Origin of the sequence: Nocardioides deserti, assembly GCF_014266025.1 — a bacterium.
Taxonomy (GTDB): Bacteria; Actinomycetota; Actinomycetes; order Propionibacteriales; family Nocardioidaceae; genus Nocardioides; species Nocardioides deserti.
Genome location: NZ_JACMYC010000001.1, coordinates 226,011 through 282,717, shown reverse-complemented (window position 1 = coordinate 282,717; position 56,707 = coordinate 226,011). Strand labels below are relative to the sequence as shown.

56 protein-coding genes (2 of these 56 only partly in view) are annotated in these 56,707 nt (G+C 73.7%); 23 read left to right on the top strand and 33 right to left on the bottom strand.

Annotated elements, in window-relative coordinates; all coding sequences use genetic code 11:
• The 12 genes from dxs to H7344_RS01310 all read right to left on the bottom strand — a co-directional run.
• Positions 1-593: the 5' portion of a 1-deoxy-D-xylulose-5-phosphate synthase gene (dxs, locus tag H7344_RS01360; protein ID WP_186344217.1), read on the bottom strand. 1,321 nt of this gene lie to the left of the window's left edge; 593 of the gene's 1,914 nt are visible here — the first part of the coding sequence; its start codon is at positions 591-593; its stop codon lies beyond the left edge, outside the window.
• A gap of 18 nt (positions 594-611) precedes the next feature.
• Complete coding sequence (locus tag H7344_RS01355; protein WP_186344216.1) at positions 612-1,553, bottom strand: SMP-30/gluconolactonase/LRE family protein; 942 nt, start codon at positions 1,551-1,553, stop codon at positions 612-614.
• Entirely contained in the window at positions 1,550-1,984 is a 435-nt protein-coding gene (locus H7344_RS01350; protein ID WP_186344215.1) for an NUDIX domain-containing protein, read from the bottom strand. Before H7344_RS01350 ends, H7344_RS01355 begins: the two co-directional genes overlap by 4 nt.
• A 43-nt stretch (positions 1,985-2,027) precedes the next feature.
• Positions 2,028-2,432: a YjbQ family protein gene (locus tag H7344_RS01345; protein ID WP_186344214.1), complete on the bottom strand. Its 405-nt coding sequence runs from the start codon at positions 2,430-2,432 to the stop codon at positions 2,028-2,030.
• A gap of 29 nt (positions 2,433-2,461) precedes the next feature.
• Entirely contained in the window at positions 2,462-3,040 is a 579-nt protein-coding gene (locus tag H7344_RS01340) for a DUF3105 domain-containing protein (RefSeq protein ID WP_222130075.1), read from the bottom strand.
• A 104-nt stretch (positions 3,041-3,144) separates the two neighbouring features.
• Positions 3,145-3,447 carry a thiamine-binding protein gene (locus tag H7344_RS01335; protein WP_186344212.1) on the bottom strand — a complete coding sequence of 101 codons (303 nt, stop codon included), beginning with the start codon at positions 3,445-3,447 and terminating at the stop codon, positions 3,145-3,147.
• 3 nt (positions 3,448-3,450) lie between these two features.
• On the bottom strand, positions 3,451-3,963 hold the full coding sequence (locus tag H7344_RS20360) for a SigE family RNA polymerase sigma factor (RefSeq protein WP_229706811.1): 513 nt from the start codon (positions 3,961-3,963) through the stop codon (positions 3,451-3,453).
• Positions 3,950-5,269 (bottom strand): TolB-like translocation protein, encoded by a 1,320-nt coding sequence (locus tag H7344_RS20355; protein WP_229706812.1) that lies wholly within the window; start codon positions 5,267-5,269, stop codon positions 3,950-3,952. Before H7344_RS20355 ends, H7344_RS20360 begins: the two co-directional genes overlap by 14 nt.
• Before the next feature lie 138 nt (positions 5,270-5,407).
• On the bottom strand, positions 5,408-8,269 hold the full coding sequence (locus tag H7344_RS01325; RefSeq protein WP_308423304.1) for an aconitate hydratase: 2,862 nt from the start codon (positions 8,267-8,269) through the stop codon (positions 5,408-5,410).
• Positions 8,270-8,471: 202 nt separating this feature from the next.
• Entirely contained in the window at positions 8,472-9,359 is an 888-nt protein-coding gene (locus H7344_RS01320) for a hypothetical protein (protein WP_186344209.1), read from the bottom strand.
• A gap of 190 nt (positions 9,360-9,549) precedes the next feature.
• The gene (locus tag H7344_RS01315; RefSeq protein WP_186344208.1) at positions 9,550-10,758 is read right to left on the bottom strand and encodes a class I SAM-dependent RNA methyltransferase; all 1,209 of its coding nucleotides are present in this window, start codon (positions 10,756-10,758) and stop codon (positions 9,550-9,552) included.
• On the bottom strand, positions 10,755-12,800 hold the full coding sequence (locus tag H7344_RS01310; RefSeq protein WP_229706813.1) for an APC family permease: 2,046 nt from the start codon (positions 12,798-12,800) through the stop codon (positions 10,755-10,757). The genes H7344_RS01315 and H7344_RS01310 overlap by 4 nt, the downstream gene beginning before the upstream one ends.
• Before the next feature lie 94 nt (positions 12,801-12,894).
• On the opposite strand from H7344_RS01310, the gene H7344_RS01305 reads away from it, so the two are divergent.
• The 3 genes from H7344_RS01305 to H7344_RS01295 all read left to right on the top strand — a co-directional run bounded on the left by H7344_RS01305 (position 12,895) and on the right by H7344_RS01295 (position 16,284).
• Positions 12,895-13,542 carry a potassium channel family protein gene (locus H7344_RS01305; RefSeq protein ID WP_207620053.1) on the top strand — a complete coding sequence of 216 codons (648 nt, stop codon included), beginning with the start codon at positions 12,895-12,897 and terminating at the stop codon, positions 13,540-13,542.
• Between the two features lies 1 nt (position 13,543).
• Positions 13,544-14,215 (top strand): potassium channel family protein, encoded by a 672-nt coding sequence (locus tag H7344_RS01300; protein WP_186344206.1) that lies wholly within the window; start codon positions 13,544-13,546, stop codon positions 14,213-14,215.
• A gap of 140 nt (positions 14,216-14,355) precedes the next feature.
• The gene (locus tag H7344_RS01295) at positions 14,356-16,284 is read left to right on the top strand and encodes a hypothetical protein (protein WP_186344205.1); all 1,929 of its coding nucleotides are present in this window, start codon (positions 14,356-14,358) and stop codon (positions 16,282-16,284) included.
• 223 nt (positions 16,285-16,507) lie between these two features.
• On the opposite strand, the gene H7344_RS01290 is transcribed toward H7344_RS01295, so the two are convergent.
• The 4 genes from H7344_RS01290 to dut are packed head-to-tail and all read right to left on the bottom strand — an operon-like array spanning position 16,508 to position 18,696.
• Positions 16,508-17,212, bottom strand: coding sequence for a DUF3159 domain-containing protein (locus H7344_RS01290; RefSeq protein WP_229706814.1), 705 nt, complete (start codon positions 17,210-17,212; stop codon positions 16,508-16,510).
• Positions 17,209-17,562, bottom strand: a complete 354-nt coding sequence (locus H7344_RS01285; RefSeq protein ID WP_186344204.1) for an OB-fold nucleic acid binding domain-containing protein — start codon at positions 17,560-17,562, stop codon at positions 17,209-17,211. The genes H7344_RS01290 and H7344_RS01285 overlap by 4 nt, the downstream gene beginning before the upstream one ends.
• Positions 17,559-18,191 (bottom strand): DUF3710 domain-containing protein, encoded by a 633-nt coding sequence (locus tag H7344_RS01280; protein WP_186344203.1) that lies wholly within the window; start codon positions 18,189-18,191, stop codon positions 17,559-17,561. The genes H7344_RS01285 and H7344_RS01280 overlap by 4 nt, the downstream gene beginning before the upstream one ends.
• Before the next feature lie 28 nt (positions 18,192-18,219).
• Positions 18,220-18,696 carry a dUTP diphosphatase gene (gene dut / locus H7344_RS01275; RefSeq protein ID WP_229706815.1) on the bottom strand — a complete coding sequence of 159 codons (477 nt, stop codon included), beginning with the start codon at positions 18,694-18,696 and terminating at the stop codon, positions 18,220-18,222.
• Positions 18,697-18,747: 51 nt separating this feature from the next.
• Between dut and H7344_RS01270 the strand changes: the two genes are divergently transcribed.
• Both H7344_RS01270 and H7344_RS01265 read left to right on the top strand, forming a co-directional pair.
• Positions 18,748-19,263: a DUF3093 domain-containing protein gene (locus H7344_RS01270; protein WP_229706816.1), complete on the top strand. Its 516-nt coding sequence runs from the start codon at positions 18,748-18,750 to the stop codon at positions 19,261-19,263.
• A 20-nt stretch (positions 19,264-19,283) separates the two neighbouring features.
• A complete protein-coding gene (locus tag H7344_RS01265) occupies positions 19,284-19,580 on the top strand; it encodes a DUF4235 domain-containing protein (RefSeq protein ID WP_186344202.1) in 297 nt (98 codons plus the stop codon).
• 88 nt (positions 19,581-19,668) lie between these two features.
• Here the strand turns inward: H7344_RS01265 and H7344_RS01260 are convergent, their stop codons facing one another.
• The 3 genes from H7344_RS01260 to H7344_RS01250 all read right to left on the bottom strand — a co-directional run bounded on the left by H7344_RS01260 (position 19,669) and on the right by H7344_RS01250 (position 22,088).
• Positions 19,669-19,959 (bottom strand): DUF4193 domain-containing protein, encoded by a 291-nt coding sequence (locus H7344_RS01260; protein WP_154611873.1) that lies wholly within the window; start codon positions 19,957-19,959, stop codon positions 19,669-19,671.
• Between the two features lie 135 nt (positions 19,960-20,094).
• Positions 20,095-20,943: an inositol monophosphatase family protein gene (locus H7344_RS01255; RefSeq protein ID WP_186344201.1), complete on the bottom strand. Its 849-nt coding sequence runs from the start codon at positions 20,941-20,943 to the stop codon at positions 20,095-20,097.
• Complete coding sequence (locus tag H7344_RS01250; protein ID WP_186344200.1) at positions 20,940-22,088, bottom strand: ferrochelatase; 1,149 nt, start codon at positions 22,086-22,088, stop codon at positions 20,940-20,942. Before H7344_RS01250 ends, H7344_RS01255 begins: the two co-directional genes overlap by 4 nt.
• A 78-nt stretch (positions 22,089-22,166) precedes the next feature.
• On the opposite strand from H7344_RS01250, the gene H7344_RS01245 reads away from it, so the two are divergent.
• The 4 genes from H7344_RS01245 (at position 22,167) to H7344_RS01230 (ending at position 27,139) form a co-directional block, all read left to right on the top strand.
• Positions 22,167-23,348 carry an MFS transporter gene (locus H7344_RS01245; protein WP_186344199.1) on the top strand — a complete coding sequence of 394 codons (1,182 nt, stop codon included), beginning with the start codon at positions 22,167-22,169 and terminating at the stop codon, positions 23,346-23,348.
• 21 nt (positions 23,349-23,369) lie between these two features.
• Complete coding sequence (locus H7344_RS01240; RefSeq protein ID WP_229706817.1) at positions 23,370-24,671, top strand: D-arabinono-1,4-lactone oxidase; 1,302 nt, start codon at positions 23,370-23,372, stop codon at positions 24,669-24,671.
• Between the two features lie 73 nt (positions 24,672-24,744).
• Positions 24,745-26,397, top strand: coding sequence for a matrixin family metalloprotease (locus H7344_RS01235; RefSeq protein ID WP_186344197.1), 1,653 nt, complete (start codon positions 24,745-24,747; stop codon positions 26,395-26,397).
• Positions 26,398-26,461: 64 nt separating this feature from the next.
• Complete coding sequence (locus H7344_RS01230; protein ID WP_186344196.1) at positions 26,462-27,139, top strand: DUF998 domain-containing protein; 678 nt, start codon at positions 26,462-26,464, stop codon at positions 27,137-27,139.
• On the opposite strand, the gene H7344_RS01225 is transcribed toward H7344_RS01230, so the two are convergent.
• From H7344_RS01225 to H7344_RS01205, 5 genes are all read right to left on the bottom strand, one after another.
• Entirely contained in the window at positions 27,093-27,485 is a 393-nt protein-coding gene (locus tag H7344_RS01225; RefSeq protein WP_222130074.1) for an ASCH domain-containing protein, read from the bottom strand. The two genes, H7344_RS01230 and H7344_RS01225, sit on opposite strands and share 47 nt — an antisense overlap.
• Positions 27,482-28,183 carry a VOC family protein gene (locus H7344_RS01220; RefSeq protein ID WP_186344600.1) on the bottom strand — a complete coding sequence of 234 codons (702 nt, stop codon included), beginning with the start codon at positions 28,181-28,183 and terminating at the stop codon, positions 27,482-27,484. Before H7344_RS01220 ends, H7344_RS01225 begins: the two co-directional genes overlap by 4 nt.
• Before the next feature lie 16 nt (positions 28,184-28,199).
• A complete protein-coding gene (locus H7344_RS01215) occupies positions 28,200-29,054 on the bottom strand; it encodes an ABC transporter permease (protein ID WP_186344195.1) in 855 nt (284 codons plus the stop codon).
• Positions 29,051-30,064: an ATP-binding cassette domain-containing protein gene (locus tag H7344_RS01210; RefSeq protein ID WP_186344194.1), complete on the bottom strand. Its 1,014-nt coding sequence runs from the start codon at positions 30,062-30,064 to the stop codon at positions 29,051-29,053. Before H7344_RS01210 ends, H7344_RS01215 begins: the two co-directional genes overlap by 4 nt.
• A 102-nt stretch (positions 30,065-30,166) precedes the next feature.
• Positions 30,167-30,784: a trimeric intracellular cation channel family protein gene (locus H7344_RS01205; RefSeq protein WP_186344193.1), complete on the bottom strand. Its 618-nt coding sequence runs from the start codon at positions 30,782-30,784 to the stop codon at positions 30,167-30,169.
• 88 nt (positions 30,785-30,872) lie between these two features.
• On the opposite strand from H7344_RS01205, the gene sepH reads away from it, so the two are divergent.
• Positions 30,873-31,868 carry a septation protein SepH gene (gene sepH / locus H7344_RS01200; protein ID WP_186344192.1) on the top strand — a complete coding sequence of 332 codons (996 nt, stop codon included), beginning with the start codon at positions 30,873-30,875 and terminating at the stop codon, positions 31,866-31,868.
• 23 nt (positions 31,869-31,891) lie between these two features.
• Here the strand turns inward: sepH and H7344_RS01195 are convergent, their stop codons facing one another.
• The gene (locus H7344_RS01195; RefSeq protein WP_229706818.1) at positions 31,892-32,716 is read right to left on the bottom strand and encodes a sulfurtransferase; all 825 of its coding nucleotides are present in this window, start codon (positions 32,714-32,716) and stop codon (positions 31,892-31,894) included.
• A 79-nt stretch (positions 32,717-32,795) separates the two neighbouring features.
• Here H7344_RS01195 and H7344_RS01190 point away from each other — a divergent pair, with 79 nt between their 5' ends.
• The 5 genes from H7344_RS01190 to H7344_RS01170 all read left to right on the top strand — a co-directional run bounded on the left by H7344_RS01190 (position 32,796) and on the right by H7344_RS01170 (position 38,242).
• Positions 32,796-34,148 (top strand): TolB family protein, encoded by a 1,353-nt coding sequence (locus tag H7344_RS01190; RefSeq protein WP_186344190.1) that lies wholly within the window; start codon positions 32,796-32,798, stop codon positions 34,146-34,148.
• 23 nt (positions 34,149-34,171) lie between these two features.
• Complete coding sequence (locus tag H7344_RS01185; RefSeq protein WP_186344189.1) at positions 34,172-34,825, top strand: thymidine kinase; 654 nt, start codon at positions 34,172-34,174, stop codon at positions 34,823-34,825.
• Positions 34,826-34,883: 58 nt separating this feature from the next.
• On the top strand, positions 34,884-36,551 hold the full coding sequence (locus H7344_RS01180; protein ID WP_222130073.1) for an AMP-binding protein: 1,668 nt from the start codon (positions 34,884-34,886) through the stop codon (positions 36,549-36,551).
• Positions 36,552-36,579: 28 nt separating this feature from the next.
• The gene (locus H7344_RS01175; RefSeq protein WP_186344188.1) at positions 36,580-37,089 is read left to right on the top strand and encodes a hypothetical protein; all 510 of its coding nucleotides are present in this window, start codon (positions 36,580-36,582) and stop codon (positions 37,087-37,089) included.
• 514 nt (positions 37,090-37,603) lie between these two features.
• Complete coding sequence (locus H7344_RS01170) at positions 37,604-38,242, top strand: dihydrofolate reductase family protein (RefSeq protein WP_186344187.1); 639 nt, start codon at positions 37,604-37,606, stop codon at positions 38,240-38,242.
• Positions 38,243-38,252: 10 nt separating this feature from the next.
• On the opposite strand, the gene H7344_RS01165 is transcribed toward H7344_RS01170, so the two are convergent.
• The gene (locus H7344_RS01165) at positions 38,253-39,203 is read right to left on the bottom strand and encodes a hypothetical protein (RefSeq protein WP_186344186.1); all 951 of its coding nucleotides are present in this window, start codon (positions 39,201-39,203) and stop codon (positions 38,253-38,255) included.
• Between the two features lie 51 nt (positions 39,204-39,254).
• Entirely contained in the window at positions 39,255-39,581 is a 327-nt protein-coding gene (locus H7344_RS01160; protein ID WP_186344185.1) for a hypothetical protein, read from the bottom strand.
• Between the two features lie 304 nt (positions 39,582-39,885).
• On the opposite strand from H7344_RS01160, the gene H7344_RS01155 reads away from it, so the two are divergent.
• Positions 39,886-40,203, top strand: coding sequence for a DNA gyrase subunit A (locus H7344_RS01155; RefSeq protein ID WP_186344184.1), 318 nt, complete (start codon positions 39,886-39,888; stop codon positions 40,201-40,203).
• 774 nt (positions 40,204-40,977) lie between these two features.
• On the opposite strand, the gene H7344_RS01150 is transcribed toward H7344_RS01155, so the two are convergent.
• On the bottom strand, positions 40,978-41,298 hold the full coding sequence (locus tag H7344_RS01150; protein ID WP_186344183.1) for a hypothetical protein: 321 nt from the start codon (positions 41,296-41,298) through the stop codon (positions 40,978-40,980).
• A gap of 111 nt (positions 41,299-41,409) precedes the next feature.
• Here H7344_RS01150 and H7344_RS01145 point away from each other — a divergent pair, with 111 nt between their 5' ends.
• On the top strand, positions 41,410-41,829 hold the full coding sequence (locus H7344_RS01145) for a PPOX class F420-dependent oxidoreductase (RefSeq protein WP_186344182.1): 420 nt from the start codon (positions 41,410-41,412) through the stop codon (positions 41,827-41,829).
• Positions 41,830-42,151: 322 nt separating this feature from the next.
• Here the strand turns inward: H7344_RS01145 and H7344_RS20175 are convergent, their stop codons facing one another.
• The 4 genes from H7344_RS20175 to H7344_RS01125 form a co-directional block, all read right to left on the bottom strand.
• The gene (locus tag H7344_RS20175) at positions 42,152-42,334 is read right to left on the bottom strand and encodes a hypothetical protein (protein WP_222130072.1); all 183 of its coding nucleotides are present in this window, start codon (positions 42,332-42,334) and stop codon (positions 42,152-42,154) included.
• Positions 42,335-42,413: 79 nt separating this feature from the next.
• Positions 42,414-43,592, bottom strand: a complete 1,179-nt coding sequence (locus H7344_RS01135; protein WP_186344181.1) for an alkaline phosphatase family protein — start codon at positions 43,590-43,592, stop codon at positions 42,414-42,416.
• A gap of 10 nt (positions 43,593-43,602) precedes the next feature.
• A complete protein-coding gene (locus tag H7344_RS01130) occupies positions 43,603-44,187 on the bottom strand; it encodes a DUF5998 family protein (RefSeq protein ID WP_186344180.1) in 585 nt (194 codons plus the stop codon).
• Positions 44,188-44,242: 55 nt separating this feature from the next.
• Entirely contained in the window at positions 44,243-46,939 is a 2,697-nt protein-coding gene (locus H7344_RS01125) for a bifunctional acetate--CoA ligase family protein/GNAT family N-acetyltransferase (RefSeq protein ID WP_186344179.1), read from the bottom strand.
• Between the two features lie 72 nt (positions 46,940-47,011).
• On the opposite strand from H7344_RS01125, the gene H7344_RS01120 reads away from it, so the two are divergent.
• The 6 genes from H7344_RS01120 (at position 47,012) to H7344_RS01095 (ending at position 55,580) form a co-directional block, all read left to right on the top strand.
• A complete protein-coding gene (locus tag H7344_RS01120) occupies positions 47,012-49,516 on the top strand; it encodes a DNA gyrase/topoisomerase IV subunit A (protein ID WP_186344178.1) in 2,505 nt (834 codons plus the stop codon).
• A 4-nt stretch (positions 49,517-49,520) separates the two neighbouring features.
• Positions 49,521-50,252 carry an LppX_LprAFG lipoprotein gene (locus tag H7344_RS01115; protein WP_186344177.1) on the top strand — a complete coding sequence of 244 codons (732 nt, stop codon included), beginning with the start codon at positions 49,521-49,523 and terminating at the stop codon, positions 50,250-50,252.
• A complete protein-coding gene (locus H7344_RS01110; protein ID WP_186344176.1) occupies positions 50,249-52,048 on the top strand; it encodes an MFS transporter in 1,800 nt (599 codons plus the stop codon). Before H7344_RS01115 ends, H7344_RS01110 begins: the two co-directional genes overlap by 4 nt.
• Before the next feature lie 21 nt (positions 52,049-52,069).
• Complete coding sequence (locus tag H7344_RS01105) at positions 52,070-52,570, top strand: beta-class carbonic anhydrase (protein ID WP_186344175.1); 501 nt, start codon at positions 52,070-52,072, stop codon at positions 52,568-52,570.
• Between the two features lie 69 nt (positions 52,571-52,639).
• A complete protein-coding gene (locus tag H7344_RS21005) occupies positions 52,640-55,225 on the top strand; it encodes an ATP-binding protein (protein WP_186344174.1) in 2,586 nt (861 codons plus the stop codon).
• A 103-nt stretch (positions 55,226-55,328) separates the two neighbouring features.
• On the top strand, positions 55,329-55,580 hold the full coding sequence (locus H7344_RS01095; protein WP_186344173.1) for a DUF4242 domain-containing protein: 252 nt from the start codon (positions 55,329-55,331) through the stop codon (positions 55,578-55,580).
• A 30-nt stretch (positions 55,581-55,610) separates the two neighbouring features.
• Here H7344_RS01095 and H7344_RS01090 read toward each other — a convergent pair whose 3' ends face one another.
• Positions 55,611-56,707, bottom strand: partial view of a glycoside hydrolase family 3 protein gene (locus H7344_RS01090; RefSeq protein WP_222130071.1) — the 3' portion only. Its footprint extends 598 nt past the window's final position; only the last 1,097 of its 1,695 coding nucleotides appear in the window; its start codon lies beyond the right edge, outside the window; the stop codon is at positions 55,611-55,613.

Sequence of the window (56,707 nt, the reverse complement as noted above, 5' to 3'; positions counted from 1 at the left end):
CGCGGGTTGGTGCGCAGCGTGGTGAGCGCGTTCGCCAGGCCGCCGATGGTCGGCGTGTAGGAGCGGCCGTTGTCGTTGACGACGATGACCAGCCGGCTGTCCTTGGCGATCGCGATGTTGTTGAGCGCCTCCCAGGCCATGCCGCCGGTGAGAGCGCCGTCGCCGATGACCGCGACGGTGTGGCGGTCCTCGCCGCGGATCGCGTAGGCCTTGGCCAGCCCGTCGGCGTACGACAGCGCGGTCGAGGCGTGGGAGTTCTCGACGATGTCGTGCGGGGACTCGTCCTGGCTCGGGTAGCCCGACAGGCCGCCCTCCTTGCGCAGGCCGTCGAACTGGCCGCCGCGCCCGGTGAGGATCTTGTGGACGTAGGACTGGTGGCCGGTGTCGAGGACGATCCGGTCGCGCGGGCTGTCGAAGACGCGGTGCAGGGCGATGGTCAGCTCGACGACGCCGAGGTTGGGGCCGAGGTGCCCGCCGATGCGCGAGCAGGTCTGCACGAGGAGGTCGCGGATCTCGGCGGCCAGGCCCTCGAGCTGGTCGGGCGCCAGGGCCTGGACGTCCCGTGGACCGGCGATCGAGTCGAGGAGCGACATGCCCCCGAGTCTAGGAGGTCACAGGTCGTGGGCCGCGATCGCCGGCTCGTGGAGGCTGCCCATCCAGACGCGACCGTCGTGCTCCCGGACGCCGGTCACCATGTGGTACCGCTCGCCCGGCAGGTCGAGGTCGTGGACGAGCCGGCCCTCGTCGTCGTACGCCTGGACGCGGACGGTGCGCGCGGGCTGCGGCTGCAGCTTCTGCGGGATCCGCGTGACCAGCTTGCGCACCTTCAACGGCGCGCCCTGGAGCCGCTCGACCACCGGGTCGCGCGGGCTGGCGATCGTCACCCAGATCAGGCCGTCGCTGCCGCGGGCGATGTTGTCGGGGTAGCCCGGGAGGTTCGAGCAGAGCAGGTCGCGCATGCCGGCGCGGTCGCCGGTCAGCCAGCGACGGACGACGGTGCGGCCGCCGGTCTCGGCGACGCAGACGAAGTCCTCGTCCTTGCTCAGCGCGACGCCGTTGGCGAAGGCGAGCCCGTCGAGGACGACGGTCACCGTGCCGTCGGGGTCCATCCGCATCAGCCGGCCCGAACGGGTGACCTGGATGAAGTCGTCCTTCCACCGCTCGATCCCGTAGCGCTGGGAGGAGTCGGAGAACCACACGGTGCCGTCGCTCGCGATCGCCGCGTTGTTGCAGAAGACCATCGGCTGCCCGCCCACCCGGTCGGTGACGGTCTCGATGCCGCCGGTCGCCGTGTCGATCCGGAGCACGCCGCGCTTGGCGTCGCACACCAGCAGCCGGCCGTCGGCGTCGATCTCGATGCCGAGGGGGCGGCCGCCGGTGTGGGCGACCCGGTCCACCTTCGCGCCGTCGTGCGAGACCCGGAAGACGCTGCCGTCCTCGGTGCCGGTGAACACACAGCCCTCGTCGGGGCCGGAGGTGGCGACGACGACGTCCTCGGCGCCGTGGGCCGGGACGGGGACGACGGTCAGGTCCGTGGTGCGCGCGGTGGTCATGGGGCCATGGTGCTGTACATCTCGCTGTCGAGGAACGCCGGGAGGGCGTCGGCCGCCGAGCCGGTCAGCTCGAGGGTCGGCACCCGCGCCGGGTCGACGAAGACCATCTGCCGGCCCTCGCCGCAGGTGATGTCGGCGTCGGTGAGGTCGACGGCGCCGACGTACACGTGCATCGAGCCCACGCCGTACGACGCGTGCTCGGTCGGGACCTCCCGCCAGAACTGCAGGTCACCCCGCTCGAGCCGGACGCCGGTCTCCTCGGCCAGCTCGCGGTACGCCGCCTCCTCGAACCCCTCGCCGTCCTCCACGTGACCGCCCGGCATCCCCCACGTCTCCGGGTCGATCACCGCGTGCTCGTCCCGCTCCTGCAGCAGCACCCATCCCCGGCGGTCGACGAGCAGCGCGCAGGCGAATCTGGTCGGCTCATGCATGTGGCGAACCTAGCCCGGCCACCGCTGGTCGAGCAGCCGGGAGTCAGCCCGCGAGGAAGGAGAACCGCACGGTGCGGTCGTGGTTGTCGACGTTGAGGTCGACGAGGCAGATGCTCTGCCAAGTACCGAGAGCGAGCGAGCCGTCGAGGACGGGGACGGTGGCGTACGGCGGCACGAGGGCCGGCATGACGTGGGAGCGGCCGTGGCCGGGGGTGCCGTGGCGGTGGCGCCAGCGGTCGTCGGCGGGCAGCAGGTCGCCGAGGGCGGCGAGCAGGTCGTCGTCGCTGCCGGAGCCGGTCTCGAGGATCGCCAGTCCGGCGGTCGCGTGCGGCACGAAGAGGTGGAGCAGGCCGTCGCCGCGACCGCTGACGTAGTCGGCGCAGTCGCGGGTGAGGTCCAGGACGGTGTCCTCGCCGCCGGTGCGGTAGTCCCTGGTCTCGGAGTCCATGGTCCTCCCGTGCCCGGCCCCCGCGGGGGTTACACCGTCGTGCCGGGGCCCCGCTCGGGCTCGACGCCGCCCTGCGGGTCGGGCACGCCGCCGGCGCAGGAGGCGAACGGCTCGGGCGCGGAGCGGCCGCCGCCGAGCTGCTCGACGAACAGCCCGAGCCGGGGGTCGTCCGCGCCGACGAGCCGCAGCTGGTGGCCCCAGACGGTGACGACGACGGGGGCGGGCAGGCCGGGGTACGGCGACAGGATGCCGTTGGCGGGCAGCTGCTCGGCCAGGGACGCGACGTCCTCGGCGGGCAGGTCCGGGTCGTAGGTGATCCACACCGTGCCGTGCTCGAGGTCGTGCACGGCGTTCTCCTCGCGCACCGGCTCCTCGTAGACCCCGCACTCGAGCCACCGCGGGTGGTGCGGCCCGCCGGCCGGCGGCACCTGCGGGTAGTCCACGTCGCCGTCGGTGTGGTCGGTGCTCAGGTCGGCGAAGACCTGCACCTCGTCGAGGTTCCGCTCGACCCGGGCGGCGTCGTCCGCCCGCACCTGGCTGACCGCCACGGGCACACCGATCGCCACCAGCAGCACCGCGCACGCGGCCAGCCCGGCGAGGACCAGCACGCTGAACCGGTCACGCTGCGGAGCCGGGGGCGCCGGCGGGCCCGGGGGCGGGGGCGGGGGTGCCGGCGGCGGAGGGACCGAGGGCGGAGGCGGCGGTACGTCGCTCACGACTGCTCGAGCGCGCGCTCGACCCGCTCGACCTTGGCGGTCAGCTGGCCGTCGTACCCGGGCCGGATGTCGGCCTTGAGCACCAGGCCGACCCGCGGGGACACCTCGGCGACGACGTCGACGGCCTTCTTCACGACCGCCATGACCTCGTCCCATTCGCCCTCGATGTTGGTGAACATCGCGTTGGTCTCGTTCGGCAGCCCGGACTCGCGGACCACCCGCACCGCGGCCGCGACCGCCTCGGAGACACCGCCGGTCTCGTCACCGGTGGTCGGGCTGATGCTGAACGCCACGATCATGCGTCACACGGTAGTGGCCACCACCTCGGCCTCCGGCACGAGCGTCCGCAACCGGGCGAGTCCCTCCCGGGCCTGCGACTTGACCGTGCCGACCGCGATCCCGAGCACGTCCGCGGTCTGCCGCTCGGTGAGGTCCTCGTAGTAGCGCAGCACGATCACCGCCCGCTGCCGCGGCGGGAGCGCCGCCAGCGCGGCCCGCAGCAGGTCGCGGTCGGAGGCCTCCCCCGTCCCGTCCCCGGCGGCGCGGGTCTCGGGCGGTTCGGCCGTGCTGACCTCCCGCCACCGCCGACGGCGCCACCGCGAGACGCTCTCGCGGGCGAGCACGCGGCGCACGTAGGGCTCGGGCCGGTCGGCGATCCGGTCCCAGTGCGGGACCACCTTGACCAGCGCGACCTGGACGAGGTCCTCGGCGTCGTCGTGGTCGCCGGTGAGGAGGTACGCCGTGCGCAGCAGCGCCGCGCGCCGCGCGCCGACGAACTGCTCGAACCCCTCGCGGTCACGCTCAGCCCTGGACACGTCGCCGCCTCCTCGTCCAGAGGAGACCCACCACCGCGACGGCACCCACGGCTGCGCCGCCCACCAGGTACGGCCGCCGCGGGTCGCTGCCGCCCGGTTGGTCCACCGCAGGGACGAGCGGGTTCTGCCAGAGGTCGCCGGCGAGCAACGGCGCGTTGTACTTCGCCGCCCCGCCGTCGAGGTCGACGGTCTCGGTCTCGCCCGTGACGACGTCGACAACCCGCACCGTGGTGCGCCAGTGGCCGACGACCACGTGCCGAGCGTCGCGCCAGCCGAGGATCTGCCCCGGTTGGGTGCCGAGCGGCAGCGCCCGGTCGCGCGCCTCGGCGACCGAGCGGCCGGCGTAGAGCCGCCAGCGTCCGGGCTCGTCGGGACCCGCTCGCCGCCCGACATAAGCGAACGCGCGGTCGTCCGGCCCCCACGAGGCGACGACGACCGACTGCGGGAACGCGGAGGTGCGCCGTTCCCCGGTGAGCGGGTCGAGCCGGTGGACTTTCCGGCCGCGGGACCAGACGACGTCCGACGGTGCCGTGCCGAACGAGGGCACCCACTTCTCCCCCGGCCCCTCGACGACCGTCCGCTCACCGGTGCGGACGTCGACGGCCACGAACCTGTGGCGCCGGTCCCCGCCGCCGCTGCGCGTCTCGTAGCTCGTGAGCAGGTACCGGGAGTCCCCGGAGAACGCGAGGTCGGTCGCGTCGACCACCCGGCGGGCGCGCGGGTCGGCCAGCTCGCGGACCTCGCCGGTTGTCGTGTCCAGGACCGACCACCCGGCCTGTGGGGCCTGCGCCCCGGGGCGCCGCGGCTCATCGTGCCGGGTCCAGCCGATCCAGCGTCCGTTGGGCGACAGCGCGAACCACCCGACCAGCCCCTGCGACTCCACGGTCACGCCCGGCAGGTCGATCCACCCGGCTCGGCCGTCGACGGCCGAGACCCCGAAGACCTCCAGCGGCGTCCGTTCGCCGAACAGGCCCTCCGGCTCGGTGCGCAGGAAGAGTCCGACGGCGGCCAGTGGCCCGGCCGGGTTCTCCGCGTCGGACCACGTCCCCGGCGGCCGGACCTGCTCGGGGAGGTGCAACCGCTCGAAGGGCACGTCGGCCGGGAGCGGCGCTGGCGGGTCGGTGCGCAAGGCAAGCCCGGCCGTCACGAGCACGACGGCGGCCGCCACGGCAGCCCCCGATGCCGCGCGACGCAGCCGTGCACGACGTACGCCGCGCTCCCACAGCGTCGCCGGGGGTACCCCGGGACCGTCGCCCGGTCCGGCGTCGGCGGCCAGGTCGGCCAGGCGGTCGCGCAAGGTGCTCATCGGGTTCCTCTCCTGCCTCGTCATCCCCTTCCACGCACCGAGCAACCCCGAGCGAGGGGTCGAGGACGAAGAAGGGAACAGACGGACGGCCCGCCACCCCCGAGGGGTGACGGGCCGTCCGGACGGTGCGGGAGCGGATCAGGCCTTGCGCAGGTTGCGCAGGACGTACTGCATGATGCCGCCGTTGCGGTAGTAGTTCGCCTCGCCGGGGGTGTCGATGCGGACGACCGCGTCGAACTCGACGTCGCCCGCCTTGACCTTGACGGTCTTGGGCGTGCGGCCCTCGTTGAGCTCGGTGATGCCGGTGATGGAGAACTCCTCCTCGCCGGTCAGGCCGAGGCTCTCGGCGGTCTCGCCCTCGGGGAACTGGAGCGGGATGACGCCCATGCCGATGAGGTTCGAGCGGTGGATGCGCTCGTAGGACTCGGCGATGACGGCCTTGACGCCCAGCAGCGAGGTGCCCTTGGCGGCCCAGTCGCGCGAGGAGCCGGAGCCGTACTCCTTGCCGGCCAGGACGACCAGCGGGGTGCCCGCGGCGATGTAGTTCTCCGAGGCCTCGAAGACCGAGGTCACCTCGCCACCGTTGGTGAAGTCGCGGGTGACGCCACCCTCGGTTCCCGGCGCGAGCTGGTTGCGCAGGCGGATGTTGGCGAACGTGCCGCGGATCATGACCTCGTGGTTGCCGCGGCGCGAGCCGTAGGAGTTGAAGTCCCGCTGCTCGACGCCGTGCTCGGCGAGGTACTTGCCGGCCGGCGAGTCCTTCTTGATCGCGCCGGCCGGGCTGATGTGGTCGGTGGTGACCGAGTCGCCGAGCTTGAGGAGCACGCGGGCGCCCTTGATGTCGGTGACCGCCTCCGGCTCGTCGGGCATGCCGTCGAAGTACGGGGGCTTGCGGACGTAGGTCGACTCGGCGTCCCACTCGAAGGTGTCGCCCTCGGGGGTCGGCAGCGACTGCCAGCGCTCGTCGCCGGCAAAGACGTCGGCGTAGGAGCTGTCGAACATGTCGGAGGTGATCGACTCGCCGATGACCCGCTCGACCTCCTGCGGGGACGGCCAGATGTCCTTCATGTAGACGTCGTTGCCGTCGGTGTCCTGGCCCAGCGGGTCGTTGAACAGGTCGACGTCCATGGAGCCGGCCAGCGCGTAGGCGACGACCAGCGGCGGGGACGCGAGGTAGTTCATCTTCACGTCGGGGTTGATCCGGCCCTCGAAGTTCCGGTTGCCCGAGAGCACCGAGACGACCGCGAGGTCCTTCTCGTTGACCGCGGCGGAGACCTCGGGGATGAGCGGGCCGGAGTTGCCGATGCAGGTGGTGCAGCCGTAGCCGACGAGGTTGAAGCCGAGCTTGTCGAGGTACGGCGTGAGGCCGGCGCGCTCGTAGTAGTCGGAGACGACCTGGGAGCCGGGCGCGAGCGTGGTCTTGACCCACGGCTTGGTGGTCAGGCCCTTCTCGACCGCGTTCTTGGCCAGCAGGGCAGCGCCGATCATCACCGACGGGTTCGAGGTGTTCGTGCACGAGGTGATCGCGGCGATCGCGACCGCACCGTGGTCGAGCTCGAACTCGCGGCCGTCCTCGAGGGTGACGGTGATCGGGTCGCTCAGGCGGCCGTCGGCGTTGGCCGCGGCGCTGTGCCAGTCGGCGGGCTTGGCGGCGTCGTCGTGACCGTCGCCGTTGCCGTTGCTCGCCGGCGGGTCGGAGGACGGGAAGGACTCCGCGGAGGCCTCGTCGGCGCCGGTGGTGACGCCGAACGGCTTCTCGTTGCCCGGGACGCCCGGCTTGCGGTCCTCACCGCCGGTCTCGTCGGCGGCAACGTAGTCGGCCAGCGCGATCCGGAACGCCTCGCGGGCGTCGGAGAGCGCGACGCGGTCCTGCGGGCGCTTCGGGCCGGCGAGCGACGGGACGACCGTCGAGAGGTCCAGCTCGAGCTTCTCGGAGTAGCGCGGCTCGGCGTCCGGGTCGTGCCACAGGCCCTGCGCCTTGGCGTACTCCTCGACGAGGCGGAGCTGCTCCTCGGAGCGCCCGGTGAGCTTGAGGTACTCGACGGTCTGCTCGTCGATGGGGAAGACCGCGATGGTCGAGCCGAACTCCGGGCTCATGTTGCCGATCGTGGCGCGGTTGGCCAGCGGGAGCGCGGAGACGCCGGGGCCGTAGAACTCCACGAACTTGCCGACGACGCCGTGCTTGCGCAGCATCTCGGTGATCGTGAGCACCAGGTCGGTCGCGGTCGAGCCCTCGGGCAGGTCGCCGTTCAGCTTGAAGCCGACGACGCGCGGGATGAGCATCGAGACCGGCTGGCCGAGCATCGCGGCCTCGGCCTCGATGCCGCCGACGCCCCACCCGACGACGCCGATGCCGTTGACCATCGTGGTGTGGGAGTCGGTGCCGACGCAGGTGTCGGGGTACGCCACGCCGTCGCGCACCATGACGGTGCGGGCGAGGTGCTCGATGTTGACCTGGTGCACGATGCCGGTGCCCGGCGGGACGACCTTGAAGTCGTCGAAGGCGCCCTGGCCCCAGCGCAGGAACTGGTAGCGCTCGCGGTTGCGCTCGTACTCGATCTCCACGTTGCGCTCGAACGCCTCGGGCGAGCCGAAGACGTCGGCGATGACGGAGTGGTCGATGACCATCTCGGCCGGCGCGAGCGGGTTGATCCGCGACGGGTCGCCGCCGAGCTCGGCCATCGCCTCGCGCATGGTGGCGAGGTCGACGACGCAGGGCACGCCGGTGAAGTCCTGCATGATCACGCGCGCCGGCGTGAACTGGATCTCCTTGTCGGGGTGCGCGTCGGCGTCCCACCCGGCGAGGGCCTTGATGTCGTCGGCGGTGATGTCCGCGCCGTCCTCGGTCCGCAGGAGGTTCTCGAGCAGGACCTTGAGGCTGAAGGGCAGCGTCTCGACGTCCAGGCCCTCCCCCGTCACCGCGTCGAGGCGGTAGATCTCGTAGGACTGTCCGTCCACGTCCAGGGTGCTCTTGGCACCGAAGCTGTCCTGACTGGCCACTGCCAACTCTCCTCGTGACGTCCGGTGGTGCTTGATCGATGGTGCGGTCGGCTCCTCGCCATCTTGCCGTTGCGCTGGTGGGCGACGGAAGGAAGGCAGCCCTAACCTCTGCAGCTGGTCGACCGAACTCTCTTGATATCAAGATACACGACGTCGAGCCAGTACGGTCGGTCGCGGTCCGGTGCCAGCCGGTGGCACCGGATCACGACCGAAGGCTCGGACATCGGGGGCAGGTCGCCGGTCCCCCGCTCCACCCTCGCCCTTGCAGCAGACGACCGACGGCCACGGCGGTGGCGCACGCCTCGGACAGGACCTGACGGTGCCCGAGCCGCACGGTCGTGCGCCCGTCCGCCACCACCGCCGTCAGGTCGCGGGCCAGGTCGCGGTCGCGGGCAGCGGGCGTGTCGTGGAACGCCCGGCCGTCGAGCTCCACGTAGGTGCCGAAGTCGTCGTAGGAGACGTCCCGCAGGACGGTCCGGCCGTCCACGCTCCCCCGTGCCTGCCGGCGCCCGACCGGGAGACCATGTGCGCGCTCGACGTCGCGCAGGTACGCGCGCTCGAGCACGGAGGCGGCCCCGGTCGCCAGGTCCGCCACCAGCTCGACCAGGAGCGCCCTGCGGCGCAGCCGGCCCCGCGCCGCGATGGCTGCCGCCAGGTCCGCCGCGACCACCTCGCGGGTGTGCAGCACGTCGGCGAGCACCCGGTACGCCGCGTGCTCGTCCGCTGCGAGGTCGGCGAGCTCCACGGCGGCGTGGGCGGCACCGATCCGCGGAGGCGCCGAGCCCGGTGCGATCCGGTCGGCCAGGTGGGCGGTGCGGTGGACGGTGACGCCCTCGAGCCGGGCGACCGTGCGACGCACGTCGACCGCGACCTGGATCGGTGCCCGCTCGGGCGGCTTCGGCAGCGCGGACTCGCGGGTCAGCACGCCACCGGTGGCCAGGACCGCGGCCCAGGCGCGTTGCGGCCAGGTGGGCGGACCGGTGTGCCGCACGTACACGCCGGGATGGACGACGCTGAGCTCCAGCCGGCGCAGCATCCGGCGTACGTCGTGGGGCCGGAAGCCGAGCGAACCGAGCTGCGTTCGGGACACCACCCCGTCCTGCACGTAGGTCGTCAGGTGGCGCAGACCCGCGATGTCCGGGGGTGGTGGCGTGTCGTCGGGTGGCACGGCAGGAGCCTGCCCACCGCGGCCGGTGCCTCACCGAGGCGATCGCGGCCTGTGGAGAGGGCTGACGGTCGTGGATCGGTGCCACCACGTGGCACCGATCCACGAGCGGGTGTCAGTCGCTCGCCTCGCGCTCCAGCAGCGCGACGCACTCCACGTGGTGGGTCATCGGGAAGAGGTCGAAGGCGCGCAGCCCGCTGAGGCGGTAGCCGTGCTCGGCGAAGACCGACACGTCGCGCGCCAGGGCCGCCGGGTCGCACGCGACGTACGCCACCGCGCGTGGGGTCCGTGCCACGACCTGCTCCACGACGGGGCGGCGAGCGCCCTCGCGGGGCGGGTCGAGCACGACCAGGTCCCAGTGCCCGTCGTACGCCGCCGCGAGCACCTCGTCGACGCCTCCGGCAGTGACCTCGGCCCCGGGGCAGTTGGTCGCGGCGTGGCCGGCCGCGGTCGGGTCGCCCTCGATCGCGCCGACCCGGCCGGTCTCCCCCACGGCCTCGCCGAGGAAATGGGCGAACAGCCCGACCCCGGCGTACAGGTCGAGCACGGACTCCCCCGCCTGCGGGCGCAGCACCTCGAGGACCGTCTCGACCAGCGTCCGCGGCGCGCCGGGGTGGACCTGCCAGAACCCGTCGGTGGCGACGTCGTACGCGTGGGTGGCGCCGGCGGCGGTGACCTGCTCGGTGACGGTGCCGGGTCGCGGCTCGCGGGCGTCGGGGTGGGCGATCCGGCAGTCGTCGACGACGACCACCTCGCGCGAGCGGTGCTTGCGCAAGCCGCGCTGGCCGTCGGGGAGACGGACGTACTGCTGGCGGGTGCGCCAGCGGAGGCCGGCGAGCTGCTCGGGCAGGTCGCCCTCGACCGCCTCGACCGTCACGTCGACGTCGAGGCCGGCCAGGCGGCGCAGCTGCTCGGCGACGACGTCGGCCTTCAGCGCGCGCTGGCGCCCGAGGTCGACGTGCTGGAAGTCGCAGCCGCCGCAGCGGCCCGGCCCGGCGAACGGGCACGGCGGGACGACCCGGTCCGGCGAGGCCTCGAGCACCTCGACGACGTCGCCGCGCCAGAATCGGTCGCCCTCGGTGCCCTCGGTCAGCTCCAGGACGACCCGCTCGCCGGGGATGCCGTGGCGGGCGAAGACCACGCGTGTCTCCTCCGAGGCGCCGGTGGGGTCGGTGGGGTCGGTGGGGACGCGGACGATGCAGTGGCCGCCGTGGGCGACCGGGCCGACGACGGCCTCGTAGCGGCGGCCGACGACCGGGGCCCCGCGGGCCTGGCGCTGGCGCGGCGCGGGCCGGCCCCGCCGCTGCGGCGGACGCGGGGTCATCGCTTGACCTCGCGGTCGTCGGGGCGGCGCTGGACCTGGCCGCGGCGCAGGTCGCCCGGGCGGACCCGGGTGGCCTCGCGGCGGACGCGTTCACGGGCGATCTCGGAGGACCTCAGCTGGTAGGGCACGGAGGTCACCATGACACCCGGGGTGAACAGCAGCCGACCCTTGAGGCGCAGCGCGGTCTGGTTGTGGAGCAGCTGCTCCCACCAGCGGCCGACGACGTACTCCGGGATGTAGACCGCGACCACGCCGCGCGGGTTGGCCTTGCGGATCTCGGTGGCGTACTCCACCACCGGCCGGACCAGCTCGCGGTAGGGCGAGTGGAGCACCTTGAGCGGTACGTCGATGCGGCGCTCGTCCCAGTCGGCGAGCAGGCGGGCGGTGGTGTCGGTGCCGTCGTCGACGTAGACGCCCTCGAGCACGTTGGGCCGGGTCGCCTTGGCGAAGGCGAGCGCCCGCAGCGTGGGCTTGTGCAGCTTGGAGACCAGGACGATGGCGTGGACGCGGGTCGGCAGCGCCTTGTCCTCCTCGTCGGCGGCCAGCTCGTCGGCGACCCGGTCGTAGTGCTGCCGGATGCTCTTCATGAGCAGGAAGAAGAAGCCCATCGCGAGCACGGTGATCCACGCGCCCGCCAGGAACTTCGTCAGCATGATGATGACGAGGACGACGGCGGTGAGGGCCAGGCCGACGGCGTTGATCATCCTCGAGCGCATCATCCGCCGCCGCTCCGCCGGGTCGCGCTCGGTCTCCAGGGCGCGCGTCCAGTGCCGGATCATGCCGAGCTGGCTGAGGTTGAAGGAGACGAAGACGCCGACGATGTAGAGCTGGATCAGGCGGGTGGTCTCGGCGTCGAAGACGTAGATCAGCACGATCGCCATCACCGCCAGCGCGACGATGCCGTTGCTGTACGCCAGCCGGTCGCCGCGGGACCCCAGCGCGCGGGGCGCGAGGCCGTCCTTGGCGAGGATGGAGCCAAGCACCGGGAAGCCGTTGAACGCCGTGTTGGCGGCGAGCACCAGGATGATGCCGGTGACGGTCACGACGACGTAGAACGCCGGGCTGAACTCCTGGAAGACCGCCCGGGCGATCTGGGCGATGACCGCGTGCTGCTCGTAGTCGGGGCCGACCGGCTCGCCGTCGCGGGTCAGCCGGTGCAGGTCGTGCGGGTCGACGTACCGGATGCCCATCTGCCGGGCCAGCACGATGACGCTGACCATCATCGTGATCGCGATCATCCCGAGCAGCAGCAGCGTGGTCGCGGCGTTCCTGCTCTTGGGGCGGCGGAAGGCGGGCACGCCGTTGGAGATCGCCTCGACGCCGGTGAGCGCCGCGCAGCCCGACGAGAACGCCCGCGCCAGCAGGATCAGCAGGCCGATCGTGGTGAGCGGCTCCTCCAGGCCCGGCTCGGGCTCGATCGTCAGACCGGCCGACTCCACTTCCGGCAGGTCGCCCAGCGCCAGCCGGACCAGGCCGAAGGCGCACATGCCGATGATCGCGACCATGAAGGCGTAGGTGGGGACGGCGAAGAACCGCCCGGACTCGCGGATGCCGCGCAGGTTCATCGCCATCAGGCCGAGGACCGCGACCGCCGCGACGGTCGGCTCGTGCCCGACGAGCGACGGGATCGCCGCGGCGGCGTACTGCGCCCCCGAGGAGATCGACACCGCCACCGTCAGCACGTAGTCCACGAGCAGCGCGCTGCCCACCGTCATGCCGGCAGTGCGCCCGAGGTTGACGGTCGCGACCTCGTAGTCACCGCCGCCCGAGGGGTAGGCGTGGACGGTCTGGCGGTACGACGCCACGACGACCGCCATGACCAGCGCGACCGCGAGCGCGACCTTCCACGACCACACGTACGCCGACGCGCCCGCCAGCGACAGCATGATGAACACCTCGTCGGGCGCGTAGGCGACCGACGACAGCGCGTCGCTGGCGAAGACCGGCAGCGCGATGCGCTTCGGCAGGAGCGTCTCCCCGAGCTGGGAGCTCCTCAGCTTGCGTCCCAGCAGGATCCGCTTGGAGACGTCCCCGACACTCACGAGCCGGAACGGTACTCGTCCGGCGCCCCACCCGAGGCTTCGCGGGCGAAGCGGCGTCCGGCGCGGGTACGGTTCCCCCGTGCACGTCGTGATCATGGGCTGCGGCCGAGTCGGCTCGACCCTCGCCCGCAGCCTCGAGGACCGCAACCACACGGTGTCGGTCATCGACAGCGAGCCGGACGCCTTCCGCCGCCTGGGCCCCGGCTTCAACGGCGACAAGGTCGCCGGCGTGGGCTTCGACCAGGAGGTCCTGGAGAAGGCCGGCATCCGCCGCGCAGACGCCTTCGCCGCCGTCTCGTCCGGCGACAACTCCAACATCATCGCCGCGCGCGTCGCACGCGAGACGTTCGGGATCCAGCAGGTCGTCGCCCGCATCTACGACCCCGGCCGCGCCGAGGTCTACCAGCGCCTCGGCATCACCACTGTCGCGACGGTGAAGTGGACCGCCGACCAGGTGCTGCGCCGGCTGCTGCCGGCCGGCGCGGAGCCGGACTTCCGCGACCCCTCCGGCACGATCCGGGTCGACCACGTGCCCGTGCCCGAGGTGTGGGTGGGCCACCGGACCGTCCACTTCCAGGAGCAGACCGGCAGCCGCATCGCGTGGATCGACCGGCTCGGCGAGGGCATGCTGCCCAAGCGCGAGACCGTCATCCAGGAGGGCGACCTGATCCACCTGGTCGTCCGCGAGGAGAACGCTGACCACGCCATGTCCGTCATCAAGCGCGGACCGCAGGAGGACTGACGTGCGCGTCGCCATCGCCGGAGCGGGAGCCGTCGGCCGCTCGATCGCCCGTGAGCTGATCCACAACGGCCACGAGGTCCTCCTCATCGACAAGAACCCGGACTCCATCCGCCCCGAGCGGGTGCCCGACGCCGAGTGGCTGCTCGCCGACTCCTGCGAGCTCTCTTCGCTCGAGGAGGCGCGGATGGACCGCTGCGACGTCGTCATCGCCGCGACCGGCGACGACAAGGTCAACCTGGTCACCTCGCTGCTGGCCAAGACCGAGTTCGGCGTGCCGCGCACGGTCGGCCGGGTCAACCACCCCAACAACGAGTGGCTCTTCACCGAGGCCTGGGGCGTCGACGTCAACGTCTCGACCCCGCGGATCATGTCCGCGCTGGTCGAGGAGGCGGTCACGGTCGGCGACCTGGTGCGGTTGTTCACCTTCCGCCAGGGCGGCGCCAACCTGGTCGAGATGACGCTGCCGGCCGACTCGCCGTACGTCGGCAAGCCGAGCGGGCTCATCCCCCTGCCGGAGAACTGCGCACTCGTCACGATCCTGCGCGACGGCCAGGTCTACGTGCCGAGCGCCGAGCAGCCGGTCGAGTCCGGCGACGAGCTGCTGTTCGTCGTCCCGGCCGAGGTCGAGGACGCCCTCGAGCGGCTGCTGGCCCCCTCGATGCACGGCGGCTGACCACCCGTCCGGCGCACCGCGTCGCCCGGCCTTCGAGAACTACACAGTTGTAGTTGTCCGCGGTCGCTTGCGTGTGACTGGTGTGACTGGTGTGATTCCTGGGTCGCGGCGTTCCGGACCGCGCAGCAGGAGGCAGGTCCATGGGTTCCGCACGCACTTCCGACGGGCGCCGGCGCACGTCGGTGCTCGCCCGCTCGGTCGTGGTCGGCATCGCCGCCACGGTCCTCGGCGCCACGGCCACCGTCCCCGCCAGCGCCGATCCGGCCGCCGATCCGACGCCGTCCCCTGCGCCGGCGCCGTCCCCCGTCCCGGTCCCGTCGCCGACCGTCGCCGAGCCGTTCCAGGCCTTCACGCTCAACGTCTGCTACTGCCTCGGCCCGGCCAAGGCGATGGCCGACGTGCGCAAGGTGCTGCCGCTCGGCGACGCCGGCATGCTCCAGGAGTTCTCCGACGCCGTCGACCGCCGCAACCTCATCTCGCTGCTCACCGCCGAGGACTGGGGCTGGTACATGCCCACCACCGGCGGCGGCACCATCCCGATCATCTGGGACCGCTCGCGCTTCCGGCTGATCGAGGGTCGCACGATCAAGGTGCACCCCGCCGAGAAGGGCGTGACCCCCGCCCGCCACATCAACTCGGTGCGGCTGCGCGAGATCGCCACCGGCGAGGTCTACGGCCTCGCCAACGCCCACACCATCGCCCGCGCCTCCAAGGACGCGCGGCTCAGCGACATGCGCCGCATCCCGCGGCTGCGCAAGCACCTGCAGCTGTTGCGCGGCGAGGTCGAGCGGCTCTTCGGCACGACCGAGCACGTCTTCGCCGGTGGCGACCTCAACGTCAACTACCTGGCCGACCGCAACCGCCGCAACGCGGGGCTGCCGACCAGCGCGCTCGGCGACCTCCTCCGCTTCGACATGCCGCTCATCGGCTCGCGCGGCACGAGGTCGTTGCTCGACTACACGATGAGCGTCCGCGACGCCGGTGGTCTCGTGCCGACCGACCGGCGGGTGGTGCGCGGCTTCAACTCCGACCACGACGCCGTCGTCGTCACCTACCAGCCGCAGCAGCTGCTCGCCGACGGCCCGGTCTTCAACGACCCGACCGCCGACCCGGCCGGCCGCACCGCCGTCCGCGACCGCCAGGTCCGCGCCGTGCGCAACGCCGAGCCCGGCGACACGGTCCGGCTGGCCACCGCCCGCCTCGCCGACCCGGTCCTCGAGGAGGCGCTGCTCGCGGCCGCCGCCGAGGGCGTCGGCGTCCGGGTCGTCTCCGGGGCGGCCAGCCCCGCGCTCACCCGGCTCCAGGCCGCGCTCGGCACCGACGCCGCCGCGACGTCGTACGCCCTCGCCTGCGCCGCGGACTGCCTCGACGGCGGCCGCCACGAGGTCGAGGCGCTGCTCGTCGACCGGCTGAGCCGGACCACCGACCTGACCGTCGTCGCCAGCGCCGCCGCGGTCCCCGCCAGCACCAAGGCCTGGACGACCGGCTTCATCTCCACCGACCCGGCGACGTACGACGCGTACGGCGCCGTCCTCGACCGACTCGTCGCCGCGGCCGCGCCCACGCCCGCGCCCGAGGTGCCGACCGATCCCACCGATCCCACCGCGCCGACCGGTCCCGCGCGTGCGCTGGCCGCGATGTCCTACCCCGTCGCCAGCGGCTCCACCGACCCGGTGATCGAGGCGCTCGCCCCGGTGGCATGCACACCGGCCGGCCAGGGCGCCACCCGGGTTCGCGCCGTCGTCCGCTCCTGGGCCGGCGCCCGCGGCCGGCTGGTCGCCGACCGCCTCGCCGACCTGCGCCGCGCCGGCTGTGACGTCGCCGTCGTCGCCGGTCCCGGTGTGCTCGGCGGGATCCGCAGCCGGCTCACGAACGCCGGGGTGCCGGTCACCGCCGCGAAGGTCGCCCAGACCACCCTCGTCGTCTCCGGCGGCTCCACCACCCGCGCCTGGGTCGGCGGTCCGCCATGGACCGACCGCGGCACCACCAGCACCGGCCTCGCGCTGGAGGTCGGCGACGCCGGCGTCGTCGCCCGCTACCTGGACCAGTTCACCCGCCTCACCCGCTGACCGGGCTCATCGCCGGTCAGGCGGGGGTCGGCGCTGGAGGCCCGCACTTGACCGACGGAACTCGCGCTTGACCGATGAAGATTCGTCGGTCAAGCGCGAGATTCCTCGGTCCAGTCGACAGATTCACCGGTTGACCGGTGAATCTGTCTCCCCCAGCCACCCAACCGAGGAGCCACCCAACCGACGAACCGACCGACCGACGGCCGAGGTCAGGCGGCGAAGGTCAAGCGGCGGAGGGGGTGACCGGGGTGCGGTCGCGGCCGAGGACCCAGGCCATGCCGGCGAGGGCGGCGAGCTGGAGGGGCCAGCCGAGGGCGATCTTGAGGATGCCGAGGGTGGCGACGACGGTGTCGGCGTCCATGGCGCCGCTGTTCCCGGCGAGCCACAGGGGCGCCTGGACGACGACGCGCAGGAAGCACGGGACGACGAGCAGCCAGGTGAGCGTGCTGCAGAGCCGGACGACCTGCCGGTCGTCGTGCCAGGCGGTGGGGTCGCCGGTGACGCTGCCGACCATGAAGCCGACGAGCGGCCACCCGACGAGGCAGGTGAGCGCGAGGACGACGGTGTAGCCGCCGTTGTAGAGGATGCCGGGCAGGAAGTACGCCAGCGCCTGCTCGTCCTCGCTGCCGCCGCGGCTCGCGGCGAGGCGGACGAAGAGCCAGCCGATGCCGATGCCGAAGAGCGCGTTGAGCGCGAACTGCACCGTCGAGCGCTGCACGAGCCGCACGACGAGCATCGCGACCGCGGCAGCGACGCTGATCGTGAGCGCGAGCACGAGCTCGCGGGTGGTGAGCCACAGCGCGGTGAAGAGGATCGTCGGCACCGCGGCCTCGACCATGCCGCGGCGGCCGCCGAGGGCCTTGGCCAGCTGGGCGCGGACGACCGACTCGACGGTCTCGACGGTGGGCTGCTCCTGCTCGGTCGTCACGGGAGGAGCTCGTAGCGGGGGTTGTAGATGACGCGCGCGCCGTCGTGCGTGCCGATCCGCCCCTGCACGTCGATGGAGCGGCCGGGGGTGATGCCCGCGATCTGGCGCCGACCGAGCCACACGACGGTGAGCACGCCGGAGCCGTCGAAGAGCTCGGCCTCGAGGGCAGGCACGCCGCCGCGCGGGCGGAGCGTGACGGTCCGCAGCGTGCCGCGCAGGTGGACGCGTTCGCGGTCCGGGGCGGTGGCGACGGTGGAGCAGTCGGGGGCGGCGTACGTCTTGCGCAGGTCGCGCGCGTGCTGGTCGCTGGTGTCGGCCCAGCGGCTCAGGCTGCGTCGCAGGCGGCTCATGCCAGTCGCCTGGCGCTCTCCGGCATGGTGACCGGCAGCGGCTCGCCGGGAGGCACGGCACCGGCGCCACGGCGTACGGCGACCGTGGTGATGACGTCCTCCCACTCCCGCGCCTGGTCGGAGTCGGGCTCCATCGCCGGACGGCCCAGCAGCGTCGCCCGCAGCAGCCAGCGGTCGCCGGTGATGCCGATGATCCGCGACGGCTGGGTGGCGGACTGGCCGTCGGTGCGGGTGACCGGGAGCTCGCAGAGCAGCTCGGTGCCGAAGCGGCCCTCGCGCTCGCTGGCGGTGCCGCCGCGCTGGGCCATCTCGGCGGCGATCCGCGGCCGCAGGTCGCTCCAGAGGTCGTCGTTGCGGGGCGCGGCGAACGCGCGGAGCTCGAGGGCGCCGTCCTCGCCGGTCAGCAGGACCGCCTGGACCTCGCCCGAGCGCTCGTCGACCTGCAGGCGCAGCTCCCGACCGGGCACCGCGCCGATGAGCAGCGAGCCGAGGTCGACCCGCTCGCCGTCGCCGGGAGGCAGGTCGGAGGCGTCGTAGGGACCGACCGGAGCCGCGGCCGTCCCGGCCTCGTCGGTCGATCCGCCCTCGCTGCTGGGCTCGACGGACTTGCGGCGGAACTTCACGTACATCTCCCTCGACTGGCGGGTCAGGGGCGGGTCACGGGCGACCGAACCCCCCGGTAGAACCGTAACCTCCGCTCCCCCGCTCCGAGGAAGGCAGGACGTCGACCTCGACGAACGTCGCGGTCTCCACTCGCTGCACGACCAGCTGCGCGATCCGGTCGCCCCGGTGCAGCTCGACCGGCTCGGACGGGTCGAGGTTGACGAGCAGCACCTTCACCTCGCCGCGGTAGCCCGCGTCGATCGTCCCCGGCGCGTTCACGACGGTGACGCCGTGCCGCGCGGCCAGGCCGGAGCGGGGGTGCACCAGGCCGACGTACCCGTGCGGCAGCGCGAGCGCGATGCCGGTCGGCAGCAGCGCCCGCTCCCCCGGCGCCAGCGTGACGTCGACGGTGGTGAGCAGGTCGGCGCCGGCGTCGCCGGGGTGCGCGTACGCCGGCAGCGGCAGGTCCGGGTCGAGCCGGACCACGGCGATCTCCAGCGGGCTGTCCGACGTCTGCTGCGGCTCGGTCACGGCCGGACCCTAGAGCATCCCGGCACCGACCGGGATGGGAGGCTGTGTGCCGTGCCCGAGCCTGTCCCGACCCCTCCCGCCGGCCGTCGCGAGCTCCACCGCGAGCGGTTGAGGGTGCCGCTGCGCTGGTGGGTCCAGTGGACGATGTTCGTGGCGTCCCTGTGGCTCGCGCTGGTCGTCGCGGTGCCCGGCCCCCTCGCGTGGAGCGTGTCGGCGGTGCTGCTGGCGGTGTCGGTCACCCTGCTCGTGGGGTACGGCGCCGCGCCGGTGGTCGTGGCCGACGGCGTGCTGCGTGCCGGCCGCGCGCGGATCGGGGTCGAGCACCTGGGCGAGGCCCGCGCGCTCGACGCCGCGGAGACCAAGCACGTCCACGGTCCGGGCGCGGACGCCCGTGCCTACCTGCTGCTGCGGCCCTACCTCAACCGGGCCGTGCGGGTGGAGGTCACCGACCCGGCCGACCCCGCGCCGTACTGGCTGGTCGGCACCCGCCATCCCGACCGGCTCGCCGCCGCCATCACCACCGCGCGCGAGGCGCACGTGGCCGGTGGCGGCGACATGCCGGCCTGAGGCCTGGGTACTGTCCCGCCATGGCATCGGACTCCTCCAAGGTGTGGTCGGTCTTCTCCCTCGTCTCCGCCCTGGGCGCTGCGGCGCTGGCGAAGCAGGGCCTGGACAAGACGTGGCGGCTGGCGACGGGGAAGAAGCCGCCGGAGAACCCGGCCGACCCCGACGTCGAGCTCCGCGAGGCGATCGCCTGGGCGGTCGCGAGCGGTGTCGCGGTGGGCATGGCGCGGATGCTCGCCCAGCGCCGGGCCGCGTCGTACTACGCCCGCTCGACCGGCCACCTGCCGCCGGAGCTGCGCAAGGACCACCAGAAGGTCTGACGGCCCGTCCCCAGCCCGGAGAACAAGCCCAGAGAAAGCGAAAGGCCCGCGACCACCAGGTCGCGGGCCTCTTGCATGCGGTGTCGTGTCACACGCAGTCGCGGCAGATCATCTTCTTCTCGTCGGCCAGCTGGCTGCGGTGGTGGACCAGGAAGCAGCTCATGCAGGTGAACTCGTCGTCCTGCTTGGGCTTCACCTCGACGGCGAGCTCCTCGTGCGAGAGGTCCGCGCCCGGGAGCTCGAAGGACTCGGCGGCTTCGGCCTCGTCCTCGTCGACCTTCCCGGAGTTCTTGTCGTGGCGACGCGCCTTGAGCTCCTCGATGGACTCCTCGGACTGCTCTTCCTCGTTCTTGCGCGGTGCGTCGTAGTCCGTCGCCATGCGTCGCTCACTCCCCTCGGGCTCGATGTGCCACCAACGGCGCGCCAGATTGTGCACCATCGGTCGGCGGTTGCCCACACCGGGCGGTGGGGCGTGTGCGCAACGTCGCCTGCAGGTGCCCTATTCCCCCGGCGGTCAACCCGCCGCGAAGCCCGCGTCCAGGACCGCCTCGAGCAGCTCGTCGAACCCGTGCGCCGGCGCGGCGACGAGCAGGTCGCGGCCCCCGACGCCGGTCATCAGCCGCGTGCGAGCGCCCGCGGCGCGGGCCACCAGGCCGCCCGCCGCGTGGTCCCAGAGGTGGACGCCCTCCTCGACGTAGCCGTCGACGAGGCCCTCCGCCACGTGGCACAGGTCCAGGGCGCAGGACCCGAGCCGCCGCACGTCGCGCACGCGCGGGAGGAACCGCACGAGCGCGTGCGCCTGGAGCGCGCGCAGGTCGCTGTCGTAGGAGAACCCGGTCGCGACCAGCCGCTGCCCGAGCGGGGTCGGCCCCGCCACGGAGATGGGTACGCCGTCGCGCGTCGCCGTCGCGCGGCCGTCGGCGCCGACGTGGGCGGCGTACTCCACCCCGGTCGCGGCGTTGACGACCACGCCGGCGACGACCTCGGCCCCGTCGTCCCCGTCGGCGGAGGTGACCTCGGCGGCGACGGAGACGGCGTACTGCGGGATGCCGTAGAGGAAGTTGACCGTGCCGTCGATCGGGTCGACCACCCAGCGGACCCCGGAGGTGCCCGCGCGGTCCTCACCCTCCTCGCCGAGCACCGCGTCGTCGGGGCGCCGCTCGCGCAGCAGGGACCGGATCAGCGCCTCGCTGGCGCGGTCGGCCTCGGTGACGACGTCGACCTCGCTGGACTTGGTCGCCGCGACCCCGACCCCGACCCCGCGCGACGCGTGCTCGCGGACCACCTCGACGGCCGCCCGCGCCACCTCGAGGGCGACGCCGAGCAGCGCCTCACCGGTCGGCGCGGTGGTCGGCGGGGTCACTGGTCGATCGGCTCGCGCTCGCCGGTCAGCGTCGGCACGGCGCCGCGCGGGTTGGCGCAGCAGCCGACCGGGCAGCGGTCCCACATCGGGCCGGTGGTCCCGACCGCGGGGCGCTCGACCGGCTCGCCACGCTCGGCGGCGGCCCGCTCCAGCAGCAGGTCGCGGACCGCGCGGACGAACCGCGGGTCGGTGCCGGCCGTGCCGGCGCGGCGGGCGGGCAGACCGAGCTCCTCGGCGGTGGCCATCGCCTCGGTGTCGAGGTCGTAGATGACCTCCATGTGGTCGGAGACGAACCCGACCGGGACCATCACGACCGCGGGGACGCCCTGCTCCTTGAGCGCGGCCAGGTGGTCGTTGACGTCCGGCTCGAGCCACGGGACGTGCGGGGCGCCGGAGCGCGAGCAGTAGACGAGCTCGTGGGGGTGCTCGCGGCCGGTCTCCTCGCGCACCCGCTCGGCGATGACGGCGGCGACGTCGAGGTGCTGGCGGACGTAGGCGCCGCCGCCCTGCTCGGGCGGGCCGCTCGCGTCGTTCATCTGGGTCGGGATCGAGTGGGTGACGAACGCCAGGTGCGCGCCGTCGCGGACGTCGTCGGGCAGCTCGGCCAGGGCGGCGAGCGTCGCGTCGACGACCGGCTCCACGAAGCCCGGGTGGTTGAAGTAGTGGCGCAGCTTGTCCAGCTTCGGTGCGGCCGGGGAGCCCTCGGGGAGGGCGTCGACGGCGGCGAAGAGGTTCTCGCGGTACTGCCGGCAGCTCGACCACGACGAGTAGGCGCTGGTCATGAAGCACGCCGCGCGCTGGACCCCGTCGGCGGCCATCTGCGCGAGGGTGTCGGTGAGGTAGGGGTCCCAGTTGCGGTTGCCCCAGTAGACCGGGATGTCCACGCCCGCCTCCGCCAGGTCCGCGCGCAGGTCCTTCAGGAACGCGCGGTTCTGGTCGTTGATGGGCGACTTCCCGCCGAAGAGGTAGTAGTGCTCGCCGACCTGCTCGAGCCGCTCGCGCGGGATGCCGCGGCCGCGGGTGACGTTCTCCAGGAACGGCACCACGTCGTCGGGCCCCTCGGGGCCGCCGAAGGAGACGAGCAGGAGGGCGTCGTACGGCGCGGGATCGGTGCTGGATTCGGCGGCGGAGCCGGGGCTGGACATGGCCACATCGTAGGGAGCGCGGCCAACGCTCCCGCGATTGGTCGGCACCTCCCGGGCGGCTCTAGGTTGACCTCCGCCATGACCGCCCTCGCCACCTACCGCCGGGTCCTGGCGAACCCCGGCGCGGCCCTGTTCAGCGCCACCGGGCTCGTCGCCCGGTTGCCCATCTCCATGGTCGGCCTGGGCATCGTGCTGCTCGTCGAGTCCTCGACGGGGTCCTACGGCGTCGCGGGGGCGGTGTCGGCGGCGTACATGGTCGCCAACGCGCTGCTGGCGATCGTCCAGGGCCGGCTGCTCGACGCGCTCGGCCAGGGGCGCGTGCTGGCGACGGCGAGCGTCGTCTTCGGCGTCGCGATGGTCGCCGTGGTGACCTCGGTAGAGGCGGGCTGGCCGCTCGTGGCGACCTACGTCGCCGCCGCGTTCGCCGGGGGCTCGCTGCCGCAGATCGGCTCGTGCGTCCGGACCCGCTGGTCGTACGTGCTCGAGGCGCCCGAGGACAAGCAGACGGCGTACGCGCTCGAGGCGGTCGCCGACGAGGCGGTCTTCATCCTCGGCCCGATCCTGGTCACCCTGCTCGCGACGACGGTCGACCCGGTCGCCGGGCTCGCGGTGGCGATCGTCGCCGGGGTCGGCGGCAGCCTCGCCTTCGCCTCCCAGCGCGCCACCGAGCCGCCCCCGCACCGGCACGACCGCACGATCGGCGCCCGGCCGCCGCTCCCCTGGCGCACCGTCGTGCCGCTGGCGATCGGCAGCGCCGCGCTCGGCGTGCTCTTCGGCGCCGCCGAGGTGACGACGGTGGCCTTCGCCGAGGAGCAGGGCAACGAGGCGTACGCCGGCGGGCTGCTCGCCCTCTGGGCGCTCGGCAGCCTCGTGGCCGGCTTCGTCACGGGCACGATCGCCTGGAAGCGCGGCCCGGCCGTCCGGGTCCGCTGGGGCGCCGCCGCGATGGCCTGCGCGATGGCGCCGCTGTTCCTCGTCGACTCGGTCTGGCTGATGGGTCTCGTGCTGCTCGCCGGCGGCCTCGCCATCGCGCCCACCCTCGTGGCGACCATGTCCCTGACCGAGCGGGTGGTGCCCGCGAGCCGGCTGACCGAGGGCATGGCGATCATGCAGACCGGCCTCGTCGCCGGCGTCGCCCCGGGCGCCACGATCAGCGGCTTCGTCGTCGACCACTCCGGCGCCTCCGCCGCCTACCTGGTCAGCCTCGCCGCCGGCCTCGTCGCCGCCCTCGCCGCCCAAGCCCTCCCCCGCGACTCCTGACGCCCGGATAGGTTGCGCCCCGTGGAGTGGAGCAACTGGTCGGGGTTGGAGCAGGCGCGGCCGAGCCGGGTCGTGCGGCCGGGGGACGCCGCGGCGATCGTCGCGGAGGTCGAGCGCGCGCGGGAGCGCCGGAGCACGGTGAAGATGGTCGGCACCGGCCACTCCTTCACCGGCATCGCGGCCCCCGAGGAGACGATGCTGGTGCCGTCGGGCATGACCGGGATCGTCGCGGTCGACCGCGCGGCGATGACGGTCACCGCGCTGGCCGGCACCCGCCTCCAGGACCTCAACGAGTCGCTCGAGCGGCTCGGGCTGAGCCTGCACAACATGGGTGACATCGCCGAGCAGACCCTCGCCGGGGCGGTCTCCACCGGCACCCACGGCACGGGCGGGCTCGCGGGCGGGCTGGCCGCGCAGCTGGCCGGGCTCGAGATGGTCACCGGCACCGGCGACGTGGTCCGGGCGGCGGCCGAGGACGACCCGAAGCTGCTCGATCTGGCGCGGGTCGGTCTGGGCGCGCTCGGGGTGCTGACGACGCTGACCTTCCGGGTCGAGCCGCTGTTCCTGCTGGAGGCCCGCGAGGAGCCGATGGCGTGGGACACCGCGCTGGCGACGTACGACGAGATGACGGCGGGCAGCCACCACGTCGACCTCTACTGGTTCCCGCACACCGACCGGACGATGGTCAAGCGCAACGACCGGCTGGCCGCCGACGTCTCCGAGGCCGAGCCGCTCGGGCAGTGGCGCTCGTGGCTGGACGACGACTTCCTGTCCAACTCCGTCTTCGGCGTCCTCAACGCCGCCGCCAACCGCGTGCCGGCCGTGATCCCGCGGATGAACCAGGTCAGCGCGCGCGTCCTCACCGCCCGCACCTACAGCGACGTCGCGCACCGGGTCTTCACCTCGCCGCGGAAGGTCGTCTTCCGCGAGATGGAGTACGCCGTGCCGCGCGAGGTCGGCCTCGAGGTGCTGCGGGAGTGCCGCCGCGTCATCGACGCCTCCGACGTGCGGATCACCTTCCCGGTGGAGGTCCGCTCGACGCCGGCCGACGACGTGGCGCTGTCGACCGCGTCGGGGCGCGACTCGTTCTACCTGGCGTTCCACACCCACCGCGACGCCGACCATCGCCGCTACTTCGCGCTGGTCGAGCCGGTGCTGCGCGCGGCGGGCGGCCGCCCGCACTGGGGCAAGGTGCACACGATGGCGGCCGAGGACCTCGCGCCGGTCTATCCGCGTTTCGCCGACTTCCTCGCACTGCGCGACCGGCTCGACCCCGACCGGGTCTTCGCCAACGCCTACCTGCGGCGCGTCCTGGGCGACTGAGGCCGTCCCCCGATCTGGGGATGTCGAGCCTCCTCGCGGCGACCCGGCGGCCTGCCGGACGCACCATCGGCGGATGAGGTCGCGCAGCGGGGGTCGTGGAGCCGGCACGTCGAGGACGTGGCGAGGTCGCATCGGGCCGGTCGGGTTGGTCGGGCTGGTGGTCGCCGTCTGCCTGGTCGCAGGCGGCGCCGGCCCGGTCACGGCCGCGCCCGCGCGCGCCCAAGCGCCGTCGAGCTCCCCCGCCGCGCCGGTCGGACCGGTCCCGGACCGGATCGACCTGGCCGACGACGTGGTCGTGCCGGCCGCGACCGGCGCTCTGCAGCGCTGGAAGCCTCGCCGCTGGCCTGGCCGCACCATCCGCTACCACGAGACCCTGCCGGCGAAGTGGGACTGGAGTCTCGACCGCGCCGTCGAGCGCTGGAACCGCTCCGGCGGCAACATCCGGTTCGTCGAGGTCCCGCGCTCGAAGGCGCGGCTGACCATCCGCTACGGCAACACCGGCGGGGCGGACGGCGTCGGCACGCTCGGCTACCAGGCGACCAACTACGTCCACCTCGCCCCGTTCTACAAGCAGGCTGACGCCCTCCGCGCGGAGACCCGGGTGTGGGTCGGCCGGCTGCTGGCGCACGAGCTCGGGCACGTGCTCGGCTTCGACCACACCGGCGGTCGCTGCTCGCTGATGTACCCGTTCTTCGACATGGGTGGCTGCCCGCTGCTGTCGGCCACACCCGGCTCCTACGAGTGCCGGTGGATCGACAAGCCGCTGCTGCGCCGCTTCGTCGCGTGGTACGGCGGTCGTGCGCGCCTCGCCCCGCGCCGCTGCCTCATCGAGCCCCTGCCGGCGCCGCTGAGGGACGTGGGGTTCTCCGGCGGCCAGCCGGCCGACGGGCCGGTGCGGATCACCTGGCGTCCGGTCTCCGGCGCCCGGCCCGGCACGAAGGTGTTCGTCACCGTCTGGAAGGCGCCCACCTGCGGCACGAGGCCGCGGAGCTGGGACCTCCGCGTCGGGCTCGCGCCATCGGTGGGCACGTGGAGCGACCCGCGCCACGGCACGGGGGCGTGGTGCTTCGGCGTCGAGGTGGCCAACCGGTACGGCGGCGCCCGCTCCGGCGGCGTACGCCGGATCGAGCGGTGGGCGCCCGTCTCGCCCGCGCCCGCGGTCGGCACCCCGACCTGGGTGCCGGACCGGTCGGCGTTCCGCGTCTCCTGGACGCCGCCCGACCCGGGCACGCGCCTGGAGGTGGTCCGGGGCGACGGGTCCGGCGCCTGCCCCGTGTCGACCGACGGCGGCTGGAGCGAGGTGCTCGAGCAGGACGGGCCGTCCACGTGGCTGGTCCCCACGTGGTCCGCCTCGGAGTGCGTCGCGTTCGTCGCCGTCACGAGCTGGGGCGCGGTCAGTCCCCCGACCACCGTCACCCTCACCGTGCCGGCGCCGACCGTCCGTCCCACGGTCGGCGAGCTGACCTACGACCCGGACGCCGGCAGCGCGAGGGTGGCGGTGGACCTGCCCGAGGACGCCGGATGGTTGGGGATCCAGGTGCTTCCCGGGTCGTGCCCGGCCACCCCGCCGGTGGACGCGAGCTGGTCCGACGGCTTCGCGAACGGCGACGGCACCTGGACCGTCCACCCGGCCTCCGCGGAAGGGCCGAGCTGCGTCCTCTTCGCCGCCCTCGACGGCTTCGGACGGCCCGGGCCGGTGGTCGAGCGCGAGCTCGTCGTCCCGTGACGTCTGGGCGAGCGGGGTCGACCTGCGGCGCGCGCTCGGCAACTGACGGTCCTACGGTGGGCCCGTGCCGGCCACCTCGTCCCTCCCCTCCGTCGGGTCGCGCGCCGCGCGCTGGGGAGCGCTGGCGCTCCTCGTGCGGCCCACCTACGTCGCGGCGGAGCTGTTCGTCGCAGCAGCGGCCACGGGCGACTACAGCCTCGTCGCCGACTCGATCAGCCGGCTCGGCGAGTCCGGCTGCTCTCCCTCCTCCTGCTCACCGCGCCACGACGTCATGAACGCCGCGTTCGTCGTCTCGGGCGCACTGCTGGCCGGTGGCGCGGCGCCGCTCCGCAGGTCCTGGGGACCGACGGTCACCGGTCTGCTCGTCGTCTCCGGGCTGAGCTCGGTCGCCACCGGCCTCGCACCCCTGGACCGCGACGTCACCCTCCACGTGGTCGCGGCGACGCCCCTGTTCGTCGCGCAACCACTCGCGCTGGTGGCCCTCGGCCTGCGGCTGCGCAGCGACCGGCCGCGCCTGGCGCGTGCCGTGCTGACGACCGGAGCGGTCACCGGAGCGGCGGCGGCGGTGTTCGTCCTCGCCGGCGACGGCCCGGCGGCCGGTGCCTTCGAGCGCCTCGCGATCTGGCCCGTGCTCGGCGCCCTGGCCGGCGCCGCCTGGGCCGTGGCCCGGCCCCGGGCGGCGCTCGGGTCAGTGCTCAGACCAGCCGGAACCGGACGCACACGATGGGGGTCTCGTCGGTGACCGGCGTGCCGACGCGCTCCCAGTAGCGGCGGTGCGCGGCGCGCCACTCCTCCAGGTCCGCGTCGCCCTCCCCCTCGGCGTGCGCGAACTCCCACGGGACCTCGGCGAACGGCACGACCTCCAGGCCGGTGACCTCGACCGTGCCGACCTGCCCACCGTCGTCGTCCAGCAGCGCGAGCCGCTCGCCGACGTGCTCGAGCTCCTCGCCCTCCTCGTCGTACTCCGCCCGCAGCCCGGCCGTCGCCTGCTTCTCCCCGGCCAGGACCAGCCGGTTCAGCTCCTCGCGCAACCCGCCGGGCGTCCCGAGCTCGAGCGCACGCAGCCCGCCCACCCGCGGCCAGGTCACGACCCGCCCTCCGGGGAGAGCGAGGTGCACACGCACGCCTTGTTGCCGTCCGCGTCCGCCACCACGACGTACGACGGCGCCTGGCTGTCGTCCACGACGGTCCCGCCGGCGGCGACCGCCGCGGCGATCCGCTCCTCGGCGACCTCCGGCGCCACCCACACGTCGAGGTGGAACCGTTGCCGCGGCTCCTCGTGCGGGTCGGTGCGCTGGAACCAGAGGTAGGGCACCTGCCCGGTCGCGTCCCACACGTCGTCGTCGATGCTGCCGCGGCCGACGGAGGCCGCCGAGCCGGTCAGCAGCGCGGCCCAGACCGGAGCGAGCTCGGACGCGCGGGCCGTGTCGAGGGCGAGCTCGATCGCGGTGATCGCGCGCGGCTCGGCGACCGCGCCGGCCTCGGCCGCGAGCCCGCTGAGCACCCGGGCGAGGTCGACGTCGCGCTGGGTCACCCACTCGACGACGTGGTCGGTGCCGGTCTCGTCGCGGTAGACCGCGTCCGGGCTGACCAGCCGCAGGTCGACGTTGCCGCGGTCGAGGGTGACCCGGAGGTCGGACGCGGTCCCGGCGGCCGCCTCGGCCACCGCGGCGGCCAGCCGCGCCGCCGCGGCGAGGTCCGCGACGGCGTACCGCGCGTGCAACGCCTGGCCGAGCTTGCGCCAGTCCGCGAGCCCCGCGGCGGCAATCTCGGCGTTCCTCAGCATCTGCACCGGCTGCCCCTCAGGTCTTGTTGTTGTAGAGCCGCAGCGCGATCGGCGCGAACACCGCGGTGATCACCGCCGACAGCAGCACGACGAGGAGGATGTCGCCGCCGTCGGCCGTGTCGTTCATCAGCCCGCGGGCGGCCTCGACGAGCAGGGTGACCGGGTTGACGTCGACGAACGCCTGGAGCCAGCCGGGCATCGTCTCCGGCGGCGCGAAGACCGAGGAGACGAACGTGAGCGGGAAGAGCACCATCATCGAGGTGCCCATGACCGCGTTCGGCGTGCGGACCTTGAGCCCGACGATCAGCCAGACCCAGGTCAGCGCGACGCAGAAGAGCACGAGCAGCGCGACCGCGGCGACCACGCCGAGCACGCCGCCCGGCGCGCGGTAGCCGATCGCGAGACCGACGGTCAGCACGACCGCCGAGGCGATGACGTACCGCAGCGCGTCGCCGAGCAGCGCGCCGACCAGCAGCGCCGGCCGCCACACCGGCAGCGAGCGGAAGCGGTCGAAGACGCCCTTCTCGATGTCGGTGTTGATGGTGAGCGCGGTGTACATCGTGATGAACACGACCGTCTGGGTGAGGATCCCGGGCAGCGCGTACTGGAGGTACTCCCCCGGCGAACCCGCCATCGCCCCGCCGAAGACATAGGTGAACATCAGCGTGAACATGATCGGGAACATCGTCACGTCGAAGAGCTGCTCGGGGACGTGCTTGATCTTCAGCAGCGCCCGCCAGCCGTAGGTCATCGACGCGCCCACCGGGCCGGCGTGCCGGGGCCGCTCGGCCCCGCCGACGGCCGCGATGACGGAGGCGTCGAGCGCGGGCTGCTGCGGGTTGGTGGTGTCGGCCCGGGTGGTGGTCGTCATGCCGGGACCTCCTCTGCGGTCGGTCGGGTCGGGTCGTTCCCGGGATCGTTCGTGGCGGGTGCGGTCTCCTCGGCCGGCCGGCCGGTCAGCGCGAGGAAGACCTCGTCGAGGCTGGGCTGGCCGAGGGAGTACTCGCTGATCAGCAGTCCGTGCTCCCCCGCCCGGTGCAGCGCGCCGGCGACGACGGTCGGGTCGGCCACGCGGAAGGACAGCGAGGCCGGGTCGGAGTCGAGGACCGGCTCGGCGTCGAGCGACTCGGCCAGCAGCGTCGCGAGCGCCGGGCGGTCGGTCGGGTCGGCCACGCGCACCCTGACCGCGCCCGAGCCCACCGACGCCTTGAGCTGGCCGCTGGTGCCCTCGGCGATCACGCGGCCGTGGTCGATGACGGCGATGCGGTCGGCCAGCTGGTCGGCCTCCTCGAGGTACTGCGTGGTCAGCAGCACGGTCGTCCCCGCCCGCACCAGCGCCCGGACGATCTCCCACACCTGGTTGCGGCTGCGGGGGTCGAGCCCGGTCGTCGGCTCGTCGAGGAACATCAGGTCGGGGCGGACCACGATCGAGCCGGCGATGTCGAGGCGCCGCCGCATGCCGCCGGAGTAGGCCTTCACCTGCTTGCGCGCCGCGGCGGTCAGGTCGAACGCCTCGAGCAGCTCGGCCGCGCGCTGCTTGGCCGCCGCACGGGAGTAGCCCTGGAGCCGGGCGATGAGCACGAGGTTCTCGGTGCCGGACAGGTCCTCGTCGAGCGAGGCGAACTGGCCGGTGAGGGCCACCCGGGATCGGACCTGCGCCGCCTCGTGGACGACGTCGTGGCCCAGCACGTACGCCGTGCCGCCGTCGGGCGGCAGCAGCGTCGCGAGCATCCGGATGGTCGTGGTCTTGCCCGCGCCGTTGGGCCCGAGCACGCCGTACACGCCGCCGGCCGGCACGGCCAGGTCGACGCCGTCGACGGCGCGGGTGTCGCCGAAGGTCTTGACGAGCCCTGAGGTCTCGATGGCCAGGTCGGATGTCATGGGGGTCACGCTGCCACGCCCCACCGACAGTGAGCACGGCAATTCTGTTCCGGTCGCATGCCCGTCCGACTCATGCCGCCGCCGAGACTCATCGGGGGCGCGTCAGACGCTCGCCATCCCCGGCGGCCGCGGCGCCTGCCACCCGCGCCACAGCGCGAGCAGCCGCCAGGTCAGGCACACCGTGGCGCCGACGACGCTGACCAGCTCGCGCGACAGGTCGAGCTCCACGCCGACGACCACGACGAACGCGCCCGCCAACGCCGGCGTGGCGTACAGCTCGCCCCGGAAGACCACCGGCACCCGCCCCGCCAGCAGGTCGCGCAGGATCCCGCCACCGATCGCGGTGGTCATGCCGAGCAACGCCGCCGGCACCGGGCCCAGGCCGTGGTCGAGCGCCTTGAGCGCGCCCGCGGCGCAGAACAGCGCCAGCCCGAAGGCGTCGAAGACGTTGACCGTGCGCTCCATCCGGCCCAGCGTCGGGTGGTAGCCGAAGGTCAGCAGCCCCGCGACGGCCGGCACGACGAGGTAGCGCCAATCGGCCAGAGCGGCCGGCGGCGCCGCGTCGATGAGCAGGTCGCGCAGGAACCCGCCACCGAGCCCGGTGGTCCCCGCGAGCAGCAGCACCCCGAACACGTCGAGGTCCTTGCGCACCGCGACCAGCCCACCGGAGATGGCGAAGACGAAGATCCCGACCAGGTCCAGGACGACGAGGGTCGGCACGCTCCGAGGTTACCGGTCCTCCGGCCTCCGCTGGCGTAGGCTCTGGGCCCACGACCAGCAGGAACGACCGGGCAAGGACCACACACCCATGGCGCACCTCCAGCTCACCGGAGTGAGCGAGGACGGCAAGCGCCTGCTGCTGACCGACGACACCGGTGCCGAGCACCAGCTCGTCATCGACCAGCGCCTCCGCAGCGCGCTGCGCGAGCCCCCGCCGAGACGTATGGAGAAGCAGATGGAGAGCACCCTGCGGCCCCGCGACATCCAGGCCCGCATCCGGTCCGGGGAGTCCGCGGAGGACGTCGCGGCCGCAGCGGGCACGTCGGTCGACAAGATCATGGCGTTCGCCGGGCCGGTCCTGGCGGAGCGGCAGCACGTCGCGGAGCGGGCGCAGAAGTCGTCGGTACGTCGCCGGGCCGGCGAGGCCGCGGGGTCGGCGCGCACCCTCGGCGAGGCCGTCGAGGCGCACCTGCGCTCGATGCACGTCCCCGCCAGCGGCGTGGAGTGGGACGCCTGGCGTCGCGACGACGGTCGCTGGGCCCTCGTCGCGGCGTACGAGACCTCGAAGCGGAGTGGCATCGCCGAGCTGACCTACGACGTGCCCGGCAACTTCGTCCTGCTCGACAACGACGACGCCCGCTGGCTGGTCGGCGAGGCCCTCCCGGAGCCGGCGCCGACCCGCGACGACCTGCAGCAGGCCCGCCAGCGCCGGCTCACCACCGTCGACCTCACCGACCAGGAGCTCCCGCTCGGCGACGACGCGATCTCGCTGGTCCACGACGAGCCGGTCGACGCGTTCCTCGACACCGAGGCCCCCACCGAGCCGACCGCCGCCGCCCGCGAGCGCGACCTCGTCGAGCAGGCGGCCGACGCCGCCGCCCTCGACACCCCGGACGAGGCGCCCACCACCGAGCAGCCCGCCGTCGCTGCCGAGGACCCCGCCCAGGACCCCGCCGACGAGCCTGCCGCCGAGCCGGCTCCGGACGAGCAGCCGCCCCCGCGCCGCCCGGTCCGCAAGAGCCGCGGCCGCGCCTCGGTCCCCAGCTGGGACGAGATCATGTTCGGCGGCGGCAAGCAGGACTGACCAGACGGCGCTGGCGCGTCTCCTCAGTCCGCGGTCGTCGCGACCGGGCGGGACCGGTCGGCCACCCACTCGCTCCAGCTGCCGGGCCACAGCGCGGCGCGGATGCCGGCGACCTCCATGGCGAGGACGTCGTGGGCGGCGGTCACGCCCGACCCGCAGTACGCCGCCACGTCGGCGTCCGGCGTGACCCCCTCGGCCGCGTACAGCGCGCGCAGCTGGACCGGGTCGCGGAAGCGCCCGTCGGCCCGCACGTTGATGCTGGTCGGCACGTTCACCGCGCCCGGGACGTGCCCGGCGACGGGGTCGACCGGCTCGACCTCCCCGCGGTACCGCTCCGGATCCCGCGCGTCGACGAGCACCCCGACGTCGAGCACGCCGTCCACCTCGACCACCGGCATCCCGCCCGGCCGCGCCGAGAAGTCCCCCGGCGCGACGTCGCCCGGCCCCGTCTCGACCGCCTCGCCGGACGCCAGCCACGCGGACCAGCCCCCGTCGAGCACCCGCACGTCCGGGTGCCCGTGGAAGCGCAGCAGCCACCAGGCCCGCGCCGCGGCCCGGCCCGCCCAGTCGTCGAGGACGACCACCGGCCGGTCGCCCGAGACGCCCGCGGCGCGCATCGCCGCCTCGAACACCTCGACCGGCGGCAGCGGGTGGCGGCCCCGCGGACCGGCCGGCGCGGCGAGGGCGGAGTCGAGGTCGACGTGCACGCTGCCCGGCACGTGCCCGCGGTCGAACTCCTCGCGCCCGGGCGGGCCGCCCAGCCGCCAGCGCACGTCCAGCACGGTGGGGCTGGCGCCGGTCCCGACGGCGGCGGCCAGCTCGTCCACGAAGATGAGAGGTGAGGACACCGGACCATCCTGCACCGCCCCGCCCGCGGTCGCAGCGTGCTCCCTGGCGGAGCGAGCCCGGCCCGCCTACCGTCGGTGGATGACCCCGCGCCGCACCGGGCTGGCCGCCGGCGTCGGCGCGGCCGCGGCCGTCCTCCTGGCCGGCCCCCTCCTGGCCGACGGTGCGCCGGCGACCCGAGGAACGGCCGTCCTGCCCGACCGCCTGGCGGGCTACTCGCTGCTGACCGGCGACGTCGAGGACTCGCCGCCGGGACGGGCCGTGGCCCTGTTCCAGCACGGGTACGGCGTCGAGTTCCTGGACTTCCCCCAGGCGATCGTCGTGGGCTGGCGGGGGGACGCCGTCCGACGGGTCGAGGAGGCGGAGGACCGGGCGGGGCCGGAGGCCCAGGGCGACCCCGCACCGATGCTGCTCTCCGCCGACGGCCGGTCCGTGGCGGTCGGCGACCACCACACGGACGAGCCGGACCTGGAGCTCGTCGACCTGGGCAGCGGCGGCACGACGTACCACGACCTGCCCGAGGGCGGCAGCGTCCAGCCGGTCGCCTGGGCGCCCGACGGTCGGCGGGTCGCGTACCTCTTCGGTGGCCCCACGAACCCCTACCGGGGGCGCTCGCCCCAGCAGGCGCTCGCCGTCCTCGACCTCGACACGGGCCGCTCGGAGACGGTCGCCGACGACGTCGTGTCCGCAGCGTTCGCCCCCTCGGGCGAGCGGCTCGCCGTCCAGCACCGCCGGGCGGGTCGCGATGCCCCGGCTCCCCTGACCGTGCTCGACCTCGCCGACGGCCGCAGCCGGCTGCTCAGCCGCACGGCGGTGCTGGCCGGGCCCGCGTCCTGGTCACCGGACGGCCGCCTGCTCGCCGTCGTGCTCCGCGGCGGCCGGACGGCGGCGCGGGTGACGTTCCTGGAGGCCGGCACGGGCGCGCGGGTGCCCGGACCGGCGCTCCGCCTCGGACGAGGGCTCGTCGGCTCCGCGGCGGTGCTCGGCTGGACCGGCCCGGACGAGGTCGTCGGGGTGCTCCCCCGCGCCGAGGGCGACGACCGGGACGACGGCCGGGCGGGCGACGGGCCCGAGACCGCCTGGCTGGCTGCCGTGCCGGTCGACGGCTCGGCGCCCCGGCGGCTCACCGAGACCACCGATCTCCACTCGTTCGGCGTCAGCCGCTGGCAGGTCGCCCAGGAGGCGCTGGCGGACCTGGAGGTGCGGGCCGTCGCCGACGTCGATCGCGGCCCGATGCCGTGGCCCTGGCGGCTCGTGCTCGCCACGGTGATCGGGACCATGGCCGCCTGGGTCACCGGCCGGCTGCTGCGCCGGCGCCCGCGACGTACCGCCGGGCCGGACGGCGCGCCGGGCGGCCCTGCACCTCCGACCACCGACCCGGCGGACACCGAGGACCGCCCGTCGGACGGCGTCGAGGCCGCACCGCGCGCCTGACCGACCCGTGGGAGGATCCGCCGGTGGCGGAACTGCACTTCTTCACCGGGACGATGGACTCCGGCAAGTCGACCCTGGCGCTCCAGACCAACCACAACCACGCCGCGCGCGGCCGGGCGGGCCGGATCTTCACGGCCAACGACCGCGCCGGCCAGGCGCAGATCTCCAGCCGGCTGGGCCTGACGCACGAGGCGCTCGAGGTGGGCCCGGACTTCGACTTCTGGCGCTACGTCGTCGAGTCGCTCACCCACGGCGGGCGGATCGACTACCTCATCTGCGACGAGGCGCAGTTCTACACGCGCGACCAGGTCGACCAGCTGGCCAAGGTGGTCGACGAGCTGCAGATCGACGTGTTCGCCTTCGGCATCCTCACCGACTTCCGCACCGCGCTCTTCGAGGGCTCCCAGCGGCTCGTCGAGCTGGCCGACCGGATGAACGTCCTGCAGGTCGAGGCGCTGTGCTGGTGCGGGAAGCGCGCCACCCACAACGCGCGGACGGAGAACGGCGCGATGGTCGTCGAGGGCGAGGTGATCGTCGTCGGTGACGTCGACGATGCCAGCACGGCACCGGCCGACGTGGCCTACGAGGTGCTGTGCCGCCAGCACCACCGTCGCCGGCTCACGGCCGCTCGGGCGAAGGCGGTCTCGCTCGCGCCGGAGCCACTGCCCTTCGGCTAGTCCCGCTCTCCGGGACCGCCGCCGCCCCGCTGTCCGGGCCGGCGGGTGCAATGCGCATGTGACCGACGCCACCATGCCCGCGCTGCCCCACGCCACCATGGCCGAGCTGCTCCTCGCCCGCGCCGAGGACGACGGGACCGCGCTGATCTTCGAGGGCCGCCGCTGGACGTGGCGCGAGCTGCTCGCCGAGGCCTCGGTGCGCTCGGCGCTGCTGCAGGAGCTGCGCCCCGCGGAGGGTCCGTGGCACGTCGGCGTGCTGCTGGAGAACACCCCGGAGTACCTCTTCCTCGTCGCCGGCGCCGCCCTCTCCGGCGCCACCGTCATCGGCGTCAACCCGACCCGGCGCGGGGCGGAGCTGGCCGCCGACGTACGGCGCACCGACTGCGCCATCCTCCTCACCGCCGAGCCGCACGGCTCGCTGCTCGACGGGATCGACCACGGCGCGGAGACGGTCCTCGACGTCGAGGGCGAGGAGTACGCCGCCGCGCTGGCGCGCCACGCGGACGCCCCGGTCGCGGCCACGCCCGAGGGGCTCGACCCGAGCAGCGTGCTGCTCCTCCTCTTCACGTCCGGCTCGACCGGCGCGCCCAAGGCGGTCATCTGCTCGACCGGCCGCTGGGCGCGGATCTGCCAGCTCACCCCCATCCCGGTCGGCCGCGACGACGTGGCGTACAACGCGATGCCGCTCTTCCACGGCAACGCGTTGATGGCCGCCTGGGGCCCGTGCGTCAACCACGGCGCGGCGTTCGCGCTGCGCCGGAAGTTCTCGGCGTCGGGCTTCCTGCCCGACGTCCTGGAGACCGGGGCGACGTTCTTCAACTACGTCGGCCGCTCGCTGGCCTACGTGCTCGCCCAGCCCGAGCGCCCGGACGAGAGCAGGACGAAGCTGCGGTTCGGCTTCGGGACCGAGGCGTCGGCGCGGGACCGGTCGGAGTTCCTGCGCCGCTACGGCGTGGCGGTCTCGGAGTCCTACGGCTCCTCGGAGGGCACCTGCTACATCATCCGCACCCCCGAGACGCCCGACGGCGCGCTCGGCGTGCCGCAGGTCGGCTTCACCATCGACGTCGTCGGCGAGGACGGCGAGGTCAGCCCGCCGGCCCGCTTCTCCCCCGACGGCGAGCTGCTCAACGCGGCGGAGGCGACCGGCGAGCTCGTCTCCCGCGGCGCGGCCGCCCGGTTCGAGGGCTACTACAACAACCCCGAGGCCAGCGCCGAGAAGCTGCGCGACGGCGACTTCTGGACCGGCGACCTCGGCTACCGCGACGAGGACGGCTTCTTCTACTTCGCCGGCCGCACCGCCGACTGGCTGCGGGTGGACTCCGAGAACTTCGCCGCCGCCCCGGTCGAGCGGATCCTTTCCCGCTTCCCCGGCGTCGCCGTCGCCGCGGTCTACCCCGTCCCCGACCCGCGCACCGGCGACCTGGTGATGGCGACCCTCCAGGTCGACGACCCCACCTCCGTCGACCCCGACGACCTCGCCGGCTTCCTCGCCGAGCAGGCCGACCTCGGCACGAAGTGGGCGCCGCGCCTGGTCCGCCTCACCGACGACCTGCCGGTCACCGCCACCCGCAAGGTCGACAAGCCGACCCTGCGCCGCCAGCTGTGGCGCGGCGGCGACCCGGTCCTCGAGCGGGTCGACGGCTCGTACCGCCGCCTCACCCCCGACCGCGCCGCCGCCCTCGAGGCGGAGTACGCCGAGCACGACCGGCTCGCGCTGCTCGGCTGAGCCCTCCGGTGGTGGCACACTCGCGCGGGTGACGGTCGACGCAGCTGCTCGGGGACGGACGTACGCCGTCCCGGCCTCGGCGTGGGTGCTGGGCTGGGCCTCGGTGGTGATGCAGCTCGCCACCCTGGCCGACCGCGGCACCGCCGGCGAGCAGTCCGCGCTCGTCTCGGTGCCCCTCGCCGCGCTGCTGGTCGCCTACGTCTCCGCCGGCGTCATCCGAGCACGGATGGTCCGCACCTGGCTTGCCGGAATCATCCTGGCGTTGGCGGTCCTCGGTGGTGTGATCGACCTGGTCGCCGGCCCGTCGCTGCTCGAGCTCCTCGGCACCGTTGCTGCCGGCGTGGCCGCGGCTGCGTTCGTCTCCTACCTGCGCAGCGACTGCTTCGCCCGGCTCCGTGCCGACCGCCGCGCTGCCCTCCCCGCCGGCTTCGTCGGCCTGGTCGCCCTCGCCGCGCTCGTCGGGGCGCTCGGCGGCCTCACCGCCCCGTTCGACAGCTCAGGTCAGAGCGACGGCGTGCACCTGCGCATCGGGCTGTAGGTCCGGCGGGCGGCCAAGCCTGGGTGGCGCGCGTGTCAGAGCGCGGCTCGGCGTCGCGGTCGTGTGCCCCGTGACGCGCTCCCGCACGATGTCAGGCACACGACCCGCCCAAGGCAGTGCCGACCTTGGTGGCCCGTCGGATCGTTCCGTCAGCCTGGCCCGGGTGGCACGCCACCGACTCGCTCCGACGCGGCCGACCACGTGAATCATCGCAAGAGGCCAACGACGAGAGACTGAACCCACCCCCTCACCGAGAAGGCACCCTTCCGAGCAGCAGGCGGTGGGGACGGCAAGCTGATGCCGGTTGCGTGGTACTTCGAGATGGTGAACGCCACCACCGAGAAGCCGATCGCCAAGACTGTCCGACCGGTGGTCGACGGTGCGAGGTAAGCCCACAGGCGAACGGCGCGGTCGCGCCGGCCGTCGTCCGAACCCGTCGAAGGCCGATGACTCCGGGGCCGGGGTCGGGTCTGCACCACGCGTCACCCGCTAACCCGCACGGACGGAGTGCCACGTGCCACGCACCAGGATCCACAACCTCTCGATCTCGCTGGACGGGTTCGCGACCGGCGAGGGGCTGGGGCTCGAGACGCCCTTCGGCCACGCCGGTGAGCGGCTGCACGAGTGGATGGTCGCCACCTCGTTCGGCGCCCCGATCGTCGGCCGCACGGGCGGCTCCACCGGCGTCGACGACGCGCTGGCCCGGCAGCACGAGCCGGGCATCGGCGCGGAGATCATGGGATCGGGCAAGTTCGGCCCGCCGGGCTGGGAGGACGACCCCGACTGGCGGGGCTGGTGGGGTCCGGAACCACCGTTCCGCACGCCGACCTTCGTGCTGACCCACCGGCCGCGCCCGCCGCTGGAGATGGCCGGCGGCACGACGTTCCACTTCCTCGACGCCTCCCCCGCCGACGCGCTCGCCGTCGCGCTCGAGGCCGTCGGCGGGCTCGACGTGCGGATCGGCGGCGGCCCGCTTGTCGCCCGCGCGTTCATCGCCGCCGGCCTGGTCGACCACGTCCACCTCGTGCAGGTGCCGATCGTGCTCGGCCGCGGCGTACGGCTCTGGGACGGGCTCGAGGGCATGGAAGCTCGGTACGCCGTCGAGGCAGTCACCAGCCCCAGCGGCGTCACCCACCTGACGTTCAGCCGCTGACCCGGGCCGATCAGTCGCGGTAGACGACGTCGTTCGTGGTCGGCGTCATCGCCGCTATGTGGCCGCCGCCGCTCGCGATGGCGAACCGGTTCGTCGTGCTGCTGTCGTCGTCGGCATAGTCGCCGTCGTCGAAGAGGATCTGCCGCTTGCGCGACACCGGGCCCTTGCCGTTCCAGGTCCACACCTCGAGGTACTGGCCTGCCTCGGACTGGATCGGCGAGAACACCACGACGCGGCCACGAGCGGCATGCATCTCCTCGGTCAGGTAGTACGACCCGGAGCCGATGTACGTACGGCGTAGCTTGCCGCCGGCCGCGCGCGGGAGGACCCCGACGTGCATGCTGGCGACCCCGACCTGCCAGCCGAGGTACACCCGCCCGCCGGGCGCGGGGATGAGGTCCGCGGCGAAGCCGCGGTGGCTCGTCCTGGCCCGCACGTGCGTGGTGGACGCACCGTCGACGGCGCCGGGGTAACGGCGCTCGGTCAGGACCCAACGGGCGCCGACCTGCTCCCACCACACCACGACCGTCGCGCCACCTCGGAGCACGGTCACGTCACCGGCGCCCGCCGTCTCCGACACCGGCGCCGACGACTGCACCGAACTCCGGTCGTCGATCCTCGAGAGCGTGAGGTCGGAGTAGACGCGATCGTTGTACTCGTACCCGTCGGGAACCAGGGTCTTCGTCAGGACGGCGTAACCACCCTTGGGGTCTGGCGCGAGTGCCTGCACGTGGGTGCCGGGAAGAGCTTGCACCGGGCCGAGGGCGCCGCCGGCGCGGATGACGCGCGCCCGGGCGCCATCGGCAGAGCTCCAACCGACCGCGACCGTCCCTTCCGCCCCGGCCACGAGGGTGACGTCGCTCCGGTCCTCGGTCAGGAGCCGACCGCCGCCGACGCGGCCGGACGGGCTCACCCGGCGCAGCTCCAGACCGCGAGTGCCCAGCCAGACGACCGTGCCCACCCCGCGGCTGCTGACGACGGCCTCGATGATCCCATCGCGGCACGGGCCGCTTCAGCACGCCTCGATGATTTCGTCGAGGAGGGTGCCCCACGCCTCGACCCCACCCTCCGAGACGACGGTCCAGTCGAGATCGGCGAACCTCTCATCCTCGCCGTTCCCTGCTGGCATCGAAGCACCGAGCAGGGACCGTATCGCCATCATCTCGTTGTACGCCGGATCCTCGTTGAAGCTGCCCCAGTCATCCTCGTTCTGGTGGCCCGCTCGGACCTTCTCGGCCAATGCGCAGGCATAAGAAGTCTGCCCACCTTCCGAGACGTCAGGATCTGATGTCACGCTGCCCACCACGTAGCCAGCGATCGCGCCGATGATCAGCAGCAAGACTGGGATGATCCCTTTCTTGGGCCCTGAGTCGATCACATCTGGCTTCTCGTCCGGCAACGGCTCCGGCTCCTGTCTGAAGTCGTACGGTCTGGTGACGTTAGCGGATCCACCTCGCCCGGACGGTTGAGTTGGCTTATCGTGCATCGTCGCGCTGCCGGAAGAGCCCGCTCATCGGCGGAGTCGCGCTGTAGGCCCAGACCGCGCTGGCCTGAGTATCGACGAGTGCGGCGCGTCCGGACGGGCGAACGGCGCGTGCGACCGGTTGCCCGACAGCCGGTCCTCGTAGTGGCAAGGTGCTTCCATGACCTTCGGACGCTCCGTGAACGACGTTCGTAACGACCTGCGAAATGCGCAGGAATACATTCAGGTCATAGAGGCCATTCTCGTCGCGGCGAATGACGCGCACGGAGTTCTTGATGTTGTGCTTCTGGCGTCGGGTCAGCCTGCCGCCAGGCGCGCCCTCGAGGAGCAGTACGGCCTGACGGAGATGCAGGCGACTGCGGTGCTGGACATGCAACTCGGGCGCCTGAATGCGGTCGACGTGGCGGAGTTCGAGCGGCACTACCAAGAGCTCGTCGAACGTGTAGCCACTCTGACCGCGGAACTGGCTGCTCGATGACTTCGCGAGGTCCGCGAACCTAGCCACGACCCGCGGCCGGGCCCCGGTGCGGGCGTCTCGCCCAATCCTTGCGAGCTACAACTCGCTCGCTTGGCCCGTGAAGCGGTGCCGAACCGTTAGGGGTGCTTGCGGCTTAGGGTTGGGTCGTGCCTGCAAGTCGCTCCGAGTCGCATCACCGAGTCGACGGGCCCGAATGTCGTATCACCCGGCTGCCGGTTGGCTACGCCGAGGACGTTCTGTGGCTCACCTTCATCGTGGCCACCACCCGCCCTGACGATGACTTCGAGTCCGTGCGCTCCCGTATCACGGTCCGAGCATTGGGCGACCGGGCGCCACACTTCCTAGGAGGTGGCGGGTCTATGGACGACCATCTCTTCACTCTGGAGATGCAGTTCGGTCGACCCCGAGACGGGCGTGGCGCGACCTATGACGAGTTGTCCATCTCATACCTCACTGGCGGAGAGCCCATACAGGAGCAGGTCGACTTGCGGGCGCTGGGTGCTTAGGGGCTTACTTTCCGCTCACTTGGCCCGGATTGCGGTGTTCCGGGGTGTCGACGATCGTTCAATTGCGCCGAAATGTTGGCCCGCGGACTCCGCCAGGCGCTGAAGCCACGCAATTGCGCGGAAGTGCGCGGTCCAGGATCGCGGACGTGTGCTCGACAACGCGCCGTCGCGCGTCGTCAAGCACACGACCCCGTTCACCGCTCCCGGCACACTCCGCCCGAAGTGCGCCGAACGCGGCATGACGGGTGTCGATGAGGTGCTGGCGCAGTCAGCGGGGTGTGCCGACGATGCCCGTCCCCCACAGCATGAGCGTGACGGTCAACACGACCCCGGCGGCGCCAAGCGCCAGCCCAACGATTGTGACTCGGCGCGGAAGCACCTTGGTGTCCGGCTTCGTGTCCAGCGCGGAACCGGCACTCGCGCCAATGGCCACCCCGAGCAGGAGCATGGGAGCGCCCATGACGATGAGCGGGTCCCCCACCTCGTAGAACGGGCCTTGCCGCTTCCTCGGGAGCAGGATGAGCCAGGCGATCAGCGCTAGGCCGAGCCAAAGCCCAACCGCCGCACCAATCCTGGTCCTGCCACCCATCGAACAAGTGTCGGGCGGTTCGCGTCGCCGAGGGGATCGAGGACGGCGACCACGTGGAGGTGGAGCTGCAGGTGCGCGGCTGAGTCCCCGACGCGGGGCAAGATCGTCGGTATGGAGATCGCAGACGCCATCGCCGCCGTACGCCGCAACCACCAGGCTGTCCTGGTGACGGTCAAGCGCGACGGGAAGCCGCAGCTGTCCAACATCCTCGCCGGCGTCGGTGACGACGACGTGATCCGGGTGTCGATCACGACCAGCCGCGCGAAGTACGCCAATCTGCGGCGCACGCCGTGGGCGGCAGTGCATGTCGATGGGGACAGCTTCTGGTCCTATGCGGTCGTCGAGGGCGAGGTCAGCCTCTCCGAGGTCGCGGCCGACCCGCACGACGCGGCGACCGACGAGCTGGTCGAGCTCTACCGCTCGTTGGCGGGTGAGCACGACGACTGGGAGGCCTACCGTGCCGCGATGGTGCATGAGGGACGGCTGGTCGTGCGGGTCACGCCCACCCACGCCTACGGCCTGCTTCGCTGAACGAGCTCCCGCCCAGCCCCTCAGCCGTCGAGGCCCGCGATGCGGCGTGAGTGTGCACCCGGCTCGTGACTAGTGTGTCACCGTGAGCGGTCGCCCTGCCCTCAGGCTTGACGGGCGTCGGGTCGTGCTGGTCGTGTTCTTACCAGCCCTCGTGATCCTGTTGTGCTTGCTTCCCACCGTCTTCGTGTTCTGGCTCTTGGCACCCATCCACATCACCGCTGCTGTCCTCATCGGCGCGGCTGCGGTCGGGATACCAGCAGTCACGGGGCTGGCGATGCGACGACGGAGCGACGCGCAGGACGTCTAGCCGACCGCAGCCGTTCTAGACCGACCGCTCCTCAGCAAATCCGCCCGCTCTGGCCGGCGACGGGCAGGCCAGGCAACGAACGGTCCTGGTCGAACGTTCGTACACGGCTTCGACCCGCGCCTCGAGCGCTGCGCCGCAGGCGCGGCAGGCCCCGGCATGGCGGAGCCGCATCCGCTTGTCGTCGAGGCTCTGTGCCACGCGACGACGCTAGTGGCCGATCCCGCGGCGGAGGCAGAACGCCGAGGGCGGACGGGCGGCCCGTGGCGCCCCGGGCGGTTCAGTCCACGAGCACCGGGATGAGCATCTCCTCCGGCGTGAGCGACCCGTGCAGGCCGACGAGCGTCTTCTCGTAGGCGAAGTCGGTGGTGGAGAAGATGCCGTGGTCACCGGTGGAGGCGACGACGACGTCGCCGAGGCGGGGCAGGACGGAGGCGTCGACGGAGCCGAACCAGCCGCGGCGGATGGCCTGGTCGCGGGTGAGGACGTCGGCGCGCTCCCCCAGCACCGACGACCACGTGGCGGCGACGTCGTCGACGGCGCCGCGCTGGCAGTAGAGGTGTCGGAAGCGGGCCTCGCCGCCCAGCAGCGCCACGCCGTCGCGCAGCTCGGGGTGGTCGTCGACGTCGAGGCGGTGGTCGGGCGGGCAGTCGACCATGCCGTGGTCGGCGACGATGACGAGCCGGACGTCGGCGGGCAGCGCCTCGCGCAGCTGCTCGGCCTCGGAGTCGATGCTGGAGAGCTGCTGGAGCCACTGGCTGGAGGAGACGCCGTACCGGTGGCCCGTCCAGTCCAGGTCGCTGTCGTAGAGGTAGGTCAGCGACGGCCGCTCGATCGAGGCGGCCACCGCGGCGGCGACCCGTTCGCCGACCTTGTCGGCGCCGACGTACTCCGCACCCCGCGAGCCCGCGAGGGTCAGCCCGCTCCCCGCGAACTCCCGCTTGTTGACCACCGTCGTCGTGACGCCGGCCGAGCGCAGCCGCGCGAACGCGGTCGGGTGCGGCTGCCACTCCAGCGGGTCGACCTCCGGGGACCAGAAGAGCGCGTTGAGCAGCCGGTCGGTCCCGGGCACGCGCGAGGTGAAGCCGACCAGCCCGTGCACGCCCGGCACCAGCCCGGTGCCGAGCGAGGTCAGGCTGGTCGCGGTCGTCGACGGCACCCCTGCGGTGGCGGGCTCGCGCCCGAGCAGCGAGGAGAGGTACGGCGCGGCGTGGGCGTGGCGCTCCAGCAGCCGGTGGCCGAGGCCGTCGACGAGGAAGACGACGTACGACGACGCCGGCGGCAGCTCGAGCCGGGTCGGCGCGGCCCGGTCCAGCGCCGGGCCCAGGTCGATCCCGAGCGCGACCGCGACCGCAGGCACGACGTCGGAGAGCGACCGCTGCCCGTACGCCGGCTCGTGGAACTCCCCCGCCGGACCCGACCCGAGCCCAGACCCGAGCCCAGCCCCGCCCCCCGACACGTCCCGCGCCTCAGGCGTGCGTGGCGGCCGAGAGCGACTCGGCGAAGGACAGCAGCCCGTGCACTGCGTCGGCGCCGTCCGCCGCGGCCGAGACCCGCAGCGAGAAGTCGTCGGAGGAGAGCACGCCGGTGTAGCCGTGGTCGGCCTCGCACTCGGGGTCCGCGCAGCCGGCCGGCTCGAGGTCGATCCGGGCGACGCCGCCCCAGCCGATGGTCATGACGACCTCGGCCGGCCGCGAAGGGCCGGAGGTCGGGTTGGCGATGTTGCGGGTGACGACGACGGACTTCACCGCCGAGAGGCTGACCGCCTCGGTCGAGGTGGAGGTGTAGGGCTCCGGGAGCAGGTCGTCGCCGGGGTGCTCGTCGGTGTGGGCGAGGACCAGCCGGGTCGGGGTCAGCACCACCACCGAGAGGTGGCGGCGCACCTCGTCGCGCTCGAACGTGGGCTCGTGGTGGACGAAGAACGACACGACCTGCTCGCCCGCCACCGCCGCGGCGACGCCGTCCGCGACGACCTCGGGGTAGTAGCCCGTGCGGTCGATGGCGTGCCGGAGCTCGGTGGCCCGGTCCCGGTCGTCGGTGGTGCGGGTGCGCATGGTCCGAAGTGTGTCACGCGGCACCCCCCGCGACCCCAATGGCACGGGAGGCGCCTCAGCCCGGGATCGTGTCGCCCGGCGCCTGCGGGAGCCGCCGCACGTACCAGTCCGAGCGCGGGTCGGTGACCGGCTCGACGCGGGCACCGGCGGTGAGCACGCTCGAGCCGTGCGCGCCGGCCAGCACCAGCGACAGCTCCAGGGAGCGGACCTGGGGCAGGTCGTTCTGCAGCTGGGAGATCCGCAGGATCAGCCGCTCCACCTCGGCGACGTCGACGACCTCGCTGCCGCGGTAGCCGAAGAGCATCGGCGCGGCCTTGATCTCGCGCACCATCGCCGCCGCGTCGCGCTCCGAGAGCGGCGGGATCCGGAAGGACCGGTCGGTCAGCAGGTCGGTGATCGCCCCGGAGATGCCGAAGGAGACCACCGGACCGAAGAGCGGGTCCTCTATCGAGCGGATCGAGACCGGCACGCCCGGCTGCGCCACCTTCTGCACGATGAACCCGGCGCCGGCCGGGTCGCCGATCACCGACGACAGCGACTCCCAGGCGTCGGCCATCTCCTCGGCGTCGTCGATGTTGCGCCACACGTGGGCCAGGTCCGGCCGCTCGCGCAGGTGGTCGGCGGTCGCCTTGAGCACCACGTCCCAGCCGAGCTCCTCGCCGGCGGCCCGCGCCTCCTCCAGCGACGCCACCTTGCGCACCGGCCACAGCTCCACGCCGTACGCCGCCAGGAGCTCCGCCAGCGTCTGCTGGCTCAGCTCGGTGCCCTCGGGGTGCTGCACCAGCACGCGGTCGACGACCGCCTTCGCGGCCCGCCGGTCGACGGTGTCGCCCACGCGGGGCGGCGCGTCCGGCGTCCGCAACCACACGGCGTACTCCACGACGCGCGCGAGCGCCCGCACGGCGTACTCCACCGCGGGGTAGGACGGCACCGAGCCACGACCGGCCGTCGAGCCCGCCACGTCGGGGACGCGCAACAGCTCGGGCACACCCTCGGCACCGAGGAACGAGGACACCAGCGGCTTGTCCGACTGCTCGCCGACGGCGGCCAGCACGTTCGCGACGTCCTCGCCGGAGACGTTGAGCGGCGGGATGTAGACGGCGACGACCGAGTCGATCTCGGGGTCGTCGATGGCGGCGTCGAGCGCGTCCTCGAAGTCGTCGGCCGTCGCGTCGGCGCCCAGCGCGACGGACTTGTTGACGACGAGCCCGACCGCGGCGGCTGCGTCCGCGGCGAGCAGGCCGAGCGCGTCGGAGTTGCCGACGATCGCGACCCGGCGCCCGCGCGGCAGCGGCTGGTGGGCCAGGAGCTGCGCGACGTCGAACATCTCCTCGAGCGTGTCGACCTGGATCACCCCGGCCTGGCGGAACATCGCGTCCACGGCCTGCGGCGGCGCGGAGATCCGGCGCACCGCGTGGCCCATCGGCACGCCCTGCGTGGTGCGGCCCGACCGCACCGCGATGATCGGCTTGCGCAGCGAGACCCGCCGGGCGATGCGGGAGAACTTGCGCGGGTTGCCGATGGACTCCAGGTAGAGCAGGACGACCTCGGTGGAGTCGTCCTCCTCCCAGTACTGCAGGAGGTCGTTGCCGGAGACGTCGGCGCGGTTGCCGGCGGAGACGAAGGTGGAGAGGCCGAGGCCGCGGTTCTGCACCTTCTCCAGGATCGCCGAGCCCAGCGCGCCGGACTGGCAGAAGAAGCCCGCGCGGCCGCGCGGCGGCATCACCGACGACAGCGAGGCGTTGATCGAGACGGCCGGGTCGGTGTTGATGATCCCCAGGCAGTTCGGGCCGATCAGCCGCAGGCCGTAGGAGCGGGACAGGCCGACGAGCCGGCGCTGCCGCTGGCGGCCCTCCTCGCCGGTCTCGGCGAACCCCGAGGAGATGACGACCAGGCCGTGCACCCCCTTGGCGGCGCAGTCCAGGACGACGTCCTGCACCGACTCGGCCGGGACCGCGACGATCGCCACGTCGACCTCGTCGGGGATGTCGCCGACGGTCTTGTACGCCGGCATGCCCGACACCGCGGCGGCCGTCGGGTTCACGACGTACACGCGCCCGGTGAAGTCGCCGGTCACCAGGTGCCGCACGAGCGCCTGGCCGATGGTGTCCTGGCGCCGCGAGGCACCGATGACCGCGACCGAGCGCGGGTTGAAGAACCGCTCGATCGAGGCGGCCTCGGCCTTGTGCTCGCGGCCCTGCATCAGCCCGATCGCGGTGTCGGTGGCGGTGATGGGGAACTCCAGCGCCAGCACGCCGTCCTCGTACTCGCTGGCCACGTGGTAGCCGGCGTCGCGGAAGGTCTGGATCATCCGGGTGTTGTCGGGCAGCACCTCGGCGACGAACCGCTCGACGCCGCGCTCGCGGCCGGCCTGCGCGAGGTGCTCGAGCAGCAGCTGGGCGATGCCGCGGCCCTGGTGCTTGTCCTCGACGAGGAAGGCGACCTCGGCCTCGCCCGGGCGGACCACGTCGTAGCGGCCGACCGCGATCATCTGCCCGCTCAGCGTCAGCACGAACGCCACCCGGTCGTGGTGGTCGACCTCGGTGAACCGCTTGACGTCGCGGTCGGAGAGCCGCGGCATCGGCGAGAAGAACCGGTAGTACTTCGAGGTGTCGGAGACCCGGCTGTAGAACTCCACCATCAGCTCGGCGTCGGACGGCACGATCGGGCGGATGTGGGCGGTGCGTCCGTCGCGGAGGAGGACGTCGGCCTCCCAGTGCCGGGGGGCGGTGGGGACGTCCTGCTCGGTCACGAGTAGGAATCTAGCCGGTCGCCGGGCGTGCCCCCGGCCGGTCCCGGCCGCCCGGCGGGGACAATGGGCGGCATGGCACGACGTACGACTCCCCCGCCGCCCGAGGACTTCGAGGAGCACATCCTCGACACCGACATCCAGCAGGAGATGGAGTCGTCGTTCCTGGAGTACGCCTACTCCGTCATCTACTCCCGGGCGCTGCCCGACGCGCGCGACGGTCTCAAGCCGGTGCAGCGGCGGATCCTCTACACGATGAACGACATGGGCCTGCGGCCCGATCGCGGCCACGTCAAGAGCGCCCGCGTCGTCGGCGAGGTCATGGGTCGGCTGCACCCGCACGGCGACGGCGCGATCTACGACGCGATGGTCCGGATGGCCCAGCCGTGGTCGATGCGGCTGCCGTTCATCGACGGCCACGGGAACTTCGGCTCGCCCGACGACTCCCCCGCCGCCATGCGCTACACGGAAGCCCGGATGGCGCCGGCCGCGGTGGCGATGACTGCCTCGATCGACGAGGACACCGTCGACTTCCGGCCCAACTACGACAGCCGCGAGCTCGAACCGTCGGTGCTGCCGGCCGCGATCCCCAACCTCGTGGTCAACGGCACCACCGGCATCGCCGTCGGCATGGCCACCAACTGCGCGCCGCACAACCTGGTCGAGGTCGTCCAGGCGCTGCGCCATCTGATCAAGGACCCGAAGGCCACGCTCGACGACCTGATGCGGTTCATCCCGGGCCCCGACCTGCCCACCGGCGGCAAGATCGTCGGCCTCGACGGCATCCGCGACGCCTACGAGACCGGCCGCGGCACGTTCAAGATGCGCGCCAGCGCCCGCGTCGAGAACGTCACCGCCCGCCGCAAGGGCATCGTCGTGACCGAGCTGCCCTACGGCGTCGGCACCGAGAAGGTCATCGAGCGGATCAAGACCCTCGTGCAGGCCAAGAAGATCCAGGGCATCGCCGACATGAAGGACCTCACCGACCGCGAGCACGGTCTGCGGCTGGTCATCGAGGTTAAGAACGGCTTCGTCCCCGAGGCGCTGCTCGAGCAGCTCTACCGGCTCACGCCGATGGAGGACAGCTTCGGCATCAACAACGTCGCGCTCGTCGACGGCCAGCCCCGCACGCTCGGGCTCAAGGAGCTGCTGGAGGTCTTCCTCGCCCACCGCTACGACGTCGTACGCCGTCGCTCGGCGTTCCGCCGCGGCAAGGCCGCCGACCGGCTCCACCTGGTCGAGGGTCTCCTGGTCGCGATCCTCGACATCGACGAGGTCATCCAGCTCATCCGCTCCAGCGACAACGCCGACCAGGCGCGAGGCCGGCTGATGGACGTCTTCGAGCTGACCGAGCCCCAGGCGACGTACATCCTCGAGATGCAGCTGCGCCGGCTCACGAAGTTCAGCCGGATCGAGCTGGAGAAGGAGCAGTCCGAGCTCCAGCGCACCATCGAGGAGCTCGACGCGATCCTCGGCGACGACGCGCTGCTGCGGAAGGTCGTCTCCGACGAGCTGGCCGAGGTCGCCAAGACCTACGGCACCCCGCGCCGCACCGTGCTGCTGGAGTCGGCCGGCTCGCCGGTCAGCAGCGCCGTGCCGCTCGAGGTCGCCGACGACCCGTGCTTCGTCTACCTCTCCTCCTCCGGTCTCCTGGCCCGCACCGCCACCGACGAGCCGCCCGGCAGCGGCGGCGGGCGCGCCAACCACGACGTCGTCGTCTCCGCGGTCCGCGCGACTGCCCGCGGCGAGATCGGCGGGCTGACCAGCACCGGACGCCTGGTGCGGATCGGCGTGCTGGAGCTGCCGCAGCTGCCCGGCACCGCCAACGACCCGCACCTGGCCGGCGGCCTGCCGGTCAGCGAGATCCTCGCCCTCGAGCCGGGCGAGCGGCTGCTCGCGCTGTGCACGCTGGCCACGGAGGGCCCCGGCCTCGCGCTCGGCACCAAGCAGGGCGTGGTCAAGCGGGTCAACCCCGAGGTGCTGAACAAGGACGACTGGGAGGTCGTGCGGCTCGCCGACGGCGACGAGGTCGTCGGCGCGGTCGAGCTGGCCACCGGCGACGAGACGCTCTGCTTCGTCACCACCGACGCGCAGCTGCTGCACTTCGGCGCCGACGGGGTGCGCCCGCAGGGCCGCTCCGGCGGCGGGATCGCCGGCGTCCGCCTGGCCGCCGGCGCCACCGTGCTGTGGTTCGGCGCGGTGGACGCCGCCCCCGAGGGCTCGGTCGTCGTCACCGCCTCCGGCTCCTCCACCGCGCTGCCCGGCACCGAGCCGGGCGCGGTCAAGGTCACGCCGTTCTCGGAGTACCCGCCCAAGGGCCGCGCCACGGGCGGCGTCCGCTGCCACCGCTTCCTCAAGGGCGAGGACGCCCTGGTCTTCGCCTGGGTGGGCACCGCGCCGGCCCGGGCCGCCGCCGACAGCGGTGCGCCGGTCGAGCTGCCCGAGGCAAACGGCCGCCGCGACGGCTCCGGCATCCCCGGCACGCAGCCGATCGCCGCCTGCGCCGGCCCGGTCGCGGCACGCCTCGGAGGTGGCGACAGCGGTGGCTCCGAGCCCGCTCCCGTCGGTGTGGAAGGCTGATCGCGTGCTGCGCTCCCTCCGTCCTGTCGTCATGCCCGCACTCGCCCCCGCGCTCGGTCTCGTGCTCACCGCCGCCCTCGTCGCCGGCTGCTCCGGCGGCGACGACGACTCCACGCCGGTCGGCGAGGAGCAGACCCCGGCCGAGGTGATGGAGCTGGCGAAGACCACCTTCGACGAGACCAGCGGCCTGTCGATCACGCTGACCACCGACGACCTGCCCGAGGGAGTCACCGGCATCGTCGACGCCTCCGGGGTCGGCACCCACGCGCCGGCCTTCGAGGGCTCGATCACCGTCGTGCTCCTGGGCCAGCAGGTCGAGGTGCCGGTCGTGGCCGTCGACGACAAGGTCTACGCGCAGGTGCCGTTCACCGACGGCTGGCAGGACATCGACCCGACCGAGTACGGCGCGCCCGACCCCGCCGGCCTGATGAGCCCCGACGCCGGCTTCTCGGCGCTGCTGCCCGCGACCACCGACCTCGAGGAGGGCGAGTCGGTCCGCGGCGGCGCGAACAACGACGAGGTGCTGACCGAGTACACCGGCACGGTCCCCGACACGGCCGTCAAGAACGTCATCCCGAGCGCGTCGGGCGACTTCGACGCGACGTACACGATTACCGCCGAGGGCGAGCTGCGCTCGGCCGTGCTCACCGGCATCTTCTACGCCGACTCCCCCGAGATGACCTACACGATCGGGTTCGACGACTACGGCACCGAGCAGGACATCACCGCCCCGTGAGCGACACCGTCGCCGGGGCGGGCCGGGGGGCCGGGGGCCGCTCACCGCGGCTGCTGCTCGTCCTGGCGTCGGTCGCGGTCGCCTTCGCGGCGGCCGACACCTACGTCGTCGTGCTGGCGCTGCCGGACATGATGACCGGCGCCGGGATCTCGGTGGAGCAGCTGCAGAAGGCGGCGCCGATCATCTCCGGCTTCCTGCTCGGGTACGTCGCGATGCTGCCGCTCATCGGGCGGATCGCCGACCTCCGCGGCCGCACCCCGGTGCTCGTGGCCGCGCTGGTGCTCTTCGCCCTCGGCTCGCTGGTGACCGCGGCGGCGTACGACCTCCCCAGCATGGTCGCCGGCCGCTTCCTCCAGGGCGTCGGCGGCGGCGGGCTCGTGCCCGCCACCCTGGCGCTGGTCGCCGACCTCTACCCCGCCGAGCGGCGCGGCGTGCCGCTCGGGCTGGTCTCGGCCGTCCAGGAGCTCGGCAGCGTGCTCGGCCCGCTCCTCGGCGCGGTCGTGCTGGCCGTCGCCGACTGGCGCGCGATCTTCCTGCTCAACCTCGCCGTCGGCCTGGTGCTCGCCGCCGCGATCCGCTCGGTGCGCGGCGCCGCGCCGCCCGGCCTCGCCGCACCCCCACCTCGCCGCGGCCTGCCCGACCTGCTCGGCGTCCTCCTCGCGCTGGTCGCCATGGTGGCCGGGGGCCTGGTCTTCCTCCGGCCCAGCCAGCTGCTGCGCGACCTGACCTGGGGCGAGATGTTCGTGCCGTACGCCGGCGACGGCCGCTGGCTGACCCCGGTCGGCCTGGTGGCGATCGGCGCGTCGCTGCTGTTCCTGGTCCGCTGCGCGTTTGCCCGCCGCCCGCTCGTGGACCTGCGCGCCTGGTGGCGCAGCGCCCGCGAGGCCGACCTGACCGGGGCGCTGCTGCTGGCGATCGCTCTCGGCGGCGTCATCCTCGCCTTCGCGACCGCCGACCCGAAGGTGCAGGTCTTCTCCGACCAGGGCCTCTGGTACCTCCTCGGCGGAGCCCTCGGGGCCGCCGCCTTCGTCGTGCACGTCCGCCGCGCCGAGGCGCCGATCGTGCCCGCCGGGGCGCTGCGCCGGGTGCCGGCCTGGGGCGCGGTGCTGGTCAGCTTCTTCGTCGGCGCCGCCCTCATCGCCGCGCTCATCGACATCCCGCTCTTCGCCCGCACGACCATCCACCGCGACTCCCAGCTGATGGCGGCGCTCGTGCTGCTGCGGTTCCTCGTCGCGCTGCCGGTCGGCGCGGTCGTCGGCGGCTGGCTGACCCGCCGCGTCGGCGCGGGCGTCATCACCGCCGCCGGCATGGGTCTGTCGGCGCTCGGCTTCGCACTGATGACCCAGTGGGACGTCGACAGCCTCGAGCACCTCTCCTCGGACCTGACGCTCGTCGTGTGCGGTTTCGGCTTCGGGCTGGCGCTGGCGCCGGTGAACGCCGCGATCCTGGCCAGCACCGACGACGACGTCCACGGCGTGGCCAGCGCGATGGTCGTCGTCGCGCGGATGGTCGGCATGCTCGTCGGCATCTCCGCGCTCACCGCCCTCGGCCTGCGCCGCTACTACGACCACCTCGAGGACAACCCGCTCCCCTCGGCCCGCGAGGTCTGCGACGGCCGCACCCGCTGCACGGCGTACTCCGACCTCATCGCCGCCGCCGGCATCCCCCAGGAGCACGCCGTCTTCGCCGGCGCCGCCGTGGCCGCGGTGCTCGCCGGGCTGATCGCGCTGGTGGTCTTCCGCGGCGCGGCGACCAAGGCCGTCTCGACCGCCGAGGTGCTGCGCGGCGGCGCCTGAGCGATCCGCTAACTTTCGTCCGTGGCTGACTCGGACTTCGACGACCTGCTCGACGCGAACCGACGGTTCGCGGAGACCTTCGACCTCGCCGGCTTCGACGGCGTCGCCCACGCGGGCGTCGCGATCGTGACCTGCATGGACTCGCGGATCGATCCGCTCGGCATGCTCGGCCTCAAGCCGGGCGACGCCAAGATCTTCCGCAACCCGGGTGGGCGAGTCACCCCGCAGGCGCTCGAGGCGCTCGTGCTCGCGGTGCACCTGCTCAACGTCGACCGCATCCTCGTGGTGCCCCACACCCGCTGCGCCGTCGCGTCCAGCACCGAGGAGGAGCTGCGCGAGCGCGTCGGCGCCTCCGCCGGCACGGACGCCACCTGGCAGCCGTTCCCGGTGGTGGCCGACCAGCGCGCCGCGCTCGCCGACGACGTGCACAAGGTGAGCAGCCACCCGCTCGTCCCCGACACGGTGAAGATCGGCGGGTTCATCTACGACGTCGACACCGGGCTGCTCGACCACGTCGTCTGAGGCGTCGCTGCCTCCGGTGCCTCGCGGCGGCGCTGGACCGCGAGCCTCTCCGGAGCGCACGATGTCGACGTGCCCCTCCTCGAACGCGCCCAGCAGCTCGCCGCGCTGCACGGGTACGCCGTGGAGGCGGCCGCGGGCGACGGGCGCCTGGTCCTCGTCGCCGGCGAGGCCGGTGCGGGCAAGACCGCGCTGGTCGAGGCGCTCGCCGACCGGCTGACGGACCGTCCGTGGTGGTGGAGCGCGTGCGACGGCCTGGCGACCCCCAGCCCGCTCGGACCGGTGGCGGACCTCGCCCCGGTCGTCGGGGGCGAGCTGGAGGCCGCCTGGGCGGCTCCGCTCGACCGCGACCGGGTCTTCCGGGCACTCATGGCGGCACTCGCGTCCGGACCCGCGGTGCTGGTGATGGAGGACGTCCACTGGGCCGACGAGGCGACCCTCGACCTGCTGCGGCGGGTGGCCCGCCGAATGCGCTCGGTGCCGGCGCTCGTAGTTGTCACCTGCCGCGACGACGCCTTCGCGCCGGGCGACCCGCTCCGGCTCGCGCTCGGCGACCTCGCTGCACAGCGCGGCACGCGCCGGATGGACCTGCCGCTCCTGACCATCGCGGCGGTGGCCGACCTCGCCCGGGGCACCGATCTCGAACCCGCAGCGCTCCACCGGCTCACCGAGGGCAACCCGTTCCTGGTCAGCGAGGTGGTCGCCGCCGGGACCGGACACGTCCCGACCACGGTGCGCGACGCCGTCCTCTCCCGCGCCGCCCGGCTCGGGCCGGAGGCGCGGAGCGCGCTGGACGTCGCCGCGGTGTGCGGGGCCCGGGTCGAGGACTGGCTGCTGCGCGAGGCGACCGGCGCGGGGTCGACGGTGCTCGACGAGCTCGCCGCGTCCGGGGTGCTCGCGGGGGACGGCGAGACCTGGCGGTTCCGGCACGAGCTCGCCCGGCGAGCCGTGACCGCCGGGATCGCGCCGCACCGGCGTACCGACGCCCACCGCCGCGTGCTCGCCGTCCTCGTCGAGCGCGAGCACCCGGACGCGGCGCGACTCGTGCACCACGCCGAGGGCGCCGGCGACACCTCGGTCCTCCTGCGGTCTGCCGTCCGGGCCGGCGCAGCGGCCGCCGCCGTCGGCTCGCACCGCGAGGCGCTCGCCCAGTACCGACGGGCGGTCCGGCACGCGGCGGCCCTCCCGCCCACCGCACGCGCATCGTTGCTGGACGACCTTGCGACGGAGGCGGCCCTCGCCGACGCCTGGGAGGACGCCGCGGCGGCCCGGACCGAGGCTCTGGCCCGGTGGCGCGAGGCCGGCGAGCCGATCCGCGAGGGCGACGCCCTGCGGCACCTGTCCCGAGCCATGTGGCGGCTGTGCCGAGGCACCGAGGCGCGGGCGGCGGCCCAGGCCGCCCTGGACTTGCTCGAGCCGTTCGGTCCGACGCCGGAGCTGGCCTGGGCGCTGGCGAACGCCGCGAGCAACGCCATGGTCAGCGGCCGCAGCGCGGAGGCCATCGCCCTCGCGCGCCGGACCGTCGCGGTCGCCGAGGCCCTGGGCCTGACGGAGGTCGTGAGCGACGCGCTCAACACCGAGGCGTGCGCCGCCCACGCGCTCGGGGACGCCTGGGAGCCGACGTTGCGCCGCGCGCTCGACGTCGCGGTCGCCGCTGGAGCGCCCGCCACCGCCGCCCGTGCCTGGACCAACCTCCACTCGCTGCTGGTCGAGGACCTGCGGCTCGACGACGCGGACCGGGTGCACGAGGACGGAACGGCGTACTGCGACGAGCACGACGTCGCCACCTTCGGTGCCTGCCTGGACGGGGAGCACGCCGGCGCCCTGGAGCTGCGGGGCGACTGGACGCGCGCCGTCGCCCTCGCCCGGCGGCTCCTGCAACGGGCCGACCTGTCCACGGTCAACCGCCTCCACGCGCTCCTCGTGCTCGGGCGGGTGCAGGCCCGCCGGGGAGAGCCGTGCTGGGAGGCCCTGGACGAGGCCCGGTCCTCGGCCGCCGAGGGCGGCGAGCCGCAGTGGGTCGTCCCCGTCCAGCTCGCCCGGGCGGAGGCCTGCTGGCTGGAGGGACGCCTCGTCGACGCGGAGGCCGAGCTCGGCCGCGCCGAGGCAGTAGCGGATGCGGTCGGCGGCGGTCCGGCGTCACCCGTCGCGGCGTGGGCGCGCCGCCTGCGCGGCCACGCGGGCCGGTCCGCGTGCGGGCCCTACCGGTTCGAGGTCGCTGGTGACGCCCGCGCCGCCGCTGCAGCCTGGGACGCGCTGGGATGCGGGTACGCCGCGGGCCTCGCACTCCTCGACTCCGCCGAGCCGGCCCTGCTCCACGAGGCGGTCGGGCGGCTGCGGCGCCTCGGCGCGACGGCTGCTGTCCAGGTCGGAGTGGAACAGCTCCGCCAAGCGCGTGGGAAGGGGGCACCCGCGGGGGCACGAGCGGCCACGCGGACCCACCCGGCCGGGCTCACGGCCCGCGAGCACGAGGTGCTGGTGCTCCTCAGTGAGGGGTGCACGAACGCCGAGATCGCCGCCCGGCTGGTGATCTCACCGCGGACCGTGCATCGCCACGTGTCCTCCGTCCTGGCCAAGCTCGGCGTCCCCAGCCGCGGGCGCGCGGCGGACCTCGCCCGGCGCACCGACCTCCTCCGCGTGGGCATGCCCAGGTCCTGAGCCCGCGCGCAACGTGGGCACTCCTGCCGATCCGTCGGAGCCTCTCGCGCGCCTAGCGTCGGTGGACCGGCCCCGCCCGGGGGCCCGATCCCGAGGAGACGACATGCCTCTCTACATGGACGTGCACCACCTCGACGGCGGCGTCAGCATGGACGACGTCGCGAAGGCGCACCTGGCGGACCTGCAGACGCAGTCGGCGCACGACGTGCGCTACCTGCGCTACTGGGTTGACGAGGGGCGCGGCCAGGTCTTCTGCCTGGTGGACGCACCCGACGCCGAGGGGGCCACCGCCGTCCACCGCGAGGCGCACGGCCTCGTCGCGGACGAGATCTACGAGGTGCAGGAGGGCTCTTGACGCTGGGGCCCGCGGGCCGGCGAGGCACGCTCAGCAGCCGCGCCGGTCGACGCCTCGCACGTCCACGGGCAGCCGGCCGGGCGCCCGCGCCCGGCCGGCCAGCACGTCGACCAGTGCCCTCATCGCACCCGGCGTCGCGCCGTACGTCGCGATGCGCACCGGCGCCGCCGAGGTGCCCAGCACCCAGGGACGGTCGGTGGCGACCACGATCCCGGCGCCCGGTGCGGCGCCGCCCGGACCGACCAGGTGCACCGGCGTGCCCCGGATGACCGTCCGCGGCTCGGTGCGCCGCCAGGCGCGCAGGCGGCGTCGGTCCTTCTTCTTGTTGCCGGTCCGCTTCGGCTTGGGCGGCTTGACGAGGTCGACCCGGCCGAGGCTCATGCCGGCGCGAGTTGCCGCCGCGCGGAAGCCGGCCACCGCCATGCTGCTGCCCAGCGGCACCACCGGGCCCTCGACCAGCCGGCCGCCGCAGGGGCCGGCCACCACCGTCACGGCCTCGGCCGACAGCGTGCGGGCTGCCTCGGCCGCCGATCCCGGTGCCGCTCCCCTGCCGGCCGTCGCCGCCCGGTGCTCGAGCAGCGCGACCATCCGGGTCGCGGCCTGCTCGAGCCGCCGCCGCGGCAGCCGGCCGTCGCGGACCGCGCGCACGATCGAGGCGCGCGCCGTGGCCGGGTCGGTCGGCATGAGCACCACGTCCCCGCCGGCCCGCAGGAACCGCACCGCGGGCTCCCGGCGGCTCCGGACGGCCGCCATCTCCAGGGCATCGCTGACGACCAGCCCGTCGAACCCCAGCCGCTCGCGCAGCAGCCCGTGGACCACCGGTCGCGACAGCGTCGCCGGGACGCCCGGGTCGACCGCCCGCACCGCGATGTGACCGACCATGACGGCCGGCAGACCCGCGTCGACCGCGGCGCGGAACGGCGCCAGGTCGACCCGCTCCAGCTGCCGCACCGTCCGCGTCTGCACCGGCAGCGCGACGTGGCTGTCGGTCGTGAGCGACCCGTGCCCCGGGAAGTGCTTCACCACCGGCACCACCCCCGCGTCGCGGAGGCCGTGCGCCGCCGCCACCGCGTGGGTCGCGACCACGACAGGGTCCGACCCCGGCGAGCGCGAGCCGATCACCGGGT

Excerpts from the sequence above, each read along its gene's own strand:
- H7344_RS01250 (WP_186344200.1), bottom strand. The coding sequence starts at position 22,088 with ATGTCCAGCCCCGGCTCCGCCGCCGAATCCAGCACCGATCCCGCGCCG.
- H7344_RS01120 (WP_186344178.1), top strand. The coding sequence starts at position 47,012 with ATGGCACGACGTACGACTCCCCCGCCGCCCGAGGACTTCGAGGAGCAC.
- H7344_RS01155 (WP_186344184.1), top strand. The coding sequence starts at position 39,886 with ATGACCTTCGGACGCTCCGTGAACGACGTTCGTAACGACCTGCGAAAT.
- H7344_RS01095 (WP_186344173.1), top strand. The coding sequence starts at position 55,329 with ATGCCTCTCTACATGGACGTGCACCACCTCGACGGCGGCGTCAGCATG.
- H7344_RS01305 (WP_207620053.1), top strand. The coding sequence starts at position 12,895 with ATGGGCTGCGGCCGAGTCGGCTCGACCCTCGCCCGCAGCCTCGAGGAC.
- H7344_RS01350 (WP_186344215.1), bottom strand. The coding sequence starts at position 1,984 with ATGCATGAGCCGACCAGATTCGCCTGCGCGCTGCTCGTCGACCGCCGG.
- H7344_RS01245 (WP_186344199.1), top strand. The coding sequence starts at position 22,167 with ATGACCGCCCTCGCCACCTACCGCCGGGTCCTGGCGAACCCCGGCGCG.
- H7344_RS20355 (WP_229706812.1), bottom strand. The coding sequence starts at position 5,269 with ATGAGCACCTTGCGCGACCGCCTGGCCGACCTGGCCGCCGACGCCGGA.
- H7344_RS01150 (WP_186344183.1), bottom strand. The coding sequence starts at position 41,298 with ATGGGTGGCAGGACCAGGATTGGTGCGGCGGTTGGGCTTTGGCTCGGC.
- H7344_RS01345 (WP_186344214.1), bottom strand. The coding sequence starts at position 2,432 with ATGGACTCCGAGACCAGGGACTACCGCACCGGCGGCGAGGACACCGTC.
- H7344_RS01145 (WP_186344182.1), top strand. The coding sequence starts at position 41,410 with ATGGAGATCGCAGACGCCATCGCCGCCGTACGCCGCAACCACCAGGCT.
- H7344_RS01260 (WP_154611873.1), bottom strand. The coding sequence starts at position 19,959 with ATGGCGACGGACTACGACGCACCGCGCAAGAACGAGGAAGAGCAGTCC.
- H7344_RS01235 (WP_186344197.1), top strand. The coding sequence starts at position 24,745 with ATGAGGTCGCGCAGCGGGGGTCGTGGAGCCGGCACGTCGAGGACGTGG.
- H7344_RS01210 (WP_186344194.1), bottom strand. The coding sequence starts at position 30,064 with ATGACATCCGACCTGGCCATCGAGACCTCAGGGCTCGTCAAGACCTTC.
- H7344_RS01215 (WP_186344195.1), bottom strand. The coding sequence starts at position 29,054 with ATGACGACCACCACCCGGGCCGACACCACCAACCCGCAGCAGCCCGCG.
- H7344_RS01190 (WP_186344190.1), top strand. The coding sequence starts at position 32,796 with ATGACCCCGCGCCGCACCGGGCTGGCCGCCGGCGTCGGCGCGGCCGCG.
- H7344_RS01315 (WP_186344208.1), bottom strand. The coding sequence starts at position 10,758 with ATGACCCCGCGTCCGCCGCAGCGGCGGGGCCGGCCCGCGCCGCGCCAG.
- H7344_RS01280 (WP_186344203.1), bottom strand. The coding sequence starts at position 18,191 with ATGTACGTGAAGTTCCGCCGCAAGTCCGTCGAGCCCAGCAGCGAGGGC.
- H7344_RS01295 (WP_186344205.1), top strand. The coding sequence starts at position 14,356 with ATGGGTTCCGCACGCACTTCCGACGGGCGCCGGCGCACGTCGGTGCTC.
- H7344_RS01335 (WP_186344212.1), bottom strand. The coding sequence starts at position 3,447 with ATGATCGTGGCGTTCAGCATCAGCCCGACCACCGGTGACGAGACCGGC.
- H7344_RS01265 (WP_186344202.1), top strand. The coding sequence starts at position 19,284 with ATGGCATCGGACTCCTCCAAGGTGTGGTCGGTCTTCTCCCTCGTCTCC.
- H7344_RS01355 (WP_186344216.1), bottom strand. The coding sequence starts at position 1,553 with ATGACCACCGCGCGCACCACGGACCTGACCGTCGTCCCCGTCCCGGCC.
- H7344_RS01130 (WP_186344180.1), bottom strand. The coding sequence starts at position 44,187 with ATGCGCACCCGCACCACCGACGACCGGGACCGGGCCACCGAGCTCCGG.
- H7344_RS01220 (WP_186344600.1), bottom strand. The coding sequence starts at position 28,183 with ATGCTGAGGAACGCCGAGATTGCCGCCGCGGGGCTCGCGGACTGGCGC.
- sepH (WP_186344192.1), top strand. The coding sequence starts at position 30,873 with ATGGCGCACCTCCAGCTCACCGGAGTGAGCGAGGACGGCAAGCGCCTG.
- H7344_RS01285 (WP_186344204.1), bottom strand. The coding sequence starts at position 17,562 with ATGAGCCGCCTGCGACGCAGCCTGAGCCGCTGGGCCGACACCAGCGAC.